The organism is Micromonospora rubida (genome assembly GCF_009908295.1).
GTDB lineage: Bacteria > Actinomycetota > Actinomycetes > Mycobacteriales > Micromonosporaceae > Micromonospora > Micromonospora rubida.
Genome location: NZ_JAAALO010000003.1, coordinates 968,218 through 1,025,888 on the forward strand (window position 1 = coordinate 968,218; position 57,671 = coordinate 1,025,888).

Below are 57,671 nucleotides of genomic sequence, written 5' to 3' on the forward strand. Positions count from 1 at the left end.
CGAAGAAGCGCCCGTCGCAGACGGTCAGCTTCTCCGTCGGCGGCGCCGAGGGCTACCTCACCGCGTCGTCGTACCCGGACGACGGCCTCGGCGAGGTCTTCCTCAAGATGTCGAAGCAGGGCTCGACCCTGGCCGGGGTGATGGACGCCTTCTCGGTGGCCATCTCCATCGGCCTCCAGTACGGCGTCCCGCTGGAGACGTACGTCAGCAAGTTCACCAACATGCGCTTCGAGCCGGCCGGCATGACCGACGACCCGGACGTGCGGATGGCCGCCTCGGTGATGGACTACATCTTCCGTCGCCTGGCCCTGGACTTCCTGCCGTACGAGGGCCGCGCCGAACTGGGCATCTTCACCGCCAAGGAACGGGCCGCCCAGCTGCGGGCCGAGGCGGAGGCGGAGAGCGCGGCGGTCAGCGGTGCGGAGCTGACCGCGATGGCCTCCTCCGCCCCGGTCGAGGCGCCGGAGACCAGGTCCGCGCCGGAGCCGAAGACCGGCCCGGTCGCCCAGCCGGCGCAGGAGCTGGCCGACGTCGCCGCCGCCAAGCCGGCGCCTTCGGTCGGGTCCAGCACCGAGCTGCTGGAGGCCGTGATCGGCAAGGCCGCCGACGCGCCGCTCTGCTTCACCTGCGGCACGAAGATGCGCCCGGCGGGCAGCTGCTACGTCTGCGAGGGCTGCGGCTCCACCAGCGGCTGCAGCTGAAACTGGGCCGAATCGCATCTGACGCAACATTCGACAGAGCGAGTCGAGTGCTGAAAGTTCAGTAGGGCGCAGGGGGAGTCGGGCGTTGCCCGGCTCCCCCTGCGCTGTCCGGTAAGAGGTCTCGGCACGCCGGCAGCCGCTCGGGCACCACCTCGGTGTTGCACCTGATCCCAGGTGGCTGTTCCGCGAAAGGTGTTCAACGCAGAGCGAGCGGGGTCTCGGATTCGAGGCGGGTCAGCTTCTCCGGATTGCGGACGTAGTAGAGGCCGGTGATGCGGGCCTGCTCGACACGGATCGCGACGATGCCGTCGATCCCGCCGTCCAGGCGTAGGGCGAGCGCCGGGCTGCCGTTGACCACGGTGGGTTCAGTCGTGATCGTGGCCTCGACCTTGCCGACGAGACCGAGGATCATGCGGACCACCTTCTCGGCACCCATGACCGGTCGCAGCGCGGCCTTCTTGACTCCGCCGCCGTCGCCGACCATGACGACCTCGGGGGCGAGCACGTCGAGGAGGCCCTGCAGGTCCCTGGTGTGGAGCGCGCGCTGGAGCGACTCCAGAGCTGCCCGAGTCTCGCTCGGGGAGACCGGCTGGCGGGGGCGTCGGGCGTCGACGTGCTGGCGGGCGCGGTGGGCGATCTGGCGGACGGCCGCCGGGCTCTTGCCGATGGCGGCGGCGATCTCGTCGTAGCTGACGTCGAAGGCTTCGCGCAACACGAAGACGGCGCGCTCGGTCGGCGAAAGCGTCTCGAGGACGAGCATGAGCGCCATCGACATGCTCTCGGCGAGCTCGACGTCCTCGGCCACGTCCGGAGCGGTGAGCAGCGGCTCGGGCAGCCATTGTCCGACATAGGTCTCCCTGCGGCGCTTCATGGTGCGGAGCCGGTTGAGCGACTGTCGGGTGGTGATCCGGACCAGGTAGGCGCGCTGGTCGCGCACCTGCCCCAGGTCGACCTTGATCCACCGCAGCCAGGTTTCCTGAAGGACATCCTCAGCATCGGCCGCCGATCCGAGCATTTCGTAGGCGACGGTGAAGAGCAGGTTGCGGTGGGCGAGGAACGTCTCGGTCGCCGGGTCAACGGCGTGGTCGCTCATACCCATAGTCGACCGGACCGGCTGCCGATGCGTGGCGCAGGTTGCCCGTTCACTGGGTGGCCAGCGCTTCGCCGAGCTTGGCCTGGAGTCGCTGCTGGCGCGTGGCATCCCTGACCGGCCAGCTGTGCGATCCGGGTTTGCCCGCCTCGGCCGCCAACTGCTTGACGGTGTTCGTGCAAACGGCCTCCTTGAGTTTCGCGCCCAGTCGGCCGCTCAGGTGAAGCCCCATCGCGGTGTCGTCCCGGTGGGCGGCCTGAAAGACACCGGCCCGACGACCCAGGCTGATGCACATGGCGGCGATCCCCTTGCTGAAATCTGCGGGTCGTTCACCCGCTATCCGGCTGAGCACGGTGTCGGCGGCGTGCGAGCCCAGCGGAAGCGCGGCCTGGCAGCTCATCCGCAACGGCAGGTCCGAAGGTGCCGCCGCATCCCCGGTCGCGATAATGCGCTGGTCGTCCACGCTGGTCAGCGTCTCGTCGGTGAGCAGACGGCCCACGGCGTCGGTGCTCAGCCCGCTCCGCGCGGCCAGGTCCGGAACGCCGAAGCCGGCACTCCAGATCGTCACCGCGCTCGGGAGCCCGCGGCCGTCACCGAGCTGGACGGCATCGCGTGTCACGGTGGTCACCGTCGCGCCAGGGCCGTCGAGCACGGTCACACCGAGCCTGGACAATTCCTTGGCCACCGAGCGTCGGCCCCGTGGGTGCAGGTACGGGCCGAGCTGCTCACCGCAGACCAGGGTCACGCTACGGCCCAGCTCCGCAAGCTCGGCGGCTCCCTCGATGCCGAGCGGACCGCCACCGACAACCGTCACCGCGGCCGTTACGGGTGCGCTGTCGACGACGGACCGTAGCCGCTGCGCCTCCTCCAGGCTGGCGATCGGATAGGCGAACTCAGCCGCTCCGGGCACCTGTGGGTCGGCGCTGCCACTGCCCACCGCGTAGATCAGGTAGTCGTAGCTTGCCGTGCCGCCGGTCGCCAACGTCACGCTGCGCTCGGCCACGTCGATCCGGGTTACGGTGTCGACTACCAGCCGGACGCCGTCGGCCAGGATCTCCCGGTAGTTGACGACCGCATCGTCGGACCCGCCCACCAGTTGGTGCAGGCGGATCCGCTCGACGAAGGTCGGCCGCGGGTTGATCAGGGTCACTGTCAGGTCGTCCCGCTGGGTCAGGCGATTAGCCGCCATGACGCCGGCGTATCCCCCGCCGATAACGACCACATCGATGTTCCCAGTCATGGTGTCTCCTTCGTTTCCAGGGGTTCGAGCACCAGACACCGCGTGCCCGCCCGCTGTGACATACATGAGGCGGATCACTCCACAAGTGTGAAGGCCCGACTATTCCTGGGCCGGTGCTCGGGAGGACGCGACGACCGCCGCCAGCTACGCCGAGTTCGCCGCCCGCGAGGCGCGCGGCGTGTCGCGCGCGTACGAGCGGCTGGCCCTGACGGTCTCCCGCGACGCCGCGCTGCTCGGCACGCTTCCGCCGGCCGGCCGGCTGACCCGCGTCGGTGCCCGCACGGCGGTTTCGGCGGCGCTAGGGTGGCCGGTCATGGGGGAACAGGGATGGCTGCGGGAGACCCGCGCCGCGTACGACACGGTGGCCGTCGACTACGCCCGGCTGGTGCACGGCGAGCTGGCGGGCAAGCCGTTGGAACGGGCGCTGCTGGACACCTTCGCCGAGCTGGTCGGCAGCGCGGGGCCGGTCGTCGAGGTCGGCTGCGGCACCGGCCGGATCACCGCCCACCTGCGCGATCTGGGGCTGGACGTCGCGGGGCTCGACCTGTCCCCGGGGATGGTAGCGGTGGCCCGGGACGCCTGGCCGGGGCTGCGCTTCGCCGTCGGGTCGATGACCGATTTGCCGCTGCCCGACGGCAGCCTCGCCGGCCTGGTCGCCTGGTACTCGATCATCCACCTGCCGCCGGAGCTGCTCCCCGGGGTCTTCGCCGAGTTCCACCGGGTGCTCGCCCCGGGCGGTGAGCTGCTGCTCGCGTTCAAGGCCGGCGACGAGCGCATCCGCCTCGAGCAGGCGTACGGCCACACCGTCTCCTACGACGTGCAATGGCTGCCGCCGGACCGGATCGCCGCGCAGCTCGCCGGGGCCGGGTTCGTCGTGCACGCCCGCCTGCTCCGCGAGCCCGAGGGGTACGAGCGCAGCCCGCAGGCGTACCTGCTGGCCCGCCGGCCCGGCGGGGAGGTGGGGCGGTGACCGTCGTCCTGTTCACCCTCGGCGGGACCATCGCGATGGCCGGGTCCGCCGGGGGCGGGGTGGTCGCCCGGCTCACCGGGGCCGACCTGGTCGCGGCCGTGCCGGGCCTCGCCGACCTCGACCATCCGATCGACGTACGCGACGCGCGGGCGGTGCCCAGCGCGGATCTCACGTACCGGCAGATCCTGGACCTGGTCGACGCGGCGTCGTCGGCGGTGGCCGACGGCGCGGCCGGCGTGGTGGTGACCCAGGGCACCGACACGCTGGAGGAGACGGTGTTCCTGGCCGACCTGCTCTGGCCACACCCGGCGCCGCTCGTCTTCACCGGCGCGATGCGCAACCCCACCCTCGCCGGTGCGGACGGCCCGGCGAATCTGCTCGCGGCGGCCCGGGTGGCCGCCGCCCCGGCCGCCCGCGACCTGGGGGCACTGGTCGTGTGTCACGACGAGGTGCACGCCGCCCGCTGGGTCCGCAAGACGCACAGCACCAGCACCGGTGCCTTCGTCTCACCGAACGCCGGCCCGCTCGGGCACGTCGTGGAGGGAGAGGTGCGGGTGCTGACCCGACCGCGTCGGCTGCCACCGGTGACCGGGGTGGACGCCGACCGGCTCGACGCGGTCCGGGTGGCCCTGCACACGGTCACCCTCGACGAGGACACCGACCTCGTCACCGGCCTGTTCCGGGACCGGGACGGGGTGGTCGTGGCCGGGTTCGGCGTCGGGCACGTCCCGCCCGCGCTCGCCCCGGTGCTCGGAGAACTGGCGGAGCGGGTGCCGGTGGTACTCACCTCGCGCGCCGGGGCCGGGGCGGTGCTGCGGCACACGTACGGGGCGGTGGGGTCGGAGACCGACCTCCAGCGGCGTGGGCTGGTCAACGGTGGGCTGCTCGACCCGTACAAGGCGAAGGTTCTGCTGCGGGTGCTGCTCGCGGCGGGCGCGGACCGGGCGGAAATCGCCGCCGCGTTCGCCCGGCGCGGCTGACCCGGACCGGCGGCTGCCGGCCGACCGGGAGGCCGGGGAGGTCCATGGGGGTCGGTCGGTAGGCGACGTACCTACACTGGCGCGGTGAGTGCAGAGCGGCTGCCGCTGGCGGCCCGGCCGTTGACCGAGCCGCACCCGTCGCGGCTGTCGCCGGAGCACCCGCACCGGGAGCGGATCCTCGCCGCGCACGCCGCCGCGCTGGCCGCCGACGAGGCCGGCTACCCCGACCCGGACACCGGGCTGTTCGTGCTCACCGCCGGCTTCCTGGCCGGCCGGGGCACCTGTTGCGGGCGCGGCTGCCGACACTGCCCGTACGCGACCGACTGAGGGCTTCCGTCCGACGCTGACAGCCCGTACGGTGTCCGACGACAACCGGCGGGAGCCCGCCGGGGACGGTGGAGGTGGGGCGTGCGTGGTCGGATCTGCCTCGCGGGCGTCGCGGCGCTGGTGGTGTCGGGGTGCGCCGCCCAGGACCCCGGGCCGGTGACGATGCCCCGGGTCGAGCCGGTCGTGCTCGACGTGCCGGCGGCCTCGTCGGGCGGCGCGTGCCGGCTGCTCGACTTCGCGGTGATCGATAAGCACACCGGGGAACGGTTCGACGTGGCGGCGTCCAGCTCGCGCGGCGACACGCACACCTGCGTGGTCCGCGCGGAGCGGGCGCTGCTGCCCGAGCTGGCGCTCATCGTCAGCGCCACCTCGATCGACGTGGCGGGCTTCACCGCCGACGTGCAGCCGGGCGGGGCCCGTAAGGTCAGCAAGCTGGGCCGGGCCGGCTACCGGCGGACCGCCTCCGCCGCCGCCGGCCACGGGCCGGTCGCCGAGGTCGGCTGGCTGGCGGCCGGGGACCGGCTCGCCACGTTGCGCTGGACGCTGCCGAAGGGCGCCGACCGCGCCGCCGCGGACGAACTGGCGGAACGGCTCGTCGGCCTGGCGCAGACGGTCGACACCCGGGCGCTGTGAGCCCCGGCCCGGGCGGGCCGGCGGCACGGGGCCGACCGGGTGCCGACCGGGCGCGTCAGGGGCAGGGAAGTCAGTGGGCCGCGACGAACACCCGGGAGGCGACCTCGCGGGGCAGCCGGATCCGGTCGCCGGAGCGGTCGATGAAGACCCCGTCGCGCTCCTGGGCCACGGTCACCGTGGCGCCCGGGTCGACCCCGGCGGCGTGCAGCTGGCGCAGCACGTCGGCGTCGGTCTGCACGCTCTCGCAGATGCGCCGCACCACCACCGGGCCGGACAGCCCGGGGAAGGCCAGGTTGCGCTCGCCCTCGGTGCCGTCGGCCGGCGCCTCCGGGGTGCCCAGCTCCTCCAGGCCCGGGATGGGGTTCCCGTACGGCGAGCGGGTCGGTCGGTTGAGCAGGTCGTAGACCCGCTTCTCCACCGCGTCGCTCATCACGTGCTCCCACCGGCAGGCCTCCTCGTGGGCCTCCTCGTAGGGCATCCCGATGACGTTGACCAGCAGCAGCTCGGCGAGCCGGTGCTTGCGCATCACGGACACGGCGGCGCTGCGACCCAGCGCGGTCAGCGTCAGGTGCCGGTCGCCCTCGACGGTGAGCAGCCCGTCGCGCTCCATCCGGGCGACGGTCTGGCTGACGGTGGGGCCGCTCTGGCTCAACCGTTCGGCGATGCGGGCACGCAGCGGCGGCACACCCTCCTCTTCGAGCTCGAGGATGGTGCGAAGGTACATCTCGGTCGTGTCGACCAGGTCATTCACGTCAGCGGACCTCCAGGAGGTCGATGCTACCCCGGGCGGCGGACAACGCTCTCCGGCGAAACGCGAGGTCGCCGCCCGGATGGTGTTGACTGGACGTCATGTCCGGTACCGAGGAACCGCTGGTCGAGGCCGACCGGCTCGCCACCGAGATCGATCACGCCGACCCGCCCACCCTGCTCGACGTCCGCTGGCGGCTCGCCGGCCCGCCCGGCCGCGACGACTACGCCGCCGGCCACCTCCCCGGCGCGGTCTTCGTCGACCTCGACACCGACCTGTGCGGGCCGCCCGGCGCCGCCGGCCGGCACCCGCTGCCCGACCCCGCCGCCCTCCAGGCCGCGCTGCGGGCCGCCGGGGTCCGCGCCGGTCACCCCGTCGTCGTGTACGACGGCGGCGACGGGCTGGCCGCCGCCCGCGCCTGGTGGACGCTGCGCTGGGCCGGGCACCGGCCGGTGCGGCTGCTGCACGGTGGCTTCCCGGCCTGGGTGGCCGCCGGCCTGCCCGTGTCCACCGAGGTCCCCGCCCCGGCGCCCGGCGACGTGCCGGTCCGGCCGGGGGAGCTGCCGGTGCTGGACACCGGCGCCGCCGCCGCGCTCGCCGCCGCCGACTCCGGCGTGCTGCTCGACGTGCGGGCCGGGGCGCGCTACCGGGGCGAGACCGAGCCGATCGACCCGGTCGCCGGGCACGTCCCGGGCGCGGTGAGCCTGCCCGCCGGCGGGTACGTCGACCCGGACGGGCGGTTCCCCGCCGCGGCCGTGCTGCGGGACCGGTTCGCCGCCGCCGGGGTCGCCGACGCCGCACCGGTCGGGGCGTACTGCGGCTCCGGGGTGACCGCCGCGCAGGCCGTGCTCGCCCTGCACCTCGCCGGCCGACCGGACGCCGCGCTCTACGTCGGGTCGTGGAGCAACTGGGTCGCCGACCCGTCCCGCCCCGTCGCCACCGGCGGCTGACCGCAGGGCCCCTGCGACCGACACCGGCCGCAGGGGCAGCGCGTTCGATGGGCGACCGTCGGTGCTCGTGCGACGATGGGCCCATGTCCGAGGACACTGTGGTGGTATGGGATGAGGCCCTGCTCGCCTACGACATGGGTGACCATCCCCTCGACCCGGTCCGGGTGGAGCTGACCGTCGCGCTCGCCCGGGAGCTGGGCGTCCTCGACCGGCCCGGGGTCCGCCTGGTCGCCCCGGCGCCGGCCGACGACGCCCTGCTCACCCGGGTGCACGACCCGCGCTACCTGGACGCGGTGCGGATCGCCCCCCGCGACCCGCTCTTCGCCGGCTACGGGCTGGGCACCTCCGACAACCCGGTCTTCGACGGGATGCACGAGTCCAGCGCGCTGATCGCCGGGGCCACCGTGGCCGCCGCCGAGGCGGTCTGGCGGGGCGAGGCACGGCGCGCGGTCAACGTGGCCGGCGGTCTGCACCACGCCATGCCGGACCGGGCCTCAGGCTTCTGCGTCTACAACGATCCCGCGGTCGCCATCGCCCGGCTGCTCGACCTCGGCGCGCAGCGGATCGCGTACGTGGACGTGGACGTGCACCACGGCGACGGCGTGCAGGAGATCTTCTACCGCGACCCCCGGGTGCTCACGGTCAGCCTGCACGAGACCCCGCTGGCCCTGTTCCCCGGCACCGGCTTCCCCGACGAGACCGGCGGCCCCGGCGCGGAGGGCACCGCCGTCAACGTGCCGCTGCCGCCCGGCGTCAACGACACCGGCTGGCAGCGCGCGTTCCACGCGATCGTGCCGTCGGTGCTGCGCGCGTTCCGGCCGCAGATCCTCGTGACCCAGTGCGGCGCCGACGGGCACCGGCTCGACCCCCTCGCCGACCTGCACCTCTCCGTCGACGGGCAGCGGGCCACCTACGTCGCCCTGCGGGCGCTCGCCGACGAGCTGTGCGAGGGCCGTTGGGTGGCCACCGGCGGCGGCGGGTACGCCCTGGTCGAGGTGGTGCCACGGGCGTGGACCCACCTGCTGGCGGTCGCCACCGGCGACCCGGTCGACCCGGCCACGCCCACCCCGCCGGGCTGGCGACGGCTGGCCGCCGAGCGCCGCCCCGGTCGGGAGGTGCCCTTGCGGATGACCGACGACGTCGACCCGGCGTACGAGCCGTGGCAGCCGACGGGCGAGCCGAACTCGGTGGACCGGGCCGTCGCGGCCACCCGCAAGGCGGTGTTCCCGCTGCTCGGGCTCGACCCGTACGACCCGCGCGACTGAGCCGACGCACCCGGGGAGGGGACCGAAGGCGTGACCACTGTCGACCAGCCGGTGGACGTGCTGCTCAGCGACGGCACGACCGTCGGGCTGCGGCCGATCCGCCCGGACGACGCGCCGGGCATCGTGGCGATGCACTCGCGGTTCTCCGAGCGCACCCGCTACCTGCGCTACTTCTCGCCGTACCCGCGGATTCCGGAGCGGGACCTGCGGCGGTTCGTGGTGGTCGACCACCGGGACCGGGAGGCGTTCGTGGTGCTGGCCGCCGACCGGATCGTCGCCGTCGGCCGGTACGAGCGGCTCGGCCCCGAGGCCCCCGAGGCCGAGGTGGCGTTCGTGGTGGAGGACGCCTACCAGGGCCGGGGGATCGGCTCGGTGCTGCTGGAGCACCTGGCCGACGCCGCCCGGCGGTTCGGGATCGTGCGCTTCGTCGCCGAGGTGCTCCCGGCCAACGGGGCGATGCTGCGGGTCTTCGCGGACTTCGGCTACCAGGTCCAGCGCCAGTACGCCGACGGCGTGGTGCACCTGAGCTTCCCGATCGCCCCGACCGAGCAGACGCTGGAGGTGCAGCGCGGCCGGGAGCACCGCACCGAGGCGCGTTCCATCGCCCGGCTGCTCGCCCCCCGGGCCGTCGCCGTGTACGGGGCCAGCGCCACCGGCCAGGGCGTCGGCGCGGCGCTGCTCGGGCACCTGCGCGACGGCGGGTTCACCGGGGCGGTGGTGCCCGTGCACCCGAGCGCGGCGACGGTGGCGGGGCTGCCCGCGTACCCCTCGGCGGTCGACGCCGGCCGGGCGATCGACCTGGCGGTGGTCGCGGTGGCCCCGGAGGCGGTCGGCGCGGTCGTGGCCGACGCGGCGGCGGCCGGCGCGCACGGCCTGGTGGTGATCTCCGCAGGCTTCGCCGAGGCCGGCCCGGCTGGCGCGGCGGCCCAGCGGGCCCTGGTCCGCGCGGCGCACGCCGCCGGCATGCGGGTCGTCGGCCCGAACTGCCTCGGCGTGGCCAACACCGACGAGGCGGTACGCCTCAACGCGACCCTCGCCCCGGCGCTGCCGGCCCCCGGCCGGGTGGGCATCTTCAGCCAGTCCGGGGCGTTCGGGGTGGCCCTGCTCGCCGAGGCGCACCGGCGGGGCCTGGGCGTTTCGAGCTTCGTCTCGGCCGGCAACCGGGCCGACGTCTCCGGCAACGACCTGCTCCAGTACTGGCAGGACGACCCCGGCACCGACGTGATCATGTTGTACCTGGAGACGTTCGGCAACCCGCGCAAGTTCGCCCGGCTGGCCCGGCGGATCGGCCGGAACAAGCCGGTGGTGGCGCTGGCCTCCCCGGCCCGCCCGCCGGGGCTGAACGCCGACGCCCCCGGCCCGGACGCGGTCGCGGTCAGCGCACTGTTCACCCAGTCCGGGGTGATCCGGGTGGACACCGTCGCCGAGCTGCTGGACGTCGGCGTGCTGCTGGCCCACCAACCGCTGCCGGCCGGCCGGCGGGTCGGCGTGGTGGGCAACTCCTCGGCGCTGACCGGCCTGGCGGCCACGGCGTGCGCCGCGCAGGGGCTGACCGTGGCCGCCGGCTACCCGTCCGACGTGGGGCCCCAGGCCGGGGCGGCCGAGTTCGCCGCAGCGCTCGGCGTCGCCGCCGCCGACGACGGCGTGGACGCCCTCGTCGCGGTCTTCGCCCCGCCGCTGCCCGGGCAGCTCACCGACACCGAGGCCGACTTCGCCGCCGCCCTGCCCGGCGCGCTCGGCGCCGGCCGGCCGGTGGTGGCCACGTTCCTCGCCGGTCGTCCCCCGGCCGGGGTGCCGGCGTACCCGAGCGTGGAGGAGGCGGTGCGCGCCCTGGGCCGGGTCGCCACGTACGCCGACTGGCTGCGTCGCCCACCCGGCGCGCTGCCCGAGCTGCCCCGGATCGACCCCGCCGCCGCCCAGGCCGCGCTGCGGGCCGACGGCGCCGACCCGGCCGGCCTGCTCGCCGCGTACGGGATCGACGTGCTGCCCTCCGCGCCGGCGCGCTCGGCCGACGAGGCGGTGACCGCCGCCGGGGCGCTCGGCTGGCCGGTGGCGCTGAAGGCCGCCGCCGCCGGGCTGCGGCACCGCCTCGACCTGGGCGCGGTCCGCCTCGACCTGGCCGACGAGCCGGCCCTCCGCCGGGCGTACGCGGAAATGGCGGCGGCGTTCGGCACGGACGTCCTGGTGCAGGCGATGGTCCCGCCCGGAGTGCCCTGCGTGGTGGAACTGGTGGAGGACCCGGCGTTCGGGCCGGTGGTCGGGTTCGGCCTCGGCGGCGTCGCCACCGAACTGCTCGGCGACCGGGCCTGGCGGGCGGTGCCGCTGACCGACTCCGACGCCGCCGAGCTGGTCGACGCGCCCCGGGCCGCGCCGCTGCTGCGCGGGCACCGCGGGGCCGCCCCGGTGGACCGGGCCGCCCTGGCGGAGCTGCTGCTGCGGGTCGGTCGGCTCGCCGACGAGCAGCCCCGGGTCCGCTCGCTCACCCTCAACCCGGTGCTGGCCCGCCCGGACGGGGTCTCCGTGCTGCATGCCAGCGTCCGCACCGGCGCCGCCGGCGCCCGCCCTGACACCGGCCCCCGCCGCTTGTAAGGAAGGGGGCATCTGATCCGTGTAGTGGTCGATTCATGTTCGATCGCGAAGTGGGAGGCGGATGGGACCACGCAGCGGATCCACGATCTGCTGCGGGAACGGGTTCGTGTGGCCCGAGGTCGTCGTGCAAGCCCTTTGGGGGTAGTCCTGGACTCGCGGCCCTGGACATCGGCACCGGGCCGGTCGTCGCTGCTGCTCCTCATGGCGCATCGGCGTGGAGTTCCTGGTTTCATCAAGAAGGCCGTCAAGCCCCATGCCGAGGAGAAAGCTCATGTCGTGCTGGAAAGATCTGTCCACACACGACACGCCAGAGGTCAGGTCATGGCTGGAGCGCAACCCGACGTCACGTTCCACTTCACCCCGGTCGGATCCTCGTGGATCGACCAGATCGAGACCTGGTTTGGGCTCATCACCATGCAGGCCATCCGACGAGGCACGTTTACCTCGGTCAACGCGCTGATCCGCCGGATCCGCGACAACATCGAGCACTGGAACACCGACGCGGCGCTGTTCACGTGGACCGCCACCGCCGACCAAATCCTGGCCAAGGTCCGCTGGGTCGAGACCAACCTCAAACAACTCGCCGCCAACAACTCGACGTAACGTCTACAGAATCACGGGACACTGGAGTCCGCAGAACCTCAATCGGTGTGGCGAAACGGCCGAATGCTATGGGGCGACAGATGAACTATCTGCCGCCCCATAGTCGACCTACACGCCGTGGTAGGGGAGGTAGTCCCGAGTCAGGCCCTTACGAGAGAAAGGCGCGACTCCCCGTCGAGTGCGAACCGTGACCGTCCGATCCGAAAGCCTCAGTTGGGCAACTGCCCGCACCAACGTTCCACCTTTCAGATATACCGATTCCGACACCTTTCCCTCGATGATTGCGTCGACGGCCTCCCGGCAAGCGGCCTGTAGGTCCTCGACCGCCTGTCCATGGAAGTCCAAGATGGACATCTCGCCGAATTCGAGAGTTATCTCATCTTCATCCTGCCGGAATACCGAGAATCGGCAAGCGCCTGATGTCTCCGGGGTTACTTCGACGGCTGACTTCTCCTCCCGTCCAACTAGCTCGACATTGGCCGATTCGCCAACCGCAGCCCGGACATGCGCGGCGAGATCCTCCAGGAAATTCCGTGGATCCATCGTCAGAAACTCCTAGAAAAGGTCCCAATGAAACCGGGGCACCCTGCGTTGCCACCAGTTCTTGGGCTTTGCGTAACCACCGTGCACCGAGAATACGTTGCGCTGCTTCTTGTTGTTCCAACTATAGCCGACCCGAACAATCTTCGACCGATTGAAGATGCCCTGACGTCCGTGAGTGTGCTTCCTGCCGAAAAGGAACACATTCGCCTTGAAAAAGAATCCCGTCGCTTTCTGAAGTTGCCACCGTGTAAACTTTTTGTTGGCCTTAGAGAGTCCGCGTGCCGCCCAGGAAATTCCTTTGGCACAGACTCTCTTCCACTTGCAGATTTTACGGATGAACTTTCCATCGAGATCCTGGAGATTGATCGGGTCGGCGCAGGTGTATTCGTATGCGTTGCAACTGCCACCGGAGATGGGGTCAGTCTGGAGGAACCGCCCCAGCGACGGGCTGTAGAGGCGGACGCCCATCAGAATGATGCCGCCCATCGCCTCGCCCGAGCGCTGCTTGCCCCCCAGCCAGCCATAGCGCCTGTCAGTCTGCCCGACTGTTGGTGCACCAAATTCATCATAGTCGAAAAATTCCGGTTCGGTCAGCGCCGGATCGACTGTCGCGACAATGTCGCCGTGCAGGTTCGTCAGCTGCAACTGAACGTCCCCAGTTGCCGAGGTGGTAGCCGCCAGATCACCGTCGGGGCCAGACAGGTTTCGGGTGATAGTGCCCGTCCCGTCCTCGACGATCCACGGAACCTCGTCGGAGTCATCCCCGTAATGGTTCAGCTTGAACGTCGTGTTGACCCAACTGCCGTTCACTTGCGTCTCAGTAGCGAAGGCCCGGAATCGGTGTGCCGGGTCCAGCGTCCACGTCTGCCGCGAATCGCCAAACTGCTGCTGCCTTACCAAGTCATTCGCAAAATAGCCGTTGGTCAACCCGCCGGGAAGTTCAACCGTTCGGCCGAATGCATCGTAGACATAATCGGCGTCACTCAGTCGGTCTGCGGTGTCGTACGTGTGGGTCTCCGTCACATCGGCCGTGGTCTCGTCGCAGGTACCGTCGGAGGCCGGGTCAAATCGGGAGCTGCCGGTCCGGTTGGTTCGGTTGTCGTAGGTGTAGGTGCGAGTGACGCAGCCGGCCGTAATCGCGCTGTCGTGCTGGGTCTTCGTCAGCCGGCTCAACCGATCATAACGGTAGGCCTTGCTGCCGCCGGTGTAGGTGTGGTTGACCCACTGACCGGCGGTGTTTTCCACCACCGACTCAGAGTAGACGACTGTGCCGTCGGAGTCGCGAGTGTAGGTCCGCTGCACCGGCTGTAGGCTCGCGTCGAGTCGGTCGTTACGGGTCAGCCCGCCCGGGTATTTCAGCTCGGTGAGTTGCCCATCCGGCGAGTACTTTGCCGTAAAAGTGCCGGCGATGCTGTCGGTTACGCTGGTCAGTAGGCCACGTGGTTCCGCCGTTCGGTCGTAAGCGAACGTGGCGTGTCCGGTGGGGTTGATCACCTTCACTGACTTGCTGTACCGGTCGAACTCGCTTTCCGTGGTGCCGCCGTCGGCATCGGTGTAGGAGGCAAGCCGGCCGAGCAGGTCGTATTCGCGTGTAATGGTGGAGGTGCCCATCGTGGTGACGGTGACGTCACCGGAGGTCGGGCTGTAGGTGGTGGTGACCGGAGCGACCGCCGCCCCTTCGTCCGAGGTGATCTCCGTGCTGGTCACGCGCGTCGCCGGGTCGTACTGGGTCGTGGTGGTGCGGGTCTTGCCGGCGGCGGTTTCGTTGACCACCTTCTCGTCGCGGTATCTGGTGTAGGAGATGACCCGCCGCTCGGGCAGTTCGGTGGTCATTCGCGTTGGGTCGTGGCCGGTCACCGCCCCGACGGAATGGGTGAGGCAGGGCTGCCCGGCCCATTCGGGCTTGTTGCCGCACGCGCTGTCCTGGGCGTTGATACCGGCCGTGTAGTAGATGGTCTCGCGGGCGACCGCGTCGGATCCGGTCGAACCGATCCCCAACGATTTCACGACCCGCCCCGCGCTGTCATGGACGCTGTACGAGGTCAGATTTTGACCACCAGGGACGGCGTCGATGGTCAGGCTTGTGGACTTCTTCAACGTCCAGCCGGACACACCTCCGTATTCGGGGTCGTAGCCGTTCTTGGAGACCCGAACGTCCGCGTCGGGATATCCGACGATCTGCGCGCCTTCGCGCTTGGTGGTAATTAGGTGGTAGGTCGCGCCGTCGGGTTTGCCCTCGTCGTGGATGTTGACCGTGTGGGCGCGGCCGATGACGGTCGCGCCGTCGGGAACTGCCTCCAGCGGGCCGGTGCCGTCCGGGTCCGCGACCGCGTTCTCCAGCACCATGGTGGCTGTCGGGCCGAGGGTTTCGATCAGGTCGATGCCGTCGGCGCTGTAGGTGTTGACAGTGGACAGGGCGAGTGCGCGGGTGGCGGCGTCGGACCCGGAGAGGCCGAGCTCGGCGAGGTGTGTGTCGGCACTGGGCAGGGCGCCCAGGGCCAGCGCCCGGTCGGTGGCCTCCAGCGTTCGGATGACGTTGCCGAACCGGTCGTACTCCTGCGTGTCGATGTGGCCCCCTGGGGTGGCGGTGTTGACCTCCTTCCCGCCTGCGGATAGGTAGTGGACGGTGGCGAACTTGTACCCGTTGGTGCCCGGTGTGGTGGGGGTGGCGCCACTGGGGCCGGGGTCGTCTTCGGGACCGAAGACTGCCGTGGCATCGGTGGGCGGGTCGACCTGGCCCCAGGTGGCGATGGACGCGCTCTCGAGGTTGTACGGACCGCCGGTGCCCTGGGTGAGCGGCACGTTGTAGACGACGGTGGTGGCGACTTCTCCGTCGGGGGCCGTTTTCGAGCCCTGTTGCAGGGCGGCTCGGCGTACCTTCAGCAGCTTTCCGGCGTTTTCGTCGCCGGCCAGGTCGGCGACCTGGGCGTCGGTGAGCGCCTTGCCGTGGATGCGGACGTCGTCGATGCCGCCGTGCCACACGTTGGAGGCGGCGCCGGCCCACTTGGCCCGGCCGACCACGTAGCCGCCGGTGGCGTTCCAGCCGCCCACCGTGGCGGTGGTGCTCTGGAGGACGCCGTCGATGTAGAGCTTCATCCGCCCACTGGCGGTGTCGTAGACGCCGGTTAGGTGGGTCCACCTTCCGAGCACCGGTGCGGTGTTGGAGATGGCCCGGGTCGGGGTGGCGCTGTCGCTGTCAGCACTGACCCGGGAGAACGCCCACCGGTCGTCGGCGGCGACGTAGTTGAGGAAGAAGCCGCTGGTCCGCGTCCCGTCCTTGGATACCACGGTGCGGTTGACGGAGTTGTCGGTCAGTCGGGCCCATGCCGAGACGCTGTAGGAGGAGGTGTTGGACAGTGCCGTGCCGGCAACGGTGATCTGCTGGCCGACGCCGCCGGTCAGTTCCGCGGCCCGGTCGGCCGGGTTGTCCGGGTCGTTGCCCTGCGCCCAGCCGACACCACCGGCCATGGTGCCGTTACGACCACCACCGGAGGAGTCGACGACGTTGGTGCCGGAGCCGGCGTCGAGGTCCCAGCGCAGGGCGGCGGACTCGACGTCGGGGTTGCCGTAGTCCAGGTTCCAGGGCAGTTCCCCGGCCGGCGTGATCTTGGCGATCCGTCCGCTGGCGTACTCGTAGGTCGTCTTGAGCGCTGGGCTGATCCGCGGGTCCCACACCTCGCGCAGTTGGCCCAGGTCGTCGTACGCGTACCGGGTGATGTAGGTGGCGGTCAGCGCGGAGGTGTCTGGGTCCCACGCCCACAACTTCACCCCGGTGGCCCGGTCGATGTGATCTCCGAAGACGCTCTGGCTCAGCCCTGGGGCGGTCGAGGCGGCGTACTCGTACTCCAGAACCTCGCAGCCGCGCGGCGGGGTCGCGGCAGTGCAGTCGCCCACGCCCGGCTCGACCGGGTTGATGACCTTCTTGAGTAGCAACCGGCTGCCGGTGGTGTCGTAGACGTACCGGGTGGTGGTGTGCGACTCGGGCGTCCACGACGAAGTGGCCGCCCAGAGGCCGCCCTGCTGGGTAAATTCGGTGACCGTGCCGTCGAGTTCACTGAGCCGGTACGCGGTGCTGCCGACCTTGCTCAGCACCAGGCCCTCGAAGCCGGGCTCCGGGGCGAAGGTGGTGCCGTCGGGGTTCTTGGCGAAGGTGATCCAACCCCCGCCGATGGTGTTGACCTGGGCAAGCGAGGGCTCCGGCAGGGTGACAGTGGTGTAATCGACGTCTGCCGCGCCGCCGGTGGCGCCACCGGTCCAGGACGGGCCGAACGGGGCGACGATCTCGGTGACGGAAAGGTTGTCCCAGTAAACCTTGCGACCGGAGCCGCCCTGCATGCCGTTGTAGACCCGGAAGAACGCCTCGGTGGCTCCGGCTGGGACGGTCATGTCGACCGAGAGTTCCTGCCAGCCGTCGGTGTAGCCGGCCATCGGGGAGGCGACCTCGGTGTAGGTGGTGCCGACTTTGTGGAAGCCGACGATCCGCAGGCCACGCTGGGTGTAGGCGGGCACCAGCCCGGTGGCGGCCGGCACGTGGATCCAGCCGGTCATCCGGTACGTCTTGCCGGGGGTCATGCTCAACCGCAGCGCGCCGCCGTCGCCGCCGACCGCGACGTAGGTGTCGTTGCTGGTCGTGGTCACCGGGGTAATCTCCAGCGAGTCTGCCGGGCTGGTCTCGCCCTGACCTCGGGCGGTGGAGCGCACCGCCGACGAGGTGGTCGGCACGGTGAAGCCGGTCAGGTCGGTCGAGATCTGCTGCTGGTTGGCATTGAGCCGCTGGGCCATCGGCTGGTAGCCGTCGGCGGGGTCGCGCGACGAGGCCGAGCGGGAGACCGATAGGCCCAGTTCGTCGGCATCGGTGGCGGAGAGGGCGTAGTCGCCGGTGAGCAGGTTTACCGAACCCGGGCCGACCTCGTCGTCGGCGGCGCCGTCTCCGCTGGAGTCGACACTCGCCCGCACCCAGGGGATCGTGTATGCGGGCGTGGTGCCGGTCGCCGTGTACAGGTGTGCCCGCACCTCGACGACGCCACCGATCAGGCCGAGCGTGTCGGTGGCGTTCCAGATCGCGTACCCGCCCAGCGACGACAGTGCGACCGGGCTGGCGGCGTTGGCGGTGATCGGTGCGCCGGTGCCCGAAGTGAGGTTCGCCGACGGCACCGGCAGGGTCGCCCCGCCGGGGCCGCGCCGGTACTCGAAGTACGTCCGGGTGTAGCCGGTGACCGGGGTGGTGATCCGCAGCTTCGTGCGCTTGACGATGGTCGCGCCGGGCAGCGGCTCGGCGAGGGCGGCGTTGCCGGCGTCGAAGACATACTGGTTGGGGTTGGACAGGTTGCCCGCGGAGTCCTTAGCCTGGACGGTCAGGGTGCGGTGGCCGTCGCGCGGTGCGAGCATCACCGACTTTGCACCGGTCGCGGCGACCGTGGTCGCCGCGCTGTCGTAGTCGAACTTGTAGACAAACGCGGCGAGGTCGGTGGCGCCGCCGGCCGGAGTGAAGGTGAACGTGTCCGCCTGGCTGGCGCCGCCGTGCGGCTGGCCGTCGCTGAGGTAGATCGTCGCCGACACGAACGGCACGCCCGGCTTCTCGGTGTCGACGGTCAGCGGTGTCCATGCCGTCCACCCGCCGTAGTTCCAGGGGTCCTTGGCGCGTACCTGCCACTCGTATTGGGTGCCGTTGACCAGGTCGATCGGCACCTGCCAGGAGGCGGTCGAGCCGTTGGTCCAGGCGGGGCTGCCGGAGCGCAGCCCGGAGGAGCTGACCACCGTCTGGGTGGCCTTGTTGCGCATCACGAACTCGGCCTGCAGCGTCTGCCCGGCGTTCGAGTCGGCGAGCTTCGCCGACAGCGTCGGGCGCAGCGAGGCGGTCCGGGCATCGGAGCCGCACGAGGTGTAGCAGGGGGCGACGGCGAGCGCGGTCGGCGCCGACGGCGCGCTGTTGTAGGTGATGGTCACCAGCGGCGGGCGGGTGCCCTCGGCGGAGTCGAACCGCTTCCAGCCGGCGGTGGAGGTTTCCGAGGTGGCCCGCAGCATCACGTTGGCACTGGTCGCGTTGGTGTCCGCGCTGTGCTGGAGCGCGCCGCCGACCTCGATGTAGACGTAACCGTCGCCGCAGGAGGAGTTGTAGCCGCGGGTCTCGGTAGAGGTGCCGACCTTTGCCCGCGCGGTGGGCTGGTTGGTCCAGCGCACCGACGAGTCGACGTAGTCGGTGCGCCACGCCTCCCAGGAGGCCGCGGTGCACGACCACGAGTGGTCGTTCCATAGCCGTAGCTTCGCGGTGATGATCCGGCTGCCACCCAAGCCGGTGGTGTTGAACCGTAGGTACGACCGGGCGGTGAAGGAGCCGCCATCGTTGGAGTAACCCAGCTTCAGGTCGCTGGACCCGGACTGGTCGCTGGAGTAGGTGTTCTGCACGAAGGCGTCGAACGACGGCGACAGCGACGTCGGCGGGTCGATGGTCACCGGGAAGGTCAGGTTTGGCCGGGCGAGGAATTCCGCGTCCGGCGTCAACTGCATGACCGTCCGGCCACCGGCGACCGTCGTCTTCAGCGCCACCGGGGCATGGTTGACGTGCTCGCCGGAGAGCGGCGAGACCTTCGCGTCCCACATCAGTGGAGTCTGGGCTCGCCCGACCTGCCGTCCGCGGGCGTTCTTGAAGACCAGGCCGCCCATGCCGTCGCGGGCTGCGGTCAGCTTCCCGGTCTGCAGTGGCAGCTTCAGCGTGCGGACATGCGCCAAGCCCGTCCGGTCCTTAACCACCACGTGCTGCTCGTAACCGGTGGCGTGGGCGTGGAAGACCAGGTCGACGCCCGGCCGCACGTCCGGGTAAGTGACCGTCCGCCCGCTCAGCACCGGGTCGGGCAGCGGACCGGGCCAGGCGACCACCGCACGCTCGGCGCCCGTCCCGAGGGAGGCGACTTCGTGTTCGCCGGCGCCCGGCGCGGGGCCGGCGAAGGTGAGGCCGCGCGGATGCGCCTTCGGTGCGACGACGCCGTCGGCCCGCCGCTGAAGGGTTAGGTCGACGGGCATCCAGGTAGTGCCCTGGCGTACCCGAACCGGCGCGAGCGCCTGCTCCTCGGTGAGCGTGCCGTCCGGGTTGGCAAAGACCTGCGTCGTCTCGGAGCGCAGGTTCGCCACTTCCACCCGCGCGTCGCAGAGCCGGGCCGCCACCGCCGCGGAGACCTCATCCAGGCGATCGCCTGGACAGGTGGGCTTTGGCTGCGCCGCCGGCTTGGGCGACGCCGAAGCCAGCCGTTGCATCGGCCTCGGTACGTCGGCCATTGTCGCTGTCAGGACTACTGCCAACAGCAGCGCCATCCGACCCGCCCAGCGCGCGAATACCCCGCTCGCCAAGGAGACGAACACCCCGGTCCCCACATGTTCTTGCACCGCAGCCCCTCTTCACACAACGGAAAGTCCGCGAAGCATAGGAATGCGTAGTACAGGTGATCAAGGTCTTGACAGTCAGTCACGCAGGCACTACAACCCGCGATCTTTTGCAGACATGTGCGGCCGAAGGGAAAAAAATTTGCGAGTCGGACGAGTCCGATTATTCCGACCAGCCGTCGTCACCGAGCGCCAGCACCGGATCGGTAACGGCCGACACGGGACCGAGTCCCGGCGTCGCCACCTGCACCCCGACGGGCGCCCACCCGACAGTGACGGGCCGCTTCGGCGACGGTAGGTGACGCGGCCCCAACCCGGGTGCGAGCACGAATCGGAGAAAGTCGAGGTCTTCCTATGTGATAAATCATATCGTCGGGCGATTCCCAGGCGGGTCGGGCGGGTTGGATTCGAAGGGCCGCACCTGCCCGATGCGCCGCATGCCACTGCAGCGTCGCGCCGTGCTCGGTGCCGGCCTCGCGGCTACCGCCGCGACCCTCACCGGCTGTCGCGAGGCGGTCCGGCCGGCCACCGTCGGGGCACAGCGAAGTTTGGCCCTCCCCTTCCCGCGACCGCTCAGCAGGCGAACGCCTCCAGGCGCTGTGCCCGCTCCGGGTCGCGCAGCTTCAGCAACGTCACCTTCTCGATCTGCCGGATCCGCTCCCGGGACAGCCCGAACTCCCTGCCCACCTCGTCCAGGGTGCGCTGCCGGCCGTCGTCCAGGCCGAACCGGAGCCGGATCACGGCCTGCTCCCGCTGGGACAGGGTGGCCAGCACGATTCGCACCTCGTTGCGCAGCTCGCCGTCGGCGGCGACCTCGCCCGGCCCGGCGGACAGGTCCACGGAGGCGACGAAGTCGCCGAGGGCGCTCTCGCCGTCCTCGCCGACGGCCTGGTCGAGGCTGACCGGCTCCCGGTCGTACGAGATCAGCTCGATGACCTGGAACTCGGGAACGCCCATGGCCCTGGCGACCTCGGCGACGGTGGGCTCGCGGCCCAGCGTGACGGCCAGCTCGCGGCGGGCCCGGACCATCCGGTTGACCTGCTCGACCATGTGCACCGGGATGCGGATGGTGCGGGCCTGGTCGGCCATCGCCCGGGTGATCGCCTGCCGGATCCACCAGGTGGCGTACGTGGAGAACTTGAAGCCCTTGGTGTAGTCGAACTTCTCGACCGCCCGGATCAGGCCCAGGTTGCCCTCCTGGATCAGGTCCAGGAACGCCATCCCCCGGCCGGTGTACCGCTTGGCGATGCTGACGACGAGGCGCAGGTTCGCCTCGAGCAGGTGGTCCTTGGCCGCGCGGCCCTCGGCGACGATCAGGTCCAGGTCGGACCGCAGCTCGGTGGACACCGGCGTGCAGGTCGCCAGCTTCTCCTCGGCGAAGAGCCCGGCCTCGATCCGGCGGGACAGCTCGACCTCCTGCGCGGCGGTGAGCAGCTTGGTGCGCCCGATGCCGTTGAGGTAGGCCCGGACCAGGTCCGTGGAGATGCCGCGCTCGTCGGTGGCGTCCAGGTCGGTCAGGGTGTCGGTGCCGAGCTCGGCGTCGGTGGTGACGGCCGGGCCGATCTGGTTCTCGGTCATCTGCAGGACCATCTCTGTTCTCCCCGTGTCCACGTCGGTGCCGTCTCACCGGCCCAGTGGCGCCGGTGACACACACTCTGGCAAGTCGGGCGTGAAACGGGAGTGAGGCGATCGGAGAACCGACACGGATAATAGGGGTTGTCCACGTGCCCCCGTGACTTGCCGGCTCCGGTTACCGTGCCAGCGGTCGGCCGTCCTGGCCGGTCACACGGTCGGTCGCCGCGGCGACCGACCGCCGAGAGACTGGAGGGTGTCGTGGTCTTCAAGCGGCTCATGCAGGCGATGGGCGTGGGCGGCCCGTCGGTGGAGACGATCCTGGCGAACCCGAACTGCCGCCCCGGCGGGCAGTTGGAGGGCACCGTCCACGTGGCCGGCGGCGAGCACCCGGTGGACGTCGAGTATGTCGCGCTGGGCCTGGTCACCCGGGTCGAGGTGGAGAGCGGTGACAACGACTACGAGACCACCCAGGAGTTCCAGCGCCGCCAGTTGACGGGGGCGTTCCGGCTGGAGCCGGGGCAGCGCTACGACGTGCCCTTCCGCTTCGACGTGCCGTGGGAGACGCCGCTGACCGAGCTGTACGGGCAGCACCTGCACGGGATGACGATGGGCCTGCGCACCGAGCTGGAGGTGGCCCGCGCGGTGGACAAGGGCGACCTGGACGCGGTGGCGGTGCACCCGCTGCCGGCCCAGGAGGCGCTGCTGGAGGCGTTGCTGCGGCTGGGCTTCCGGTTCGCCCGCGCCGACAACGAGCGGGGCCACATCTACGGGGTACGGCAGACCCTGCCGTTCTACCAGGAGATCGAGTTCTACCCGGCGCCGCAGTACGCCCGGGCGATCAACCAGCTGGAGGTCACCTTCGTCACCGACCCGCAGCAGGTGCAGGTGGTGCTGGAGATCGACAAGCGGGGCGGCGTCCTCACCGAGGGCCGGGACGCCTTCGGTCGCTTCGCGGTCCCGCACGCCACGGCGCACAACACGGACTGGGCCGCCCAGCTCGACGGCTGGCTCCGCCAGTCCGTCCAACGCCGCGGCCTGTTCTTCTGACCCCACCACTCCGCCGCCCCCGGGCCCGTTCGGGGCGCAGTTGATCAAGAGGTTTGCGTCAGGCTCCGGCTTCCGGACGACGCAAACCTCTTGATCAACGGGGTGGGCGGGGGCGGGATCGGGGCTAGAGGTCCAGCAGGAGGGTGCGAGGGCCGACGTTGAGGCTTTCCACCAGCATGTGGGTGCGGAAGCGGCCCGTCGCCACCGGGGCGCCGCGCTCGCGTAGCGCCTCGACGACCGCCGTCACCAGGGGTTCCGCCACCTCTGCCGGGGCGGCGGCGGTCCAGCTCGGCCGGCGGCCCCGCCGGGCGTCGCCGTAGAGGGTGAACTGGCTGACCACCAGGATGCCGGCACCGGTGTCCGCCGCGCTGCGCTCGTCGTCCAGGATGCGCAGTTCGTGGATTTTCCGGGCCATGGTCCGCGCGGTCTCCGGGGTGTCGGTGTGGGTCACCCCGAGCAGCACCAGCAACCCGTCCGTGACCTCGCCGACGACCTCGCCGTCGACGGTGACGCTGGCCCGGCCGACCGTCTGCACCACCGCCCGCATCAGACGGTGACCGGCTCGATGATGCCGCGCTCCACCAGGTGCGCCACGATCGGGCCGGCAGCCTCGGCCAGTTCCTCCGCCGTGACGTCGTGCGCGGCGGCGAGCAGCGCGAGCTGGTCACGCAGCGACAACCGGCCGTCCGCGCCGCCGACCAGGGCCAGCACCAGCGGGTCGACCTCCTCGGTCCAGCGCAGCCCGTGCGGCATGGCGAGGACCTGCCGGTCCACGGCCCAGCCCTCGTCGCCCATGGTGGCCTCCTGGCGGAGCTGGAGCCCCTCGGCGGCCCGGTAGCGCTCGGCGAGCAGCCCCTCGGTGTCACGTGCCCGCAGCCAGTCCTGGCGATCGAACCAGGCGGCGACCCGGTCGCCCATCGGCGGCTCCACCCGCTGCCGCAGGTCTTCGACCCGGACCACCGGATCGGCGTGCCCGGCGCGGCGCAGCGAGACGATGCCGAAGCCGACCGCCTCCACCTTGTGCGCGTCGAACCAGTCCAGCCAGGCCGCCATCCGGTGCGGGTCGGCGGTCTCGCCCACGTCGGTCAGCCACAGGTTCACGTACGCCATCGGGTCGGCGACCTCGCGCTGGACGACCCAGGCGTCCAGGCCGGTGCCGGCGAACCAGCCGGCCACCCGCTCGCCCCAGTCCTCGCCCGCCACGTGCACCCAGTTGGCGAGGTACTGCATGGTGCCGCCCTCGGTGAGCAGGCCCGGGGCGGCGGCGGCCAGCTCGGACCCGATCGCGTCGCCGGCCCGACCGGAGTCCCGGTAGACGTGGGTGGTGGTGCCGGGGCCGACCACGAACGGCGGGTTGCTGACCACCAGGTCGAACCGGCGCCCGGCGACCGGGGCGACCATGTCGCCGCGCAGCAACTCCCAGTCCTGGCCGTTGAGCGCGGCGGCGGTGGCGGCGAAGCGCAGCGCCCGCCGCGAGAGGTCGGTGGCGGTGACCCGGCGGGCGTGGGTCGACAGGTGCAGCGCCTGCACCCCGGAGCCGGTGCCCAGGTCCAGGGCGGTCTCCACCGGCCGGCGGACGGTCGCCCCGATCAGCGTCTGGGTCGCCCCGCCGATGCCGAGCACATGCTCGGAGTGCAGCGGCCGGCCCGGCCGGGAGCTGGCCGGCAGGTCGGCGAGGACCCACCAGTCGTCCCCGTACGGCTCCAGGTCCACGCCGGCGCGCAGGCCGTCGCCGTGCCGCTCGACCAGGCCCCCGGCCAGCGCCTCCGCGACGGTCAGCGGGGCGAGCGCGGCGGCCACCGCGGCCTCCGGCTCGGTCTGGTCGCAGATGAACACCCGGATCAGCGTGTCGAGGGGGTCGCGGTCCTCGGTGGCCCGCAGCGCGGCCCGGAAGTCGTTGCGGGCCGCCCCGCCGGTGGCCTGCGGGCCGAGCCGGTCGGCGATCCCGTTCGAGGTGTACGCGGCGCGGGTCAGCGCCGTCCGGAGCGCCTCGACGCCGGCGGGGGAGAGCAGCATGTCGTGTTCGTCCACGTCGCCATCCTGCCCTCCGCGCCCGGAGGACCCGTCACCGCCGCCCGCAAATCCGTCCGCCGTGTAGGGCGCCGCCGCGCGACGCGCCCCGGGGAGTCGCCGTCGTCCCCGGGCCCCCGGCGGGGAGGACGGACGGCATGACGGTTTCGCTCCCCATCGACCCCGAGGCCAACCGGCTGCTGGAACGCAGCCCGCTGGCCCTGCTGCTCGGCATGGTGCTCGACCAGCATGTCCCCATGGTCCCTTCGGCGGCTACCCGTAGGGGCGCTGACGTGGCATTCTGCAACCAGAGCAGCGGGCATCGGGCGACGCCCATCCCGCCGCAACGGCGCAGCGGTGGTCGTCCGGCGCGCGACGGCACGGGCCTGCCGATCGGGTGCGTCCACCGAAAAGGGTGGGCGGCCCGCGGCTGATCCCGATCGCCTGGGCTCAGGCCCGCAGCCGCCCCCGGAGGGCATCATGGCCAATCCCGTCATCCGGTCCGTCACCGCGACCCCCAGCACGCTCCAGCCCGGCCAGACCGCCCAGGTGGTGATCGACGCCTACGACCCGGACGCCCGTACGGTCACCGTGACCGGGAAGGTCACCGACGTGGCCGGGCACGTGGCGACCGCCACCACCACGCTGACCGTCGGCGACCCGCTGAAGTTCGAGCTGACCACGACCGATCCGGCCGTGACGATCGTCGCCGACCCGGCGGCTCCCGGTCGCTTCTCGGTCCGGGTCTGATGTTCACCCGTACGGTCACCCTGACCGCGCGGGTGGCGGACGCGGTGGGCAACACCACCACCGTCAGCACGGCGGTCAGGGTGGAGGCGCAGACGGCGCTGGGCTGGACACCCCCGGTGAACTCGGTCGCCGCGATCCAGGCGATGCTCGTCCGGTATCCGCGCCCGAGGACGATGCGGCTCTACTCCGGCCCCGGCGTCGGCCTGGAGCCCTGGTCGGGGCTCCTCGCCCAGGTGCCCGCCGACTGCGTGCTGCACTACAGCTTCAAGGACTGGACCGCCAGCACCTCGGCGGCGGCCGTCCGCGACTGGCTCTCGGCCCGGCCCGCCGGCCGCCGCCGGGTGGTGGACCTGGTGACGCTCGACCACGAGCCGGAGCAGCAGTCCGGGGGCGACCCGGCCCCGGCGGCGTTCCGGCAGCAGTGGCAGGAACTGGTCGGCGCGCTCGCCGGGCACCCCCGTCGCCGGGAGGTCTGGCTGGTGCCGGTGTTCACCGAGTACGCCGCCCGACGGAAGGCGTCCTGGTGGGCCGACTTCGGGGTGGTCGCCGGCTACCCCGGGGTGGACGCGGTGGGGTTCGACATCTACGACACCGGCTACGAGCGGTACCGCACCCCGGTCGAGCGCAACGAGTTCGCGCTGGCCCAGGCGAGGCGGGTCGGCAGGCCGCTGGTGGTCCCGGAGTGGGGGATCAGGCGCAAGCCCACCCTCGACGACGGGACGCCGTACGACCCGGACGGGGCCGTCTGCGCGCAGGCCATGCGGGACAACATGGCCCACCTGCGGGCGCAGCCCGACGTGCCGTACGTCGAGTGGTTCTACCGGGGCGACTGCGACCTGCACGCCACCCTGACGTACCCGTCCGGGCGGACGTACGTGCGCGACGCGGAGCGGGCCGCCTTCGGGCAGCTCATGGGCTGAGGCACGGCGACGGACGGCTCAGGCGGCGGTGGGTCGGGCGAGTGCGGCGAGGCACGCCGGACGTCGGCCAGTGAGACCGTCGCCGAGCCGTCCAGCTCGGTCAGGCCGGCCTCGATCCACTGCCGCATCAGGGTGGTCACCCCGATGCCCCGGGCGTCGGCGGCGGCCCCGCACCCGCTCGTACGTCTCCAGTGGCAGCCGCACCGAGCGGCTGACCATCGGCACGTCGGTGTCGGGGGTGGGCAGCTCCACCGGTTGGCTGGAGTCGATCAGCTCGGCGGGCCGCTCGTCGCCGCTGTGGAACTGCTTGGTCACGTCGTTGGGTTGAGTCGATTCTCGCTGATCAGCGGCCGGGAGTGACAGGATGGGGGCAGTCCCTCTTGGAGGTCCTGGTGAAGCGTCAGGCGTACGAACCGATCCTGATCACCGACGCGGCCCGCAGTCAGGGCGATCAGCTCAACAGCCGGCAGCGGCGGTACGTCGTGATGATGGCGATCCGGGTGGCGTGCGTGATCGCCGGCGCGATTCTGGTCGGCGCGCAGGCGCCCATGCTCTGGCTCTGGCTGCCGCTGTGCGCCGTCGGGATGGTGCTCATCCCGTGGCTGGCGGTGCTGCTGGCCAACGACCGGCCGCCGAAGGAGCAGCACCGGCTGGCCAACCGGTTCCAGCCCCGCAACCGGGACGAGACCCCGCCGATGAGCCTGACCGCCGAGGAGCGGCCGCACAAGGTCATCGACGCCGAGCCCTGACCGGTCCGGCCGGGACCCGTCCCGTCGGGTCCGGCCGCGTCCGGGTCAGGAGGCGGGGCGGGCGCCGACCGTGGAGACGGCCAGCGCGCCGAGGTCGCCGGCCCGGTCCAGCGCCTCCCGGGGGCGGGCCCCGGCCAGCCAGGCGGACAGCAGCCCGGCGGCGAAGGCGTCCCCGGCCCCGGTGACGTCGGCCACGGCCACCCGCCGCGCCGGGGCGACGCTGACCGTCGCCGTCCGGTCGGCCCAGACCGCCCCGGCCGCGCCCCGCTTGACGACCACCCGCCGCGCCGTCGCCGACAGCGCTCTGGCCTGTGCCGCCGGGTCCAGCCCGCCGGCCAGCACGGCCGCCTCGTCGGCGTTGACCAGGAGCAGGTCGACGTCGCGTACCCAGGCCAGGAAGGCCGACGCGCCGACCCGTCGTAGCGGTGCCGCGGACGCCGCGTCGACGCTGGTGCTGAGCCCGCGCTCGCGCGCCGCGGCCAGCGCGCGCAACCCGGCCCCGCGCGATCCGTCGTCGAGCAGGGAGTACGCGGACAGGTGCAGGTGCCGTGCGTCCGGCGCCCCGGCCAGGGCCCGCTCCACGTGCCCGGCGGTGAGCCACAGGTTCGCGCCCCGCTCGGTGACCATCGTGCGTTCCCCGTCGCCGGTGAGCACGATGACGGTGCCGGTGGCGCGGCCCGGGTGCCGCTCGACCGCACAGTCCACGCCGGCGCGTTCCAGTTCGGCCACCCGGTCGCGTCCCGCGTCGTCGTCCCCGACCGCGCCGACCATGGTCACCGGGACGTCCTGGGCGGCGAGCCAGGCGGCGGTGTTGGCCGCCTGTCCACCGCCGCCGATCTGGATGGCGGCCGGGGTGTCCGAGCCGGTCGCCAGCGGCCCGCCGAGCACCGCGACCACGTCGGTGATCAGGTCGCCGACGACGACGACGCGGGCCGGAGCGATCATGCGGCGGAGTCGCCGCGGCGTGCCGCGGCGACCGCGATCCGGGCGGCGAGGTCGGCGTTGCGCAGGATGATCCGCACGTTCACCGCGAGGCTGGCGCCGGCGGTGGCGGAGTGGAAGTGGGCCAGCAGGTACGGCGTCACGGCCTTGCCGGTCACCCCGTCGCGTTCCAGCAGGGCCAGGCCCTCGGTGAGCGTCCGGTCGTGCAGGGCCGGGTCGAGCTGCTCGTCGATCGGGAGCGGGTTGGCCACGAGCAGCCCGCCGGGGTGCGCGCCGTGCCCGGCCCGGGCGGCCAGCACGTCGGCGACCTGCTCCGGGGAGTCGACCGACCAGTCCAGGTCGAACCCGGCGTCGGTGAGGTAGAAGCCGGGGAATCGTCGGGTGCGGTAGCCGACGACGGCGACGCCGAGGGTCTCCAGCCGCTCCAGGGTGGCTCCCACGTCGAGGATCGACTTGACCCCGGCGCAGACCACCGCGATCGGAGTCCGGGCCAGGGTGCCCAGGTCGGCGGACTCGTCGAAGGTGTGCGCGGCCTCCCGGTGCACCCCGCCCAGCCCGCCGGTGGCGAAGACCCCGATTCCCGCGGCGGCGGCCACCGCGCTGGTGGCGGCGACCGTGGTGGCTCCGTCCGCCCCGGTCGCGGCGGCCACCGCCAGGTCGCGGACGGAGAGCTTGCTCACCCCGTCGACGGTGGCGAGCCGGGTCAGCTCCGCGTCGTCCAGCCCCACCACCAGCTGGCCGCCGACCATGCCGATGGTCGCCGGGACCGCGCCGGCGTCGCGTACCGTCTGCTCGATTTCGCGGGCCACCCGCAGGTTCTCCGGCCGGGGAAGGCCGTGCGACACAATGGTGCTCTCCAGGGCGACGACCGGGCGGTGCTCACGTAGGGCGTCTGCCACCTCGATGCCGAGACGGACGTGGAAGTTTTTCACGTCCGCTACGTTACGTGCCTTCGTGCGGGTGGCCTGCGGTGGACCCCGTCAGGTCGACCTGTCAGACTGGAAAGTTGGAGGTGCAGTCGTGAGCACAGAGGTTCTTGAGCGTCCGGAACTGAAGGACGCCGACACCGGTCCCGAGATGTTCCACTACGTCCGCAAGGAGAAGATCGCCGAAAGTGCCGTCATGGGCACCTTCGTCGTCGCGCTGTGTGGGGAGAAGTTTCCGGTGACCAAAGCGGCCAAACCGGGCTCGCCGGTCTGCCCGAAGTGCAAGGAGATCTACGAGTCCTGGCGTGAGTGACCGTGGGCGGCCGGCCCGGCCGCCCGCGTAACCTTCGTCGGTGACCACCTCCACCGCCCTGCTTCTCGCCGACCTGACCGGGGTGGCGGTCTTCGCCGCCTCCGGTGCCTCCGCGGCGGTGGTCAAGCGGCTCGACCTGTTCGGCGTCGCCTTTGTCGGCTTCGTAGCCGCGCTCGGCGGCGGGATCTTCCGCGACCTGGTCATCGACGAGGTGCCCCCGCTGGCCTTCGCCGACTGGCGGTACGCCGGCACCGCCGCAGTCACCGCCGCCGCCGTGTTCTGGCTGCACCCCCAGCTCGCCCGGCTGCGTACCACCGTGCTGGTCCTCGACGCCGCCGGCCTCGGGCTGTTCACCGTCACCGGCACCCTCAAGGCGCTCGACGCCCAGGTACCGCCGGTCGGGGCCTGCCTCATCGGAATGCTCACCGCCATCGGCGGTGGGCTCGCCCGGGACCTGCTCACCGGCGAGATCCCCGTGGTGCTGCGCCGGGAGATCTACGCGGTGGCCGCCCTCGCCGGCTCGATCGCCGTGGCGGCGCTCGACGCGACCGGGCACGCCGGCGCCGCCGGGCTGACCGCAGCGGCGGTGTTCGTCTTCGCGCTGCGCCTGGTGGCGCTGCGGCGGCGCTGGTCCGCCCCGGTGGCCACGCTCCGCCCGCCCCGCACCGGCACCCGCGGCCCTCGCCCCTGACTCACGGCGATGAGGTGGGTTCCGTCGGTAGGGGCGCCGAGCGCGCGGATGTGACCAGCGTGGCGTCGCCTGGGCCGACCGGCGCGCGCTGGTTATGCTGACTCGGCCTTCGCGGCACCGATGCGCGGGGGCCTTTTTCATGGGCGGCGCTACCCGTGGCCCTCGGCCGGGGCCGCCGTCACAGCGGTCGGAGAGGAGCCTGACGCGTGGCAGCCCGGACGCCGGCGCTCGAAACGTTTCCACCACTGCGTGCCTGGCAGCGCAAGGCGCTGGTGGAGTACCTGCGACGACGCACCGAGGACTTCACGGCGGTCGCCACCCCCGGGGCCGGCAAGACCACCTTCGCCCTGCGGATCGCCGCGGAGCTGCTCGCCGACGGCACCGTCGAGGCGGTCACCGTGGTCGCTCCCACCGAGCACCTGAAGAGCCAGTGGTCCGAGGCCGCGGCCCGGGTCGGCATCCAGCTCGACGCGGCGTTCCGCAACGCGGATCTGCACTCCTCCGCCGACTTCCACGGGGCCGTCGTCACGTATGCGCAGGTCGGGATGGCGCCCCAGGTGCACCGGCGGCGCACCATGACCCGCCGCACCCTGGTCATCCTGGACGAGATCCACCACGCCGGCGACTCCCGGACCTGGGGCGACGGTGTGAAGGCGTCCTTCGAGCCCGCCGTACGCCGGCTGATGCTGACCGGGACGCCGTTCCGCTCCGACGACAACCCGATTCCCTTCGTCACCTACGAGCGGGGCGGCGACGGCCTGCTCCGCTCCCGCGCCGACGTCGTGTACGGCTACTCCGACGCGCTGCGCGACAGCGTGGTCCGGCCGGTGCTCTTCCTGGCGTACTCGGGGGAGACCCGGTGGCGGACGAACGCGGGCGACGAGCTGTCCGCCCGGCTGGGCGAGCCGATGACCCAGGACCTGATCGCACAGGCCTGGCGCACCGCCCTGGACCCGGCCGGCGACTGGATGCCGCAGGTGCTGCGGGCCGCCGACGCCCGGCTGACCGTGCTGCGCAACGCCGGGATGGCCGACGCCGGCGGGTTGATCATCGCCAGCGACCAGCAGACCGCCCGCTCGTACGCGCGCCTCATCGAGCAGACGACGGGCGAGAAGGCCACGGTGGTGCTCTCCGACGACCAGGGCGCGTCCGCCCGGATCGCGACGTTCGCGGAGTCCGGGCAGCGGTGGATGGTCGCGGTCCGGATGGTCTCCGAGGGCGTCGACATCCCCCGGCTGGCGGTCGGTGTCTACGCGACCAGCGCCAGCACGCCGCTCTACTTCGCGCAGGCCATCGGGCGGTTCGTCCGGGCCCGCCGCCCTGGGGAGACCGCGTCGGTCTTCCTGCCCAGCGTGCCGCACCTGCTCGGGCTGGCCAGCGAGATGGAGGCCGAGCGGGACCACGTGCTCGGCAAGCCGAAGGACCGCGAGGGCTTCGACGACGACCTGCCGGAGCGCGCGCAGCGCGACGACCAGGCCAGCGGGGAGCTGGAGAAGCGCTTCGCCGCACTGTCCGCCACGGCCGAGCTGGACCAGGTGATCTTCGACGGCGCGTCCTTCGGCACCGCCGCCCAGGCCGGCACCCCCGAGGAGGAGGAGTACCTGGGCCTGCCCGGGCTGCTCACCGCCGACCAGGTCTCCCTGCTGCTCACCAAGCGGCAGGCCGAGCAGTTGGCCGCCCAGCGCCGCCGGGCCGTCGACCGGGCCGCTGAGCCGGCCTCTGTGGCCACGGTGGCGCCCCCGGCGCCGATGAGTGCGGCCCAGCGTCGGGTGGCGCTACGGCGGCAGCTGAACGCCCTGGTGGCCGCCCGGCACCACCGCACGGGCCTGCCGCACGGCAAGATCCACGCCGAGCTGCGCCGCCTCTGCGGCGGCCCTCCGAGTGCCCAGGCCACCATCGAGCAGCTGGAGGAACGCATAGCCACGGTCCAGACCCTCTGACCGGCCCCGGCCCGCTGGGCGGACGTGGGTGCCCGAAGATGCCGAAAAGCCGGCCGGAGGGCCCTTTGGGGTGCCTCCGGCCGGCGATGTCGGTGTGGGGTCTACACGGTCTCAGTTCGCCATAAGATCGGCGCCACGCCAGGTGAACTCGGGGTCCGTCGCGAACCGTACGGTGATCTTCACGAGATCCTCCGCGTACTTGTTCGCGTGGTGCCCACAGAACACCAGCTCGCTCCCGCCCGCCAGAGTGATACGGAGCTTGCCGGCAGCGTTGCAGCGGTCGCACCGTTCATCGGCGGCTGGGGGAGCCACCGTCTCGTGCGGCGGCGTGAGGGTCGGGGTCATCGCCTTCCTCCTCTGGTCGTCACCGATGAACAATCTCTTCGGTCGTTGCTCACCTATCGTGCAACACCCAACTCGGGCCTTGCCTTCCCTGTGTGCCCGCGGGGGACCGAGGTCACACATGGCGGCAACAGTGTGCCGTGCACCAAGGGTGCCACGTCAACGATCACAATCGTGCAACCGGCCGATCACCATCAGGTGTTGTACGTCTGGTGATCAAACCGACACGGCTGGTTGACGAAGCGGGCTCAGTCCAGGTAGTCACGGAGCACCTGTGAACGGGACGGGTGACGCAGCTTCGACATCGTCTTGGACTCGATCTGCCGGATCCGCTCCCGGGTCACCCCGTAGACCTGGCCGATCTCGTCCAGCGTGCGCGGCTGGCCGTCGGTCAGGCCGAAGCGGAGCCGGACCACGCCCGCCTCGCGTTCGGAGAGCGTCTGGAGCACCTGCTGGAGCTGGTCCTGCAGCAGCGAGAAGGAGACGGCGTCGACCGCGACGACGGCCTCCGAGTCCTCGATGAAGTCGCCGAGCTGGCTGTCCCCCTCGTCACCGATGGTCTGGTCGAGCGAGATGGGCTCCCGGGCGTACTGCTGGATCTCCAGCACCTTTTCCGGTGTGATGTCCATCTCCTTGGCCAGCTCCTCCGGGGTGGGCTCGCGGCCCAGGTCCTGGAGCAGCTCACGCTGGATGCGGCCGAGCTTGTTGATGACCTCGACCATGTGCACCGGGATGCGGATGGTGCGGGCCTGGTCGGCCATCGCCCGGGTGATCGCCTGCCGGATCCACCAGGTGGCGTACGTGGAGAACTTGTAGCCCTTGGTGTAGTCGAACTTCTCGACCGCCCGGATCAGGCCCAGGTTGCCCTCCTGGATCAGGTCCAGGAACGCCATCCCGCGGCCCGTGTAGCGCTTGGCCAGCGACACCACCAGCCGGAGGTTGGCCTCCAGCAGGTGGTTCTTCGCCCGCTCGCCGTCCCGGGAGATCCAGCCGAGGTCGCGGACCATGTCGCGGACGAGCTTCTCCTCGCCCTCCTCGGCGGCGCGCAGCCGCTCGGCGGCGTAGAGGCCCGCCTCGATCCGCTTGGCGAGCTCCACCTCCTGCTCGGCGTTGAGCAGGGGCACCTTGCCGATCTGCTTGAGGTACGCCCGGACGGAGTCGGCGGAGGCGGTCAGCTCGGCGTCGCGGCGCGCCTGCTTGAGCGCCTCGGACTCCTCGTCGTCCCACTCGAAGTCGTTGTCGGTGGCGGAGCTCGCGGCGTCGGACGCGGCGGCCCGAACCATCTCGACCGGCTCCTCGACCACCACGTCCTCGATTGCGGCGGCGAGTTCCTCCGGGTCGATCTCGCCCTCGCCCTTGGCCTTGCCGGCGGGCTTGCCGCCGGCCGCCGCGACGGTCGCCTTGGTGGCCCGGGTGGACTTCGCGGCCTTCGCCGGGACGGCCGCCTTGGCGACCGCCTCGGTGGTGGCCTTGCGCGCGGCGACCTTGCGGGGCGCCGGGGCGGCCTCGTCGGCGGCGGAGGCCTGCTTCTGGGCCGGCGCGGCGGCCTTCTTGGTGGTCTTGGCGGTAGTGGCCCGGGACGCCGGGGTGGCCGACCGGGCGGCGGCGACCCGGCGGCGGGGGACCGAGCCGTCCACGACCACGGTCACCCCCGCTTCCGCGAGCGCCCGCAGGATCTTCTTGGCCTGGGCCGGAGTCACCTCGGCGGACTCGACGGTGCGCGCGAGCTGGGCCGACGTGAGCTGGCCACCAGCGCTCTGCGCGTGGGCGATCAGGGTGTCGGTGAGCGAGCGAACGTCGGCGCCGGGCTGGCGGGGTTCTGTCACGAATGACCTTCCGGAGGCGAAGAGCGAGCACGGCCGGGTTGTCCGGCACAGCGTGGGGCACGGTGCCGGACGATGTGGTTGAGGGACCCCCGTGTCCCGGGCCGGCCGGTCGTCGGCGGTCCGTGGCGCGTGGGCAGGGGTGAATTGTAACGCCGTCTGCGGCGATCATTCTGCGCCGCACTGCGTACCGGCGATTGGGACCGCCGATTCAGCGTAGATGTGGACTTTGTAACGATGATACCGGCGCGCGAAGCGGGGGATTCCGAGAGGAGCTGACTCCGCCGGTGCACGCGGGCATGCCCGGCGAAGGCCGGCGCGACCAGCGTTGCTCTCAGGTCGGCGCGGTGGCCGCGGGTGGGCCACGGTGGCGGAGGCGGGCGCGCGGACGCCACGGACGGGGAGCTGGGCACTTAGCGGACAATACCAACTGCAACCGGACGTGCCGGTCAAAACCTGCCCTCAAGGTTGCGCGGAAGGGCGGCGGCGCGGCCACTGCACCCGTTTCCCAGGACAGCGACCGCGCCGACGTCCACCTCGTCAGGTTGTTGCGCATTCGACGCCACCGCTCCACCAGGGCGCAGGCCCTCCAATGAATGGATAACGGAGCTTGCGATGTTGTCCGAATCGATGCTGAAGGTGGTCCCGGTCCCGTCGCTTCCCGCCCCGCCGGCAGAGGGTGATTTCCGGCCCGGGAACCGCTCCAGCAGACCCCAACCGCTTGAGACTGAACACCGTGCCGTCGTCCGGTACCGCCCGGCGTTCGGCGTCGCGGCGGGGGTGGTCAATGATGAGACAGTGGGCACGGTTCCTCCAGGACACCACGCGGCTTCGGCAGTCGTCGATCTCCGGGGGTTCGGTCCGACTTCATCCAGCCACGCGGACCGGCGTGCGGCAAAGGAGCGAACCATGACCAGCTCGGCGCCGACGCCGCGGGAACTTCTCAAGATCGCGATCGACGTGGCTCGGGACGCGGCGGACACCGCGTACCGGATGCGCGCCGAGGGGGTCTTCGTCGCCGCGACCAAGTCCACCGTCACCGACGTGGTCACCGCCGCCGACCGGGCGGTCGAGCGGCAGGTCCTCGACGCGTTGGCCACGCTCCGCCCCGACGACTCGGTGCTCGGCGAGGAGTACGGCGGAAACGCGGCCGGCGGGGCGGACAGCGGGGTGCGATGGATCGTCGACCCGATCGACGGCACCGTCAACTACCTGTACGGACTGCCGTACTGCGCGGTCTCGCTGGCAGCCGAGGTCGACGGCGAGGTGGTCGCCGGGGTGGTGCGCAACCTCTTCACCGGCGAGGAGTGGACGGCCACCGTCGGTGGCGGCTCCTGGCGTGCGGGGGAGCGGCTGCGCTGCTCGACCGAGACCGACCTCGGCCAGGCGCTGGTCGCCACCGGGTTCGGCTACGACCCGGGGCGGCGGGCGCACCAGGGCCGGGTGCTCGCCGAGCTGATCCCGCACGTGCGGGACATCCGCCGGCAGGGCGCCGCCGCGTTGGACCTCTGCCTGGCCGCCGAGGGCCGGGTGGACGCGTACTACGAGAAGGGGCTGGCCGCCTGGGACCAGGCGGCCGGGGCGCTGGTCGCCGCCGAGGCCGGGCTCCGGGTCGGCGGGCTGGTCGGCCGGCCGGCCGGGCCCGACCTGGTGATCGCCGCACCGCCGGCGCTGTTCGCGCCGCTGCACGACCGGCTGGCCGACCTCGACGCCTCGGGCGGGCCCTGACCGCCGGTCCGCTCCCGGCATCCGGACGGGCCATCCGGATGGCCCGCCGGTCCTGTCGGGTGGCCGGGACGGACCGGCGGGCAGGCCTCAAACGAACAGACCCCGGACGGACCGAGGGGCGGGCCGGCCGGGGTCACCAGGTCAGAGCCCTGGCCGCCGGGTCACTTGTCGATGGGCATCGGGCACGAGCCGGGCGGCGCGACCGGGGCACCCAGGTCGCCGAGGGCCTGGTTCACCTCGGTGGTGGTGGCGAGCTGCTGGAAGCCGTTGCCCAGCACCACGTCGACGGTGTCGTCCTTGCGTTTGGCGTCGTACCCGTCCTTGGCGTTGTTGAGGAAGTACGCGCGCAGCAGGTGCGCGGAGCCGACGCCCTTCGGGCCGTACCGCAACACCGCGACGTCGTCGATCTGCTTCTTCTCGTTGGCGGTCTTCTTGACCTGGAACTGCCGGTTGCTGAACTCGTCGGCGACCTGGGAGGCGAGGCCGGGCCGGTCCGTGCTGTTGAGCACGTTGATCTTCACGTCCTTGCGCTCGCGCATCTTGACGTCCGCCAGCGGTGCGTCCTCGGGGCAGCCACCGGCCAGCCCGGCCTGGCCCTGGGTGTCGCGAACCAGGGCGACGACCACGAAGACCAGGGCGACGACCGCCAGCAGACCGACGACAACGAGTGCTCGCACTCGCGCAAAACTCATCTGGGCGCTCCCCGGACGATGGGTGGGTGGCGGCGGCCGTCGGCGGTCAGGCCGTCCCGCCGGCCGTCGAGTACGCCGCTGAGGTTAACGGTTGTCCGGCCGTCGCGTGGAAACAGTCCGACATGCCGGCGCGCCAACCGGGAAGCGGGTACTACTACCCCTATCTTCGTGTCGCCTGAGTCACATTGGGACCAACTTCGACGGCTGGGGCGTACATCTGAGCCACGAGGGCGGTATACATGCCTCGCCAGAGGGGGGTAAGGTACCGCGCCCGCTGGGGTGCTTCTCTGGCGGCCCTGACCTGACCGGCCGTCGGGTCGGGTGACCGACACAAAATGGTGGCCGGCCAGTGGAACCGAAACAGCGTCGCCCGGCGTTACACCCGGAAGCGACCATATCGATATTGGAGAGTGAAACCGATGGCCACCGACTACGACGCCCCGCGTCGCGACGAGGTCGACCTCGGCGAGGACAGCCTGGAAGAGCTCAAGGCCCGACGCGTCGATTCACAGTCGGGCGCCGTGGACGTCGACGAGGCCGAGGTCGCCGAGAGCTTCGAGCTGCCCGGCGCTGACCTGGCCGACGAGGAACTCACGGTCAAGGTGCTACCGATGCAGCAGGACGAGTTCCGATGTGCCCGCTGCTTCCTCGTCCACCACCGTAGCCAGTTGGCGGTCGAGCGCAATGGCGAGCTGATCTGCCGAGAGTGCGTCTGACCCTGACTCGGGACACCGGCGGCGGCCTCCCAGACGAGGCCGCCGCTTTGGGAGCTGGCACTTCCCGCCAGCCTGCCGGCGCCGACCCCGCCGGAGCCTCACCGACCCGTGGCGCCGCCGTGCGCCGGTGGCGGGAAGCTGCTTGACTCGTCACAGCAGCTTCCACCCACACCCATCGGGGAGGTCGGCGCATGGGCGAGCGCAGCGACGACGGCACGGGCGGATGCCCGGTCACCGGCGGTCCGACCATGCCCGGTCCGACCATGCCCGACGCCGCTGAACGCGCCGGGGCCGAGCACGACGCGGTCAGGTCCGGCGGAACGGCGCCGGGTGCCGACCGGCGCGACGGGGCCGGGAGCGGCGTGCCGGACGACGGCCGGACCGAGCTCGGCGCCACCGTGATCGCGCTGACCGCCGACGACATCGAGCCGGCCCGGCGGCGGCAGTTGTTGACCCGGCTCGTCGGTCAGGTGCGCGTCCGAGGGCTCGCCGACCTGTTCAAGCCGAGGGCCGCCGTGCGATGGATGACCGACGCCGTCGCCGAGGTCGCCCCGCACGTACCCGTCCGTGACCTGGCCACCCTGCGCCGGCACTTCCCGGGCCTGGACGACGAGGCGCTGGCCGACCGGCTGATCCGCAACGCCGCCCGGACGACCGCCGGGATCGGCGCGGCCGGCGGTGGGGTCGCGGCCGTGGAGTGGACGGTCGCCCCCACTCTCCTCTCCGCGCCGGTGCTGCTGGCCGCCGAGACGGTCGCGGTCGTGGCCGTCGAGCTGAAGATGATCGGCGAGCTGCACGAGGTGTACGGCGCCCCGCTGCCCACCGGCGGCAGCCAGCGGACGGTGGCCGTGGTCCAGTCCTGGGCCGGCCAGCGCGGGATCAACCCGATGGTGCCCGGGGTGGGCGTCGGCGCGGTGCTCGGCACGGCGGCTCGCAAGGAACTGCGGGACACCCTGCTCAAGCGCTTCGGTCGAAACCTGACCACCCTCGGCCCGTTCCTGACCGGGGCGGCGGTGGCCAGCTACCTCAACCGGCGGGCCACCCGGTCCCTCGCCGACCAGCTCCGTGCCGACCTGCGCCGGCAGCGCCGGACGCTGCCCGGCGGCGGTAACCCGCCTGCGCTGCCCGGCGGCGGTAACCCGCCTGCACTGCCCTGAGTCGGCCCCGGCGGGGTCAGGCGGCGGCGTCGCGGGCGGCGAGGAGCGCCGCGGCGAGGCGTACGGGATCGCGGGTGCTGACCACCCAGAACGGGGTGGGGTCGGCGGGGTCGTCGAGCACCACCTGCACCGCCCCGGCGATCCACGGGCGCTGGACCACGAAGGCGAGCGGGTCGCCCCCGACGCCGAGAACCTCGCGGCGGCCCGCGGCGTCCAGGGGGACGGCGTCGGCCACGAACCGCACCGGCAGCCGGGCGTCGTCGACCCGCAGCTCCCCGTCGGCCACCGCGACCCGGATTCGCCCCAGCCACCACAGGGCGGCCGCCACAGCCGGCAGCAGCACCACGAACGGCAGCCAGCCGCGCACCCCGTCCGCGCCCATCCACAGCTCCACGGCGAGGAAGCCGCCGAGCGCCAGGCCGGCCGGCCAGGCCCACCACGGCAGGCCGAGCCGCTCCGCGTAGGCGGTGGTCACGGCGGCGGCGGGCGGCGAGGACGGCGATCTGCTCACTCCTGCAAGGGTACGGCGCACGGCGGGCGGTCGACCCGGCAGGATGGCAGGGTCACCCCGTGAACCGGACGGAAGAGGAAGACCGTGACCGACGACGTACCCGTGCCCGTACGGCTGCTCGACCATGGGCTGCCGCTGCCGGCGTACGCCCATCCCGGCGACGCCGGGGCCGACCTGATGGCCGCCGCGGACGTGGAGCTGCCCCCGGGCGGGCGGGCCCTGGTCCCCACCGGCGTGGCGATCGCCCTCCCGGAGGGGTACGTCGGCCTGGTGCACCCCCGGTCCGGCCTGGCGGCCAGGCTCGGCGTGACGGTGCTCAACGCGCCCGGTACGGTCGACGCCGGCTACCGGGGTGAGATCCTCGTCAACCTGATCAACCATGATCGGGAGGAGCAGGCGAAGATCTCCCGTGGCGATCGGATCGCACAGCTCGTTGTCCAGCGGGTGGAGCGGGTCGATTTCCGGCCGGTGGCCGAGCTGCCGCCGTCCCGGCGGGGCGCCGGCGGGCACGGCTCGACCGGTGGACACGCCGGGCTCGTCCCGCCGTCGGCGGACCGGGCCAGCGGCCAGCGGGAAGAGGTGGCAGGGTGAGCGCGAACAGCGGAGGGTGGGCGCAGTGATCTTCTCCCGAAAGCGGGCCGGTGGCGGTCGGCAGGACCGCGACGAGCGGGCCCCCGAGGTCCTGGACGGGCACGACGTCGAGACGTCGGAGCCGGAGCGCGGCCCGTACGACGTCGCCGACGCCCCGGACGGGGTGCAGCGGCTCGACCTGGGCAGCCTCCAGATCCCGGCGGTGGCCGACGTCGAGGTGCGCGTGCAGGCCGACCCGGAGGGCGTGATCCAGCAGGTCGTCCTCGTGCACGGCGAGAGCGCGTTGCAGCTCGGCGTCTTCGCCGCGCCCCGCTCCGACGGCATCTGGGACGAGGTGCGCGAGGAGATCCGCCAGTCCCTGTTCAACGACGGCGCCGCCGCCCAGGAGGTACAGGGCGAGTACGGCCCCGAGCTGCGCGCCCGGGTGCGCACCCCGGACGGCCTGACCGACCTGCGGTTCGTCGGCGTCGACGGCCCCCGTTGGATGGTCCGCGGCGTCTTCCAGGGCGCCGCCGCCGGCGACCCGGCTGCCGCCGGCCCGCTGGCCGAGTGCCTGGACGGGCTGGTCGTCGACCGCGGCCAGGAGGCCAAGCCGGTGCGCGAGCCGCTGCCGCTGAGGCTGCCCCGCGAGGTCGCCGAGCAGGCCGGCGAGCAGGCCGCCGAGGGCGCCCCCGGAGCCCCGGGCCCGATCGAGGCCTGACCTGGCGTCCGCCCGTGCCCGGGCCGGCCCGTCGGCGCTTTGCCGGCGGTCCGTCCCGGGCGGCCGGGTGGCCTTCCCCGCCCGCCGCTCGGCGTACGCTGGCGGGACGGCCCGGCAGGCGCGGGGCCGCCCCGGCCGTCGGCGCGGCCGGCCAGCGCAGGAGAGGGTGACGCTGAGGCCATGACGACCGACGAGGGCAGCAGGGTCTCGCTGCGGCGGCTCCTGCACCGGCTCACCGCGAGCGAGGCCGAGATCGAGGCGCAGGAGCTGCGCCGGGAGAGCGCGCAGTCCGGCGGCACGCCGGCCCGGCAGTGCATGCGCGGCCAGGTGGTCTCGGTCACCGGAAGGTTGCGTACCGTGGTCTACACTCCTCGGACCAACCTGCCCACGCTGGAGGCCGACCTGTACGACGGCAGCGACGTGGTGACCCTGGTCTGGCTCGGCAGGCGGCACATCGCCGGCATCGAGCCGGGGCGTCACCTGACCGCCCGGGGACGGGTGGCGGTGCGGGACGACCGCAAGGTCATCTACAACCCGTGCTACGAGCTGGAGTCGCCGAAGTGACGGCGCGAACGCCGGGAACGGGAGATAGAGACGCGATGACCACCGGACAGCACCGGACGACCGAACCGGGGACCGGCCCGGAGGACTCCGAGCGGCTGCCGAGCCTCGCCGAGCAGATGGCCGACCAGCTCGGCGGCTGGCGCGGGCTGGTCGAGTCCAGCATCCCGGTGGTCGTCTTCGTGATCGCCAACATCCTCGGCGAGCTGCGACCCGCGGTGATCGCCTCGGTGGCCGTGGGCCTGCTCATCGCCGGGCTGCGGCTGGCCCAGCGCCGGCCGGTGCGGCACGCGGTCAACGGCCTGGTCGGCATCGGCTTCGGCGCGGCGATCGCCTGGCGCACCGGCGACGAACGCGACTTCTACCTCCCGGGCATCCTCTACGGCATCGGGTACGGGCTGGCCCTGCTCGTGTCGGCGGCGATCCGGCAGCCCCTGGTGGGCTGGATCTGGTCGGTGCTGGTGGCCAAGGGGCGCTCGGAGTGGCGGGACGACCCGCGCCTGGTGCGCACCTTCACCCAGCTGACCGTGCTCTGGGGCGTGGTGTGGCTGGCGAAGGTCGGCGTGCAGGCCGGGCTCTACCTCGCCCACCAGGACACCGCCCTCGGCGTCGCCCGGCTGGCCCTGGGCTACCCGCCGTACGCGCTGCTGCTGCTGATCACGGTGTGGACGGTGCGCCGGGTGACCCGCGAGACCGCCGGCCCGGAGCCGTTGCCCGGGGCCTGAGCCGCCCACGCCAAGCACCTCGCCCGGCCCAGGGAGCCCGCTCAGCGCGCGCCGCGGGTCCGCTCGACGCTGTCCGGGCCCAGGATCACCGTGCGGACCTCGTCCTCCACCTCGGCGGTGCAGACGAAGACCAGCTCGTCGCCGGCCTCGATCGGGTCGTCCGGGCTGGGCACCAGCACCCGCTTGCCGCGCAGGATCGCCACCAGGGCGGCGTCCCGGGGGAGTGGCACCGCGTGGATCGGCTGCCCCACGTACGGGGCGGTCGGCGGCAGGGTGATCTCCACCAGGTTCGCCTCGCCCTGGCGGAACGTCATGAGCCGCACCAGATCGCCGACGGTGACCGCCTCCTCGACCAGGGCCGCCATCACCCGCGGCTTGCTCACCGAGACGTCGACGCCCCACTGCTCGGTGAACAGCCACTCGTTCTCGGCCCGGTTGACCCGGGCCACCACCCGGGGCACCGCGAACTCGGTCTTGGCCAGCAGCGACACCACCAGGTTGACCTTGTCGTCCCCGGTCGCCGCGACCACCACGTCGCAGCCGGCGATGTTGGCCTCCTCCAGGCTGGCCAGCTCGCACGCGTCGGCGAGCACCCAGTCGGCGGCGGGCACCCGGTCCGGCCGCAGCATCCGGGGCTGACGCTCGATCAGCATCACCTGGTGGCCGTTGTCGATCAGCTCCTGGGCGATCGAGCGGCCCACGTTGCCGGCGCCGGCGATGGCGATCCGCATCTTCAGTGCGCTCCTTCCGGCGGGCTCCCCGCCGCCGACGTGACCGACGCCATGATGTCGTCGGTGACCAGCATGAAGACCTGGTCGCCCTCCTGCACGACGGTGGACCCGGTGGGCAGCGTGCCGATGCCGAAGCGGGACAGGTACGCCACCCGTGCGCCGGCCGCCGCCTCGACGGCCCGCAGCGGCCGGCCGATCCAGTCCTTGTGCACCGGCACCTCGATGATCGACACGGTGCTGGTCGGGTCCCGGAAGATCTCGACGTTGCCCTCGGGGACCAGGTGCCGCAGCATCCGGTCGGCCGTCCACCGGACGGTGGCCACGGTGGGGATGCCCAGCCGCTCGTAGACCTGCGCCCGGCGCTGGTCGTAGATCCGGGCGGCCACCCGGGAGACGCCGAAGGTCTCGCGGGCCAGCCGGGCCGAGATGATGTTCGAGTTGTCGCCGCTGGAGACCGCGGCGAAGGCGTCCGCCCGCTCGATGCCGGCCTGCCGCAGCACCTCGCCGTCGAAGCCGGCGCCGGTGACGGTGACGCCGGCGAAGTTCGGGCTGAGCCGGCGGAACGCGTCGGCGTCCTGGTCGATGACCGCCACCGAGTGCCCCCGGGACTCCAGGCTCTGGGCCAGCGTCGAGCCGACCCGGCCGCAGCCCATGATCACGACATGCACGGTGTCCCTCCCAAAGCTGCGCGCACCCGCCCGGCCTCGCCGGTGACCTGTTCGACTGCGAGCCTGCCACGTCCGGGTCTCAGGCGGGGGACGACGGTACCGCGCCCTCCCACGACCCCGCGCTCCGCCACCCCCGGCGACCGCGGGGCGGTGGTCGTACCCTTAGCGCTTGTGGCCAGTCCCACCTCGCTGCTGAAGCGGCTGCTCGTCGGTCGACCGTTCCGGTCCGACCGGCTTCAGCACACCCTCCTGCCAAAGCGCATCGCGCTGCCCGTCTTCGCCTCCGACGCGCTGTCCAGCGTCGCGTACGCCCCGGACGAGATCCTGCTGACGCTGTCCATCGCGGGCGCGTCGGCGTTCGTCTTCTCGCCGTGGATCGCCCTCGCGGTGGTCGTGGTGATGCTGACGGTGGTGGCCAGCTACCGGCAGAACGTGCACGCCTACCCCTCCGGCGGCGGCGACTACGAGGTGGCCACGGTCAACCTCGGCCCCCGGGCCGGCCTCGCGGTGGCCAGCGCCCTGCTGGTCGACTACGTGCTCACCGTCGCCGTGTCGGTCTCCTCCGGGGTGGCCAACCTGGGCTCGGTGGTGCCGTTCGTGGCCACCCACAAGGTGGTCATCGCGGTCGGCGCGGTGGTGGTGCTCACCGCGATGAACCTGCGCGGCCTGCGCGAGTCCGGCACCGCGTTCGCCATCCCGACGTACGGCTTCGTGATCGTGATCGGCGGGATGATCCTCACCGGCCTGGTCCGGGTCTTCGTCCTGGGCCACGACCTGCGCGCCCCGAGCGCCGGCCTGGAGATCCAGGCCGAGCACAGCGTGACCGGGCTCGCGCTGATCTTCCTGCTGCTGCGCACCTTCTCCTCCGGCTCCGCCGCGCTGACCGGCGTGGAGGCGATCTCCAACGGGGTGCCGGCGTTCAAGAAGCCGAAGAGCCGCAACGCCGCCACGACCCTGCTGCTGCTCGGCACCCTTTCGGTGGGCATGCTGGTCGGCATCATCTGGCTGGCCCGGCTGACCCACCTCCAGTTCGTCGAGGACCCGGTCCGGCAGATCGTCTCCGGCCCCGACGGGTACGTGCAGAAGACCGTCACCGCCCAGCTCGGTGAGACGGTGTTCGGCTCCGGTTCGGTGCTGCTGTACGTGGTCGCCGGGGTGACCGCGCTGATCCTCTTCCTGGCCGCGAACACCGCGTTCAACGGGTTCCCCGTGCTCGGCTCGATCCTCGCCCAGGACCGCTACCTTCCCCGGCAGTTGCACACCCGGGGCGACCGGCTGGCGTTCTCCAACGGAATCGTCTTCCTGGCCGTCTCCGCAGTGGTGCTGATCGTCGGCTTCCAGGCCGAGGTGACGAGGCTGATCCAGCTCTACATCGTCGGCGTCTTCGTCTCGTTCACGCTCTCCCAGGCCGGCATGATCCGGCACTGGAACCGGCACCTGCGCACCGAGCGGGACGTCCAGGCCCGCCGCCGGATGATCCGGTCCCGGGCGATCAACACCTTCGGGATGGCGCTGACCGGCACGGTGCTGGTCATCGTGCTGCTCACCAAGTTCCTGCTCGGCGCCTGGATCGCCATCGTCGCGATGGCGCTGATCTACGTGCTGATGCTGGCCATCCGGCGGCACTACGACCGGGTCGCCGCCGAGCTGGAGCCGACCGAGGCCCGGGGCGTGCTGCCCGCCCGCAACCACGCCATCGTGCTGGTCAGCAAGCTGCACCAGCCGACCCTGCGGGCCGTCGCGTACGCCCGGGCCACCCGGCCGGACACGCTGACCGCGGTGACGGTGAACGTCGACGAGAAGGACACCCGGCATCTCCAGGCCGACTGGGAGCGGCGGGAGCTGCCGGTGCCGCTGACCGTGATCGACTCGCCGTACCGGGAGATCACCCGGCCGATCCTCGACTTCGTGGCCAACACCCGCCGGGAGTCGCCGCGCGACGTGGTCACGGTCTTCATCCCCGAGTACGTCCTCGGGCGCTGGTGGGAGAACCTGTTGCACAACCAGAGCGCGCTGCGGTTGAAGGGGCGGCTGCTGTTCGAGCCGGGCGTGATGGTGACCAGCGTGCCGTGGCAACTCGCCTCGACCGCCGGCAAGAACCTCGACCGGCTGGACGCGACGCTGAGCCGGAGCCCCGCCCGGGGCCCTCGGGTCGCCCCACGCAGCACCCTGCCGCCGCCGGCTCCGCCGGTGGCCTCCGCCCCGCCCGCTGAGAGCAACCAGATCGAGGGAGACCAACGATGACCGCAGTGGACGTGGGCGACGGCGACCGGCAGGGGCCACCGGACGCCGGACTGCCGGACACCGGGCTGTCGGAGGCCGGGCCGGGTGACGGGGAGCGGCGCGGGCTGGAGGAGGCCGAGCGGGTCGAGCTGACCGTCGACGCGGTCGCCCCCGGCGGGCACTGCGTGGCCCGGGTGGACGGCCAGGTGGTCTTCGTCCGGCACGCGCTGCCCGGCGAGCGGGTGGTCGCCGAGGTCACCGAGGTGCACCGGGGGTTCGTCCGGGCCGACGCGGTGGCGGTGCTCGACGCCGCCCCGGAGCGGGTCGAGCCGCCCTGCCCGTACGCGGGGCCCGGCCGCTGCGGCGGCTGCGACCTCCAGCACGTCGCGCCCCAGGCCCAGCTCGGCTGGAAGACGTCGGTGGTGCGCGAGCAGCTCAGCCGTCTCGCCGGCCTCACCGACGCCGAGATCGACCGGCTCGGCGTCGCGGTCGTGGCGCTGCCCGGCGGGCCGCTCGGCTGGCGCTCCCGGGTCCGCTACGCGGTCGACGCCGCCGGCCGGGCCGGGCTGCTCAAGCACCGCTCGCACGAGGTGGTGCCGATCGACCGCTGCCTGATCGCCCACCCGGCGATCCAGGAGCTGCCCGTGCTCGCCCCGAGCGGGGCCCGCTGGCCCGAGGCGGACGCGGTGGAGACCGTGGCCTCCACCGGCGGCGACGTCACCGTCACCGCCCTGGCCGACGGGGTGCCCACCCCGGTCGACGGTCCGCCGACGGTCCGCGAGGTGGCCGCCGGCCGGGACTGGACGCTGCCCGCGTCCGGCTTCTGGCAGGTGCACCCGGCCGCGGCGGACGCCCTGGTCGACGCCGTGCTCGACCTGCTCGACCCGAAGCCGGGCGAGTCGGCCTGGGACCTCTACGGCGGGTCGGGGCTGTTCGCCGCCGCGCTCGTCGGGCGGGTCGGCCCGGACTCCCGGGTCACCGTCGTCGAGTCCGCCGCGCCGAGCGTCGCCGCCGGCCGGGAGAACCTGCGGGACCTGCCCCGGGTCGAGGTGGTGGCGGCCCGGGTGGAGACCGCCCTGGCCCGTCGCCGGATCATCGGGCCGGTGGACCTGGTGGTGCTGGACCCGCCGCGCACCGGGGCGGGCGCGCAGGTGGTGCGGGACGTGCTGGCCGCCTCGCCGCGCGCCGTGGCGTACGTGTCCTGCGACCCGGCCGCCTTCGCCCGGGACGTGCGGACGTTCGCCGAGGCGGGGTGGCGGCTGGCGGAGCTGCGCGGCTTCGACCTGTTCCCGATGACCCAGCACGTCGAGGTGGTCGGGCTGCTGCTGCCGCCGGTCGCCGGGAAGTAGCCGGTCGTGCGGATCGTCGGGCTGATGTCGGGGACGTCGTACGACGGGGTCGACGTGGCCGCGGCGGAGTTCACGGTCGACGGCGACACCCTGCGGCTGCGTCCGTTGGGGTTCGCCAGCCTGGACCTCGACGACGGGCTGCGGGCGGAGATCGGGGCGCTGCTGCCGCCGAACCCGACCACGATCGAGGCGGTCTGCCGGCTGGACAACCGGCTCGGCGAGGTGTTCGCCGAGGCTGCGGCGCGCGGGGTGGAGCTGGCCGGCGGGCGGGTCGACGCGGTGGTCTCGCCCGGGCAGACCGTGTTCCACTGGGTCGACGGGGGCCGGGCGCGGGGCACCCTCCAACTCGGCACGCCGGCCCGGGTGGCCGCGCGGGTGGGCGTACCGGTGCTGTCGGACCTGCGGTCGGCGGACGTCGCGGCCGGCGGGCAGGGCGCGCCCCTGGTGCCGGCCTTCGACGCGCTGCTGCTGGGCGGCCTGGCCGGGCCGCCCCGGGCCGCGCTCAACCTGGGCGGCATCGCCAACCTCACCGTGGTCGTGCCGGGCGTTCCCGTCCTCGGGTACGACGTGGGCCCGGCCAACGCCCTGCTCGACGCGGCGGCCCGGCGGTTCCTCGGCCGCCCCTGCGACCTCGACGGGGCCCGGGCCGCGGCCGGCCGGGTGCACCCCGGGCTGCTGGAGCTGCTGCTTGCCGAGCCGTACTACGCCGCGCCGCCGCCGAAGTCCACCGGCAAGGAGCTGTTCCACGCCGGCTACCTGGACGACCGGCTCGCCGCGCTCGGGGGGCCGGTGGCCGCCGACGACGTGCTGGCCACGCTGACCGAGCTGACCGCCCGGACGGTCGCCGCCGAGTGCGACCGGCACGGGGTGACCGAGGTGGTGGCCGCCGGGGGCGGGGTGCGCAATCCCACACTCCGGGGCCGGCTGGCCGCGCTCGGTGGGGGCCGGTGGCGGCTGCGCGCCAGCGACGAGCTGGGGGTGCCGGCCCAGGCCAAGGAGGCGTACGCGTTCGCCCTGCTCGGTTGGCTCTCCTGGCACGGCCTGCCAGGGGCGATCCCGTCGGTCACCGGGGCACGGGAGGCGGCCGTGCTGGGCTCCTGGACGCCGTCCGGTCCGGCCCGCTCCGCGCCGCCGGTCGCCCCGCCCCGGCGGCTGGTGATCATGGCCTGACCGTTCCCCTGGTCAGCCGGGTGGTCGCCGGTCGGGCTGCGGACTACCGGACGGCCGATAGACTCTTCGCTCATGAGCGTTGAAGAGGACACGGCCAACCACGGCCGGCTGCTGGGCACGGTTCGGGGTCCGCAGGACGTGAAGCGGATGACCGCCGAGCAGCTGGACATCCTCGCCGCCGAGATCCGCGACTTCCTGATCGCCAAGGTCTCCCGCACCGGTGGGCACGTCGGGCCCAACCTGGGCGTGGTGGAGCTGACCCTGGCGATGCACCGGGTCTTCGACTCCCCCCGGGACCGGCTCCTGTTCGACACCGGCCACCAGGCGTACGTGCACAAGATCCTCACCGGCCGGCAGGACGGCTTCGACAAGCTGCGCCAGCGCGGCGGCCTCTCCGGCTACCCGAGTCAGGCCGAGAGCGAGCACGACCTGGTCGAGAACTCGCACGCCTCCACCGCCCTGTCCTACGCCGACGGCCTGGCCAAGGCGTACGCGCTGCGGGGCGAGCAGCGCAGCGTGGTCGCCGTGGTCGGCGACGGCGCGCTCACCGGCGGCATGTGCTGGGAGGCGCTGAACAACATCGCCACCGCCGGAAACCCCCTCGTCATCGTGGTCAACGACAACGGCCGGTCGTACGCGCCGACGATCGGCGGCCTGGCCGACCACCTCTCCTCGCTGCGGCTCAGCCCCGGCTACGAGAAGGTCCTCGACACCGTCAAGGACGCCCTCGGCTCGACCCCGCTGGTCGGCCGGCCGATGTACGAGGTGCTGCACGCGGTCAAGAAGGGCATCAAGGACGCGGTCGCCCCGCAGGCGATGTTCGAGGACCTGGGCATCAAGTACGTCGGCCCGGTCGACGGGCACGACCTGGAGGCGGTCGAGTCCGCGCTGCGGGCCGCGAAGAACTTCGGCGGCCCGGTGATCGTGCACGCCGTCACCCGCAAGGGCTACGGCTACCGCCCGGCCGAGGAGGACGAGGCGGACTGCTTCCACGGCCCCGGCGCGTTCCACGTGGAGACCGGCAAGCTGGTCGCCGCCCCCTCGGTGAAGTGGACCCACGTCTTCGCCGACGAGCTGGTCGCGATCGCCGACGCCCGGCCCGACGTGGTGGGCATCACCGCCGCGATGGCCGAGCCCACCGGAATCGCCAAGCTGGCCCGCAAGCACCCCGGGCGGGTGTACGACGTCGGCATCGCCGAGCAGCACGCCGCCACCTCGGCCGCCGGGCTGGCCCTCGGCGGGCTGCACCCGGTGGTGGCGGTCTACGCGACCTTCCTCAACCGGGCCTTCGACCAGGTCCTGCTCGACGTGGCGATGCACAAGCTGCCGGTGACGTTCGTGCTGGACCGGGCCGGGATCACCGGCCCGGACGGGCCGAGCCACTACGGCATGTGGGACATGTCGGTCTTCGGGGTCGTGCCGGGCATGCGGATCGCCGCGCCCCGCGACGCGGCGACCCTGCGCGAGGAGCTGCGCGAGGCGGTCGCCGTGGACGACGGCCCGACCATCGTCCGGTTCCCGACCGGCACCGTCGCCGCCGACCTGCCGGCCGTGCGCCGGGTCGGCCCGGTCGACGTGCTGGCCGAGTCGGCCAGCGCCGATGTGCTGCTGGTCGCGATCGGCTCCTTCGGGCACCTCGGCATGGAGGTCGCCACCCGGCTCGCCGAGCAGGGCTACGGGGTGACCGTGGTCGACCCGCGCTGGGTCCGGCCCGTCCCGGCCGAGCTGGTCGAGCTGGCCGCCGCCCACCGCCTCGTCGTCACCGTCGAGGACGGGGTCCGGGTCGGCGGGGTCGGCGACGCCCTCGCCCAGGCGATGCGGGACGCCGACGTCCGGGTGCCGCTGCGCGACCTGGGCGTGCCGGCCGACTGGCATCCGCACGGCACCCGCGCGCAGATCCTCGCCGACCTGGGCCTCACCGCCCAGGACGTCGCCCGGGACGTCACCGGGTGGATCACCCGCCTGGACGACCAGCAGGTCGAGCCGCTCGGTCTGCCGACCGGCCGCGGAACCGCCGCCCAGAACTGAAAGAAGGGGTGCCTTCTCGACGCCAGGCGTCGAGAAGGCACCCCTTCTCACCGCGCCTGCGTGCCCGAAGCTCGCCGGCCGGGTTCCGGTGCCGGGTCAGCTACCGGGTGCCGGGTGGAGCCGCCGCGGCGCCGGACTGGCCGTCTCCCGGACCACGACCGGCCGACCAGGAACGCGCACCCCGCGCCGGGCCGGCGTCAGCGGCCGCCGACCGAGCGGTAGTAGGTCTTCTCCGCGCCGGCCAGGCTGAAGGTGGCCTTGCTCACCGGCTGTGACACCACCACCAGCCCGGGGCGGTTGACCAGCCGGGGGGTGCCCGGCGGCACCGACAGCGAGCTGTACCGGCTGGACCGCCAGCTCAGCACCACCAGCGGCTGGCCCGGCACGGGCAGCACGTACGCCTGCAGGGTGTTGGCCCGGTCGGCCGGCGAGACCACCGGGTCGCCGCCGTCGGCCGGCCGGTACACCACCGCGGTCATGGTGCCCGCGTCGGTCTCCCAGCTCAGCTGCTCCAGGTCGGCCGGGTCGCCCCCGCCCAGCGCCACCTCGCCCAGGGCGCGGACGCTCACCTTCGCCATCGGCCAGGACTCCGGCACGGAGCGGGGCGCGTCCCTGTCGCCGATCCGGCGGGGGACGCTGCCGAACGGGCCGTGCTCGTCGGCGAGCACGCAGGTGTCCAGGCCGTCCAGCGCCCGCCGGCCCGAGCCGGTCTCGTCCCGGACCAGGGGGTACCGCGGGTCCGTGGTGGCCGTACCGAGGTCGAGCAGGCGGTCGGCGGCCCGGCCGCGCGGCAGCGACCGGGTGGCCCGCAGCGTCGCGGTCAGCGCCACGGCCCGGCAGGCCGGCACGTCCACCGGGTCGGTCAGCCCGTCGCGGCTGGACAGCGCCCGGCCCTTGGGGCCGAGCAGCCGTTCCACCCGGCCGGAGAGCAGGTAGCGACGCCCATCGTCGGTCTGCACGGGCAGCACGTCGGAGTAGACGAGGTAGCCGGGCTCGGTGTACTCGCTGGCCCGGTCGACCACGTACCGGTCGCCGTCGCGGGTCAGCTGGAGCAGCCAGGAGGCGCTCTCGCCGGGGACGTCGGCGGCCACCAGGGCCAGCGGGGCGCCGTCCACCTCACCGGACCACAGGATCCCGGACGAGGGCAGGTGCGCGCGGTCGTCGGCCGGCGTCCGCCAGGCCCGGACCGCCTCGGTGACCGCCGCCGTCGCGGCGCTGTCGCCGGCCAGCCGCCCCCGCGCGGGCCACACCCGCAGCGTCCCGTCCAGGCTGTCGTAGCCGACGGGAAGGACGTCCGGCTTCCGGTCGGCCACCGGCCCGCAGGCCGTGCCGGCCAGCAGCAGGGTGAGCAGTGTGGTGGCCGTCATGCCGCGCCGGCGGGCTGAAGCCACCTGTACGCCCCCGATCGCGTCGCCCGGTCGTGTTCGCGCCCCACATGGTACGAGACGCCCGGACCGCGCGGACCGGCACCTCGCGCCGTCCCGTGAGCTGCGGCGGAACCGACCACAAAGGACCGCCCGGTGATTTCGGGGCCTTCGCCGGCTCCGGTAGACTCCGCCGACTGTGACCCCTGCCGAGCCCCGTGGAGACTTCCCCCCGGTTCCCGACGCTCCCGTGGGGCCCGCCGCCCGGACAACGGTGGCGACCGCCGAGCCGTCGACTGCCGCGCGGCCCGTGGCCACCGAGCAGCCGGCCCTCGCCGATGCGCCGGCCCTCGCCGATGCCCCGGCCCTCGCCGACGCGCCGGCCGCACCGGCCGATGTCGACGCCGGGTCCGAGGATGTGGCTCGGGCCCCGGCGGAGCCGGGCGCGGCCCGCAAGCGGGGCCGGCGGTGGACGACCCGGCGGCGGGACCTCGCCGTGTACGGCCTCTTCCTGCTCGCCGCGCTCTGGGTGACCAGCCGGATCTGGGTCGACCCGGCGGGCCGGGTCGCGTCGCTGTACAGCAGCGACCCGGCGCAGGTGCAGTTCTTCCTCGCCCACAGCGTGCGGGTGGTGCTGCACGGGGAGTTCCCGTTCTACACCGACCAGTTCAACTTCCCCGACGGGGTCAACCTGATGGCCAACACGGCCATCCTGGCGCTCGGCATCCCGATGGTGCCGGTGACCCTGCTCTTCGGGCCGGCCGTGTCCTTCGTGGCGCTGGTCACCCTCGGCCTCGCCGGCACCGCCGCCGCCTGGTACCGGGTGCTCTCCCGGCACGTGGTGCGCACCCCGCTGGCCGCCGCCGTCGGCGGCTGGTTCTGCGGCTTCTCCCCGGCGATGCTCTCGCACGCCAGCTGGCACCCGAACATCATCAGCCAGTTCCTGCTGCCGTTCATCGTCTGGCGGGTGCTGGTGATCACCCGGTCGCGCCGGCCGGTCCGGGACGGGGTGCTGCTGGCCCTGCTGGTGGCCGTGCAGGCGTTCATCAACGAGGAGATCCTGCTCTTCACCGCGCTGGCCTGCGGGGTGTTCCTGATCGCCATGCTGGTGCAGCGGCCCGCGCTGTGGTCGGCGGCGTGGCGGCCGTTGGGCATCGCGGTGGCGGTGTGCGCCGTGTTGGCCGGGGCGCTGCTGGCGTACCCGCTCTACGTGCAGTTCGCCGGGCCGATGGCGTACCACGGGCTCAGCGACGCGGTCCGGGACTACGGCAACGACATCGCCGCCTTCTTCGCCCCGGGCTCGCCCACCCTCGGCGGCAACGAGCGGGCCAACGTCAACCTGGCCCCGAACTACTCCGAGGAGAACGCCTTCTTCGGCTGGAGCCTCGCGCTGCTGTCCGTCGGCATCGTGTTCTGGCTGCGCCGCGAGCCGGTGGTCCGGGCGCTCGCCGCGACCGGGGCGTTCTTCGCGGTGCTCTCCCTCGGCGAGCGGGTCTCCTGGTGGGACCGGGAACTGTTCACCGGCCCGTGGGAGCTGCTGGTGCGGGTGCCGCTGCTGGACGCGGTGGTGCCGACCCGGTTCGGGATGATCACCACGGCGGTGATCGGCGTGCTGCTGGCGCTCGCCGTCGAGCGGATCTGGTCGCTGCGGCCGGCCGAGACCCGGACCGTGCGGGCCCTCGGCGTCGGCGCGCTGGCGCTGGCGCTGCTGCCGATCACGCCGATGCCGCTGAAGGTCACCTCGCGCCCGGCGGTGCCGAAGTTCATCACCGCCGACCGGTGGCGCGAGTACGTCGGGGCGGACCAGACCCTGGTGCCGATCCCGGTGCCCAACATGGGCAACACCCACGGGATGCGGTGGGCCGCGTCCACCAACCTCGACTTCAAGATCCCCGGGGGCTACTTCCTCGCCCCGCGCAACGGCAACACGGGCGACCCGGGACGCTTCGGCGGCCGGCCCAGCGGGGTCGGCAAGCTGCTGGAGGAGGTGGCCACCACCGGCCGGACGCCGGAGCTGGACGACCGGCAGCGCCGCCGCTCCCTCGACGAGCTGCGGCACTGGCGGGCCGCCGTCCTGGTGCTCCCCGTGGGCCAGCACAACGCGGAGCCGCTGCGGCGTACCGTCGAGGAGCTGGTCGGCCCCGGGCGGCGTGAGCTGGACGTGTGGGTCTGGGACGTCCGGACGCTGACGGCCCCGACGGCCTGATGGCGGCCCCGGTCGCGCCCGCCCCCGGCGACCCGGAGGAGGCGGGCGGGCCGGAGCCGGCCCGGAACGCGGAGCCGGCCGGTGGGTCCGTCCCCGGCGGTGCGTCGGCCGGCCGCCGTCCCCGGCGGGTGCGGGGCTTCGACGTCGCGGTGGTCGCCGGCTACCTGGGCCTGGCGGCGCTGCTCACCGGCGGGCAGTGGGGGCGCCCCGATCGGCTGTTCCACCAGGACAACGACCAGATGCTGTTCGAGTGGATGCTGGCCCGGGGGGCCCGCGCCGTCACCGGGCCGGAGAACCCGCTGCACAGCGCGGCCCTGAACGCGCCGGACGGGGTCAACCTGATGGCCAACACCTCGGTGCTCGGGCTGGGCGTGCCGCTGACCCCGGTGACGCTGCTGCTCGGCACCCAGCAGGCGTTCCTGGTGGCGGTGGTCGCCTACCTCGCCGGCACCGCCACCGCCTGGTACGTCCTGCTGGCCCGCCGGCTCGTCGGCTCCCGGGTCGCCGCCGCCGTCGGCGGCCTGGTCTGCGGCTTCGCCCCCGGCATGGTGGCCCAGGCCGGGGCGCATCCGCACTCGCCGTGGTGATCGTGAGCTGGCTGTGGCGTCGTCCGCTGGTCCGGGCGCTGGCGGTGGTCGGGGTCGGGGCCGCCCTGTTCTCCCTCGGCACCACCGTCCGGGTGGACGGGATGTCGACCGGGCTGCCCGGGCCGTACCGGCTCGTCGCCGGGGTGCCGCTGCTCGACCTGGTGGTGCCGGCCCGGTTCGCGCTGGTCTGCGTACCGGTGTTGGGGGTGCTGGTCGCCCTGTCCCTGGACCGGATCCGGTCGGCCGCCGCCGCTCCCGGTGACGGCCCGGCCGGCGGGCCCGCGGTGCCGGTGCGGCTGCTCTGGGGCGGCGCGGTGGCCGCCGCGCTGCTCCCGCTCGCGCCCACCCCGATCCGCACCGTGCCGGCGTGGCCGGTGCCGGCCTTCGTGGCCGACGGCGGCTGGCGGGCGTACGTGCCGGCCGGCCGGACGCTGGTGCCCGTGCCGCCGGTCACCGGGGCCGGGGTCAGCCCGGCGACGTTCTGGTCGGCCCGGACCCGGCTGGCGTTCACCGCCCCGGGCGGCTACTTCATCGGCCCCCGCGCCGCCGACGACCCGACCGCCCGCTGGGGCGCCCCGGACCGTCCGACGGCCCTGCTGCTGCGCCGGGTGGCCGAGACCGGACAGGTGCCGGTGCTGACCGACGAGGACCGCCGGCAGGCGGCGGTGGACCTGCGGCACTGGCGGGCCGCCGTGCTGGTGCAGGGCGGCCTGGACCGGGGCGAACCGGTCCGCCGCACCGTCGACCAGCTCGTCGGCCCCGGCCGCGAGATCGACGGCGCCTGGGTGTGGGACGTGCGCGGCCTGGTGGGCTGACGCCCCGGGCGGGGCCGCCTTCCGGGGCGCGGAGGGGAGGAAAAGGTGACCCCTTCGCCACCTGTCAGCGCGACCCGGCGTCTGGTTGCCTGGTGGACGACGATGGTCCACCAGAGAAAGCAGGACGTCATGGCTATCCTCCGCCGAGCCCTCGCCGTCTCCGCCGCGCTCGCCGCCGCGGGCGCCGGGGTTCTGGTCAACGCGTCGCCGGCGCTGGCCAGCACCCCGGCCAGCTGCTCCAGCGTCCGCCAGATCGGCACCACCCGGGTGCTGACGGTGGGCGGCATGGAGGCCGCGTCGGTCAAGCAGTACTACGGCTGCGGCTACAACTACGCCTACATCTACGTCTGGGAGCAGTACCGCAACACCCACTCGAACTGGGACCTGTACGTCCACGTGATCGACCACTCGGACAGCGGCTCGGACTACGGCGTGGGCGAGCTCAACAACACCACCCGGTCGGAGCTGTGGGGCAAGCCGGCCAACACCGCCGCGCACTGCACGCACGTGACCGGCTACCTGAACTCCACGGGCGGCTCGACCAGCACGGTCTGCTGACGTCGTCCCCGGCCGGGGTGCGCCCGACCGCGCCCCGGCCCGCACCTGCACCCTGATCCGACGAGAGGACCCAATGAGCGTCACCCACAAGCTGGCGAGCGTCGGCACGGTCGCCGCGCTGGCCGCAACCGCAGTCGCCGTCACCGGCGCGCCGGCCCAGGCCGCCGCCTACAACGGCGCCTGCGGCAGCGGCTACAGCGTGATCGACAAGATGGACGCCGGCAACGGCCGGGGAACCATCTTCCTGACGTACAACAGCGGTTGGAACTGCGTCGTCACCGTCACCAACACCCCCGGCACCAAGAAGTTCATGTCGGCGATGGTGGAGCGGTCCGGCGCGGACTGGGTGAAGGACGAGGGCACCTACAGCCAGTACGCCGGCCCGGTCTACGCGTACGCCCCGAACGACTGCGTCGACTGGGGTGGCATCGTCGGCGACAAGTACATCCGCATGATCGAGTGGAACGACCACTGCGGCTGAGCCCACGCTTCACCCGGCCGGCGGTCCTCCCCCCAACCGGGGGACGGGCCGCCGGCCGGCCGTGGGCGGCTCAGCCGACCAGCGGGCGGACGTCCCACAGCCAGACGTCGTCGACCCGTTGCGCCGGGCCGAGCAGGGCGGTCATCAGGTCGCGCAGGACCGCCTCGCGGGGGTGCGCGCCGAGGACGACCACCGACGCCTTCCAGTAGCGCAGGTCCTCGACCGCCTGGTGGCGGTTCTCGTCGGTCAGCGGCGGCAGCGTGCCGGCGTCCATCGTGGAGTAGACCAGGGTGCTGGTCGGCCGGTTCGGGGCGCCGAAGACGCCCTCGCCGTCGGCGTTTGGGCCGATGAAGTAGCCGCCGGGGACCGGGAACGCGTGCCCGGTCAGCGCGCTCCACCGCAGGGTGGGCAGGCCGTGCACGTTGCTGGGGATCGGCACCGGCACCAGGGTCCGGCCCGCCGGCACGTAGGGCCGCCAGCCGCCGGCCGTGATGAAGCGCGGCGGCGGGTCGATCTGCTGGGCCGGCAGCGGCCGGGGCACCAGCGGCAGCACGGCGAGCGCGACGGCGGCGTACCCGACCGGGCGGAGCCAGCGGCGCGCGCGGGCCGGGCCGGACGTGGGGCCGGTCCGGGTCCCGGCGGCCTGCGCCGGGGCCGTCGAGCCGGTGGTGCCAGCGGAGGAACGGGGGGCCGGCACCACCGGCGCGGGGGCCTGCGCGGTGCGGGCCAGGGCATCCCAGGCCAGGGCGAGCAGCACGCCGAGGGCGGCGGCCACCACCAGCGCCATCCGGGTGGGCATCATCATCTCCACCAGCGGCAGGTCGTCCGAGATGTACGCCCACGGCCCGTCGATCGTGGTCTCCGCGCCGTCGAAGCGCACCACCGGGCCGATCGAGGCGACGGTGAAGACCACCACCAGCACGGCGACGATCCGGGCCGCCAGCGACCGGCGGACCAGCAGCACCAGCGCGACCAGCGCCACCAGCACCAGCGGCCAGCCGAACCAGCTGTTCTGCTCGGTCAGACCGATGGTCTTCTCCACCGCCTCGTCCCCGGCGGCAGTGTCCCGGGCGAACGTCACGAAGGCCACCAGGTCCTCGCCCCAGTTGTGGAACACCCCGCCCTGTAGGCCCCGGTAGGACTGCGGGCCGTTGAACTGGAACCAGATCGGGTACGCCGTGAGCAGCAGCGTCAGCCCGCCGCCGAGGCCGAGCGCGGCCAGGAAGCCGCCGGCCCGCTGCCGTGCCGCCCGGGGACGCTGCACCGCGTACGCGGCCACCACCACCAGCAGGCCCAGCGCGGTCAGCAGCAGCATCTCCTCGTTGATGAAGATCTGGTACGCCACCAGCAGGCCGAGCACCACCCCGTCACGCCGCCAGCTCCGCCCCGGCTCACCGAGCCGCAGCACCCGGGCCACGATCACCGGCAGCAGGTAGTTCGAGACGAAGTTCGGCTGCCCGTTGGCGTGGTGCACGATGCCGGGCGCGAAGCCGAGGAACGCGCCGCCGACGAACGCCGCCGCGCGCGAGCGCACCAGGTGCCGCGACAGCATCCAGTACGACGTGCCGGCCGTCGCGGCGAGCGCCCCGCCGAGGTAGAGGGCGTACGTCACCTGCGGCCCGAACAGCCACGTCACCGGGGCCAGCGGCAGGGTGGCGCCGAGCACCGACGTGTTCGCCATCATGTTCACCCCGTCCGGGGCGTTCTGCCGCATGGAGAACAGCGGGTTCTCCAGGTGGCGCAGCGAGTACGCGCCGTGCGAGAAGAGCCACTCGAACCAGCTGTGGTCGGTCGGCAGGTGCGACGACACCCGGTGCTGGACGTCCCCCCAGTAGTTCAGGCACACGAGAACGCCGAGCAGCACATAGGCTCCGATGGCCAGGGCATCGGCGCGGGTCGGTCGCCGCCGGGGCCGACGCGGTGTGCCCGTGTACGCCCCGTCGGGTGCGGCCGTCGCGGCCCGCGGCGCGACGGGTACGGGGTCGGAGTTCAGCGAGGGGTCTACCACCGGCACAGCCACGACGGGCCATCGTACAGACGTCGACGCGTCATGCCGGCCGGCCGGT

General features: G+C 72.9%; 52 protein-coding genes (1 of these 52 running past the window's edge). 33 read left to right on the forward strand and 19 right to left on the reverse strand.

All coding sequences use genetic code 11. The features are described from left to right. On the forward strand, positions 1-701 hold the final stretch of the coding sequence (locus GVV04_RS13940) for a vitamin B12-dependent ribonucleotide reductase (RefSeq protein ID WP_161688194.1). The gene continues 2,200 nt to the left of window position 1, outside the view; only the last 701 of its 2,901 coding nucleotides appear in the window; its start codon lies off the left edge, out of view; it ends in the stop codon at positions 699-701. Between the two features lie 196 nt (positions 702-897). Here the strand turns inward: GVV04_RS13940 and GVV04_RS13945 are convergent, their stop codons facing one another. Both GVV04_RS13945 and GVV04_RS13950 read right to left on the reverse strand, forming a co-directional pair. After that, positions 898-1,794: an RNA polymerase sigma-70 factor gene (locus tag GVV04_RS13945; protein WP_161688195.1), complete on the reverse strand. Its 897-nt coding sequence runs from the start codon at positions 1,792-1,794 to the stop codon at positions 898-900. Between the two features lie 49 nt (positions 1,795-1,843). After that, entirely contained in the window at positions 1,844-3,031 is a 1,188-nt protein-coding gene (locus tag GVV04_RS13950; RefSeq protein ID WP_161688196.1) for an NAD(P)/FAD-dependent oxidoreductase, read from the reverse strand. A 178-nt stretch (positions 3,032-3,209) separates the two neighbouring features. Here GVV04_RS13950 and GVV04_RS13955 point away from each other — a divergent pair, with 178 nt between their 5' ends. From GVV04_RS13955 to GVV04_RS13970, 4 genes are all read left to right on the forward strand, one after another. Beyond that, positions 3,210-4,001 carry a class I SAM-dependent DNA methyltransferase gene (locus tag GVV04_RS13955; RefSeq protein WP_328822367.1) on the forward strand — a complete coding sequence of 264 codons (792 nt, stop codon included), beginning with the start codon at positions 3,210-3,212 and terminating at the stop codon, positions 3,999-4,001. Then, positions 3,998-4,981, forward strand: coding sequence for an asparaginase (locus GVV04_RS13960; protein ID WP_161688197.1), 984 nt, complete (start codon positions 3,998-4,000; stop codon positions 4,979-4,981). The genes GVV04_RS13955 and GVV04_RS13960 overlap by 4 nt, the downstream gene beginning before the upstream one ends. Positions 4,982-5,065: 84 nt before the next feature. Continuing rightward, complete coding sequence (locus GVV04_RS13965) at positions 5,066-5,308, forward strand: DUF5522 domain-containing protein (protein ID WP_161688198.1); 243 nt, start codon at positions 5,066-5,068, stop codon at positions 5,306-5,308. A gap of 81 nt (positions 5,309-5,389) precedes the next feature. Continuing rightward, positions 5,390-5,941, forward strand: coding sequence for a hypothetical protein (locus GVV04_RS13970; RefSeq protein WP_161688200.1), 552 nt, complete (start codon positions 5,390-5,392; stop codon positions 5,939-5,941). 70 nt (positions 5,942-6,011) lie between these two features. Here the strand turns inward: GVV04_RS13970 and GVV04_RS13975 are convergent, their stop codons facing one another. Further along, positions 6,012-6,692: a metal-dependent transcriptional regulator gene (locus GVV04_RS13975; RefSeq protein ID WP_161688201.1), complete on the reverse strand. Its 681-nt coding sequence runs from the start codon at positions 6,690-6,692 to the stop codon at positions 6,012-6,014. Between the two features lie 98 nt (positions 6,693-6,790). Between GVV04_RS13975 and GVV04_RS13980 the strand changes: the two genes are divergently transcribed. The 4 genes from GVV04_RS13980 (at position 6,791) to GVV04_RS13995 (ending at position 12,096) form a co-directional block, all read left to right on the forward strand. Further along, positions 6,791-7,639, forward strand: coding sequence for a sulfurtransferase (locus GVV04_RS13980; protein ID WP_161688202.1), 849 nt, complete (start codon positions 6,791-6,793; stop codon positions 7,637-7,639). A gap of 83 nt (positions 7,640-7,722) precedes the next feature. Further along, positions 7,723-8,904, forward strand: coding sequence for an acetoin utilization protein AcuC (locus GVV04_RS13985; protein ID WP_161688203.1), 1,182 nt, complete (start codon positions 7,723-7,725; stop codon positions 8,902-8,904). Between the two features lie 30 nt (positions 8,905-8,934). Next, positions 8,935-11,493 (forward strand): bifunctional acetate--CoA ligase family protein/GNAT family N-acetyltransferase, encoded by a 2,559-nt coding sequence (locus GVV04_RS13990; protein ID WP_161688204.1) that lies wholly within the window; start codon positions 8,935-8,937, stop codon positions 11,491-11,493. A gap of 321 nt (positions 11,494-11,814) precedes the next feature. Continuing rightward, positions 11,815-12,096: a hypothetical protein gene (locus tag GVV04_RS13995; protein WP_328822369.1), complete on the forward strand. Its 282-nt coding sequence runs from the start codon at positions 11,815-11,817 to the stop codon at positions 12,094-12,096. A 108-nt stretch (positions 12,097-12,204) separates the two neighbouring features. Here GVV04_RS13995 and GVV04_RS14000 read toward each other — a convergent pair whose 3' ends face one another. The 3 genes from GVV04_RS14000 to sigB all read right to left on the reverse strand — a co-directional run bounded on the left by GVV04_RS14000 (position 12,205) and on the right by sigB (position 21,594). After that, entirely contained in the window at positions 12,205-12,639 is a 435-nt protein-coding gene (locus GVV04_RS14000; protein ID WP_161688206.1) for a hypothetical protein, read from the reverse strand. 12 nt (positions 12,640-12,651) lie between these two features. Next, positions 12,652-19,800, reverse strand: coding sequence for a LamG-like jellyroll fold domain-containing protein (locus GVV04_RS34375; protein WP_161688207.1), 7,149 nt, complete (start codon positions 19,798-19,800; stop codon positions 12,652-12,654). Positions 19,801-20,589: 789 nt separating this feature from the next. Next, a complete protein-coding gene (sigB, locus tag GVV04_RS14010; protein ID WP_161688432.1) occupies positions 20,590-21,594 on the reverse strand; it encodes an RNA polymerase sigma factor SigB in 1,005 nt (334 codons plus the stop codon). A gap of 255 nt (positions 21,595-21,849) precedes the next feature. Here sigB and GVV04_RS14015 point away from each other — a divergent pair, with 255 nt between their 5' ends. Beyond that, a complete protein-coding gene (locus tag GVV04_RS14015) occupies positions 21,850-22,638 on the forward strand; it encodes a sporulation protein (protein ID WP_161688209.1) in 789 nt (262 codons plus the stop codon). A 124-nt stretch (positions 22,639-22,762) separates the two neighbouring features. Here the strand turns inward: GVV04_RS14015 and dtd are convergent, their stop codons facing one another. Beyond that, the gene (gene dtd / locus GVV04_RS14020) at positions 22,763-23,185 is read right to left on the reverse strand and encodes a D-aminoacyl-tRNA deacylase (RefSeq protein ID WP_161688211.1); all 423 of its coding nucleotides are present in this window, start codon (positions 23,183-23,185) and stop codon (positions 22,763-22,765) included. Next, positions 23,185-24,669, reverse strand: a complete 1,485-nt coding sequence (locus GVV04_RS14025; protein ID WP_328822370.1) for a DUF7782 domain-containing protein — start codon at positions 24,667-24,669, stop codon at positions 23,185-23,187. The genes dtd and GVV04_RS14025 overlap by 1 nt, the downstream gene beginning before the upstream one ends. Before the next feature lie 137 nt (positions 24,670-24,806). Between GVV04_RS14025 and GVV04_RS33090 the strand changes: the two genes are divergently transcribed. From GVV04_RS33090 to GVV04_RS14040, 3 genes are read left to right on the forward strand one after another with little or no spacing between them, the layout of a single operon-like run. Beyond that, complete coding sequence (locus GVV04_RS33090) at positions 24,807-25,082, forward strand: hypothetical protein (protein ID WP_235965996.1); 276 nt, start codon at positions 24,807-24,809, stop codon at positions 25,080-25,082. 46 nt (positions 25,083-25,128) lie between these two features. Further along, positions 25,129-25,398 carry a hypothetical protein gene (locus tag GVV04_RS14035; RefSeq protein WP_161688213.1) on the forward strand — a complete coding sequence of 90 codons (270 nt, stop codon included), beginning with the start codon at positions 25,129-25,131 and terminating at the stop codon, positions 25,396-25,398. Next, on the forward strand, positions 25,398-26,318 hold the full coding sequence (locus GVV04_RS14040) for a hypothetical protein (RefSeq protein ID WP_161688214.1): 921 nt from the start codon (positions 25,398-25,400) through the stop codon (positions 26,316-26,318). The genes GVV04_RS14035 and GVV04_RS14040 overlap by 1 nt, the downstream gene beginning before the upstream one ends. A gap of 18 nt (positions 26,319-26,336) precedes the next feature. Here the strand turns inward: GVV04_RS14040 and GVV04_RS14045 are convergent, their stop codons facing one another. Further along, positions 26,337-26,633: a hypothetical protein gene (locus tag GVV04_RS14045; RefSeq protein WP_235965998.1), complete on the reverse strand. Its 297-nt coding sequence runs from the start codon at positions 26,631-26,633 to the stop codon at positions 26,337-26,339. 77 nt (positions 26,634-26,710) lie between these two features. Here GVV04_RS14045 and GVV04_RS14050 point away from each other — a divergent pair, with 77 nt between their 5' ends. Beyond that, positions 26,711-27,067 (forward strand): DUF3099 domain-containing protein, encoded by a 357-nt coding sequence (locus GVV04_RS14050; protein WP_161688215.1) that lies wholly within the window; start codon positions 26,711-26,713, stop codon positions 27,065-27,067. Between the two features lie 45 nt (positions 27,068-27,112). Here GVV04_RS14050 and GVV04_RS14055 read toward each other — a convergent pair whose 3' ends face one another. Beyond that, the gene (locus GVV04_RS14055; RefSeq protein WP_328822383.1) at positions 27,113-28,009 is read right to left on the reverse strand and encodes a carbohydrate kinase family protein; all 897 of its coding nucleotides are present in this window, start codon (positions 28,007-28,009) and stop codon (positions 27,113-27,115) included. After that, positions 28,009-28,941, reverse strand: coding sequence for a pseudouridine-5'-phosphate glycosidase (locus GVV04_RS14060; RefSeq protein ID WP_161688217.1), 933 nt, complete (start codon positions 28,939-28,941; stop codon positions 28,009-28,011). Before GVV04_RS14060 ends, GVV04_RS14055 begins: the two co-directional genes overlap by 1 nt. Before the next feature lie 88 nt (positions 28,942-29,029). Here GVV04_RS14060 and GVV04_RS14065 point away from each other — a divergent pair, with 88 nt between their 5' ends. From GVV04_RS14065 to GVV04_RS14075, 3 genes are all read left to right on the forward strand, one after another. Next, positions 29,030-29,248 carry a DUF3039 domain-containing protein gene (locus GVV04_RS14065; protein WP_161688218.1) on the forward strand — a complete coding sequence of 73 codons (219 nt, stop codon included), beginning with the start codon at positions 29,030-29,032 and terminating at the stop codon, positions 29,246-29,248. 40 nt (positions 29,249-29,288) lie between these two features. Next, the gene (locus tag GVV04_RS14070) at positions 29,289-29,939 is read left to right on the forward strand and encodes a trimeric intracellular cation channel family protein (RefSeq protein WP_161688219.1); all 651 of its coding nucleotides are present in this window, start codon (positions 29,289-29,291) and stop codon (positions 29,937-29,939) included. Positions 29,940-30,145: 206 nt separating this feature from the next. After that, on the forward strand, positions 30,146-31,879 hold the full coding sequence (locus GVV04_RS14075) for a DEAD/DEAH box helicase (RefSeq protein ID WP_161688220.1): 1,734 nt from the start codon (positions 30,146-30,148) through the stop codon (positions 31,877-31,879). 111 nt (positions 31,880-31,990) lie between these two features. Here the strand turns inward: GVV04_RS14075 and GVV04_RS14080 are convergent, their stop codons facing one another. Together GVV04_RS14080 and GVV04_RS14085 are read right to left on the reverse strand one after the other, a co-directional pair. Then, positions 31,991-32,224 carry a DUF7455 domain-containing protein gene (locus GVV04_RS14080; RefSeq protein ID WP_161688222.1) on the reverse strand — a complete coding sequence of 78 codons (234 nt, stop codon included), beginning with the start codon at positions 32,222-32,224 and terminating at the stop codon, positions 31,991-31,993. Between the two features lie 245 nt (positions 32,225-32,469). Beyond that, the gene (locus GVV04_RS14085; RefSeq protein ID WP_161688224.1) at positions 32,470-34,047 is read right to left on the reverse strand and encodes an RNA polymerase sigma factor; all 1,578 of its coding nucleotides are present in this window, start codon (positions 34,045-34,047) and stop codon (positions 32,470-32,472) included. A gap of 906 nt (positions 34,048-34,953) precedes the next feature. On the opposite strand from GVV04_RS14085, the gene GVV04_RS14090 reads away from it, so the two are divergent. Continuing rightward, on the forward strand, positions 34,954-35,772 hold the full coding sequence (locus tag GVV04_RS14090; RefSeq protein ID WP_161688226.1) for an inositol monophosphatase family protein: 819 nt from the start codon (positions 34,954-34,956) through the stop codon (positions 35,770-35,772). Positions 35,773-35,933: 161 nt separating this feature from the next. Here the strand turns inward: GVV04_RS14090 and GVV04_RS14095 are convergent, their stop codons facing one another. Then, positions 35,934-36,449, reverse strand: a complete 516-nt coding sequence (locus tag GVV04_RS14095) for a LytR C-terminal domain-containing protein (RefSeq protein ID WP_328822384.1) — start codon at positions 36,447-36,449, stop codon at positions 35,934-35,936. Between the two features lie 434 nt (positions 36,450-36,883). On the opposite strand from GVV04_RS14095, the gene GVV04_RS14100 reads away from it, so the two are divergent. Continuing rightward, a complete protein-coding gene (locus tag GVV04_RS14100; RefSeq protein ID WP_007075406.1) occupies positions 36,884-37,180 on the forward strand; it encodes a DUF4193 domain-containing protein in 297 nt (98 codons plus the stop codon). Positions 37,181-37,443: 263 nt separating this feature from the next. Further along, positions 37,444-38,337 carry a hypothetical protein gene (locus GVV04_RS14105; protein WP_407938800.1) on the forward strand — a complete coding sequence of 298 codons (894 nt, stop codon included), beginning with the start codon at positions 37,444-37,446 and terminating at the stop codon, positions 38,335-38,337. A 16-nt stretch (positions 38,338-38,353) separates the two neighbouring features. Here GVV04_RS14105 and GVV04_RS14110 read toward each other — a convergent pair whose 3' ends face one another. Then, entirely contained in the window at positions 38,354-38,848 is a 495-nt protein-coding gene (locus GVV04_RS14110; protein WP_328822372.1) for a DUF3093 domain-containing protein, read from the reverse strand. Between the two features lie 84 nt (positions 38,849-38,932). Here GVV04_RS14110 and dut point away from each other — a divergent pair, with 84 nt between their 5' ends. From dut to GVV04_RS14130, 4 genes are all read left to right on the forward strand, one after another. Further along, on the forward strand, positions 38,933-39,439 hold the full coding sequence (gene dut / locus GVV04_RS14115) for a dUTP diphosphatase (RefSeq protein WP_161688232.1): 507 nt from the start codon (positions 38,933-38,935) through the stop codon (positions 39,437-39,439). Between the two features lie 25 nt (positions 39,440-39,464). Continuing rightward, on the forward strand, positions 39,465-40,139 hold the full coding sequence (locus GVV04_RS14120) for a DUF3710 domain-containing protein (RefSeq protein ID WP_161688234.1): 675 nt from the start codon (positions 39,465-39,467) through the stop codon (positions 40,137-40,139). Positions 40,140-40,319: 180 nt separating this feature from the next. Then, positions 40,320-40,703, forward strand: coding sequence for an OB-fold nucleic acid binding domain-containing protein (locus GVV04_RS14125; RefSeq protein WP_161688236.1), 384 nt, complete (start codon positions 40,320-40,322; stop codon positions 40,701-40,703). Between the two features lie 35 nt (positions 40,704-40,738). Further along, entirely contained in the window at positions 40,739-41,425 is a 687-nt protein-coding gene (locus GVV04_RS14130) for a DUF3159 domain-containing protein (RefSeq protein WP_161688237.1), read from the forward strand. Between the two features lie 41 nt (positions 41,426-41,466). Here GVV04_RS14130 and GVV04_RS14135 read toward each other — a convergent pair whose 3' ends face one another. Together GVV04_RS14135 and GVV04_RS14140 are read right to left on the reverse strand one after the other, a co-directional pair. Continuing rightward, a complete protein-coding gene (locus GVV04_RS14135) occupies positions 41,467-42,156 on the reverse strand; it encodes a potassium channel family protein (RefSeq protein WP_161688239.1) in 690 nt (229 codons plus the stop codon). Between the two features lie 2 nt (positions 42,157-42,158). Continuing rightward, positions 42,159-42,824: a potassium channel family protein gene (locus GVV04_RS14140; RefSeq protein WP_161688241.1), complete on the reverse strand. Its 666-nt coding sequence runs from the start codon at positions 42,822-42,824 to the stop codon at positions 42,159-42,161. Positions 42,825-42,995: 171 nt separating this feature from the next. Between GVV04_RS14140 and GVV04_RS14145 the strand changes: the two genes are divergently transcribed. From GVV04_RS14145 to dxs, 4 genes are all read left to right on the forward strand, one after another. Then, positions 42,996-45,068, forward strand: a complete 2,073-nt coding sequence (locus GVV04_RS14145; protein ID WP_161688243.1) for an APC family permease — start codon at positions 42,996-42,998, stop codon at positions 45,066-45,068. Beyond that, on the forward strand, positions 45,065-46,396 hold the full coding sequence (locus GVV04_RS14150) for a class I SAM-dependent RNA methyltransferase (protein ID WP_161688245.1): 1,332 nt from the start codon (positions 45,065-45,067) through the stop codon (positions 46,394-46,396). Before GVV04_RS14145 ends, GVV04_RS14150 begins: the two co-directional genes overlap by 4 nt. Before the next feature lie 6 nt (positions 46,397-46,402). After that, positions 46,403-47,566: an anhydro-N-acetylmuramic acid kinase gene (locus GVV04_RS14155; protein ID WP_161688247.1), complete on the forward strand. Its 1,164-nt coding sequence runs from the start codon at positions 46,403-46,405 to the stop codon at positions 47,564-47,566. A gap of 72 nt (positions 47,567-47,638) precedes the next feature. Then, positions 47,639-49,594, forward strand: coding sequence for a 1-deoxy-D-xylulose-5-phosphate synthase (dxs, locus tag GVV04_RS14160; RefSeq protein WP_161688249.1), 1,956 nt, complete (start codon positions 47,639-47,641; stop codon positions 49,592-49,594). Positions 49,595-49,791: 197 nt separating this feature from the next. Here the strand turns inward: dxs and GVV04_RS14165 are convergent, their stop codons facing one another. Then, on the reverse strand, positions 49,792-50,985 hold the full coding sequence (locus tag GVV04_RS14165; RefSeq protein ID WP_161688251.1) for a hypothetical protein: 1,194 nt from the start codon (positions 50,983-50,985) through the stop codon (positions 49,792-49,794). A 283-nt stretch (positions 50,986-51,268) separates the two neighbouring features. Here GVV04_RS14165 and GVV04_RS14170 point away from each other — a divergent pair, with 283 nt between their 5' ends. The 5 genes from GVV04_RS14170 (at position 51,269) to GVV04_RS14185 (ending at position 55,605) form a co-directional block, all read left to right on the forward strand. Continuing rightward, positions 51,269-53,164, forward strand: coding sequence for a hypothetical protein (locus GVV04_RS14170; protein WP_407938793.1), 1,896 nt, complete (start codon positions 51,269-51,271; stop codon positions 53,162-53,164). Further along, positions 53,122-53,751 carry a hypothetical protein gene (locus GVV04_RS33095; protein WP_235966003.1) on the forward strand — a complete coding sequence of 210 codons (630 nt, stop codon included), beginning with the start codon at positions 53,122-53,124 and terminating at the stop codon, positions 53,749-53,751. Before GVV04_RS14170 ends, GVV04_RS33095 begins: the two co-directional genes overlap by 43 nt. Continuing rightward, on the forward strand, positions 53,748-54,566 hold the full coding sequence (locus GVV04_RS33100) for a hypothetical protein (protein ID WP_235966005.1): 819 nt from the start codon (positions 53,748-53,750) through the stop codon (positions 54,564-54,566). The genes GVV04_RS33095 and GVV04_RS33100 overlap by 4 nt, the downstream gene beginning before the upstream one ends. Before the next feature lie 129 nt (positions 54,567-54,695). Continuing rightward, complete coding sequence (locus GVV04_RS14180; protein WP_161688255.1) at positions 54,696-55,124, forward strand: hypothetical protein; 429 nt, start codon at positions 54,696-54,698, stop codon at positions 55,122-55,124. Between the two features lie 73 nt (positions 55,125-55,197). Then, positions 55,198-55,605, forward strand: a complete 408-nt coding sequence (locus tag GVV04_RS14185; RefSeq protein ID WP_161688257.1) for a spore-associated protein A — start codon at positions 55,198-55,200, stop codon at positions 55,603-55,605. A 70-nt stretch (positions 55,606-55,675) separates the two neighbouring features. Here the strand turns inward: GVV04_RS14185 and GVV04_RS14190 are convergent, their stop codons facing one another. Next, a complete protein-coding gene (locus tag GVV04_RS14190; RefSeq protein ID WP_161688259.1) occupies positions 55,676-57,625 on the reverse strand; it encodes a hypothetical protein in 1,950 nt (649 codons plus the stop codon). Between the last annotated feature and the right edge of the window lie 46 nt (positions 57,626-57,671).

Bases quoted from the DNA above. Each gene is read 5' to 3' on its own strand.
- GVV04_RS13945 (WP_161688195.1), bottom strand. From the start codon at position 1,794: ATGAGCGACCACGCCGTTGACCCGGCGACCGAGACGTTCCTCGCCCAC.
- GVV04_RS13950 (WP_161688196.1), bottom strand. From the start codon at position 3,031: ATGACTGGGAACATCGATGTGGTCGTTATCGGCGGGGGATACGCCGGC.
- GVV04_RS13980 (WP_161688202.1), top strand. From the start codon at position 6,791: ATGTCCGGTACCGAGGAACCGCTGGTCGAGGCCGACCGGCTCGCCACC.
- GVV04_RS13985 (WP_161688203.1), top strand. From the start codon at position 7,723: ATGTCCGAGGACACTGTGGTGGTATGGGATGAGGCCCTGCTCGCCTAC.
- GVV04_RS13995 (WP_328822369.1), top strand. From the start codon at position 11,815: ATGGCTGGAGCGCAACCCGACGTCACGTTCCACTTCACCCCGGTCGGA.
- GVV04_RS14000 (WP_161688206.1), bottom strand. From the start codon at position 12,639: ATGGATCCACGGAATTTCCTGGAGGATCTCGCCGCGCATGTCCGGGCT.
- sigB (WP_161688432.1), bottom strand. From the start codon at position 21,594: ATGACCGAGAACCAGATCGGCCCGGCCGTCACCACCGACGCCGAGCTC.
- dtd (WP_161688211.1), bottom strand. From the start codon at position 23,185: ATGCGGGCGGTGGTGCAGACGGTCGGCCGGGCCAGCGTCACCGTCGAC.
- GVV04_RS33090 (WP_235965996.1), top strand. From the start codon at position 24,807: ATGACGGTTTCGCTCCCCATCGACCCCGAGGCCAACCGGCTGCTGGAA.
- GVV04_RS14035 (WP_161688213.1), top strand. From the start codon at position 25,129: ATGGCCAATCCCGTCATCCGGTCCGTCACCGCGACCCCCAGCACGCTC.
- GVV04_RS14040 (WP_161688214.1), top strand. From the start codon at position 25,398: ATGTTCACCCGTACGGTCACCCTGACCGCGCGGGTGGCGGACGCGGTG.
- GVV04_RS14080 (WP_161688222.1), bottom strand. From the start codon at position 32,224: ATGACCCCGACCCTCACGCCGCCGCACGAGACGGTGGCTCCCCCAGCC.
- GVV04_RS14090 (WP_161688226.1), top strand. From the start codon at position 34,954: ATGACCAGCTCGGCGCCGACGCCGCGGGAACTTCTCAAGATCGCGATC.
- GVV04_RS14100 (WP_007075406.1), top strand. From the start codon at position 36,884: ATGGCCACCGACTACGACGCCCCGCGTCGCGACGAGGTCGACCTCGGC.
- GVV04_RS14105 (WP_407938800.1), top strand. From the start codon at position 37,444: ATGCCCGACGCCGCTGAACGCGCCGGGGCCGAGCACGACGCGGTCAGG.
- GVV04_RS14125 (WP_161688236.1), top strand. From the start codon at position 40,320: ATGACGACCGACGAGGGCAGCAGGGTCTCGCTGCGGCGGCTCCTGCAC.
- GVV04_RS14130 (WP_161688237.1), top strand. From the start codon at position 40,739: ATGACCACCGGACAGCACCGGACGACCGAACCGGGGACCGGCCCGGAG.
- GVV04_RS14135 (WP_161688239.1), bottom strand. From the start codon at position 42,156: ATGCGGATCGCCATCGCCGGCGCCGGCAACGTGGGCCGCTCGATCGCC.
- GVV04_RS14150 (WP_161688245.1), top strand. From the start codon at position 45,065: ATGACCGCAGTGGACGTGGGCGACGGCGACCGGCAGGGGCCACCGGAC.
- dxs (WP_161688249.1), top strand. From the start codon at position 47,639: ATGAGCGTTGAAGAGGACACGGCCAACCACGGCCGGCTGCTGGGCACG.
- GVV04_RS14180 (WP_161688255.1), top strand. From the start codon at position 54,696: ATGGCTATCCTCCGCCGAGCCCTCGCCGTCTCCGCCGCGCTCGCCGCC.
- GVV04_RS14185 (WP_161688257.1), top strand. From the start codon at position 55,198: ATGAGCGTCACCCACAAGCTGGCGAGCGTCGGCACGGTCGCCGCGCTG.